This is a genomic window from Burkholderia aenigmatica (assembly GCF_902499175.1).
Classification (GTDB): Bacteria; Pseudomonadota; Gammaproteobacteria; order Burkholderiales; family Burkholderiaceae; genus Burkholderia; species Burkholderia aenigmatica.
The window spans coordinates 172,223-227,784 of sequence record NZ_CABVQC010000003.1; the positions used below are offsets into that span (position 1 = coordinate 172,223).

A 55,562-nucleotide genomic window follows, 5' to 3' on the forward strand; every position below is an offset into this window, starting at 1 on the left:
CGAAAATTGTCGCAATGCACATGAGCTTTAAATATGCCATTGCTTATGGCGCTGAAAGCGCATCGATTGCATATAAGTATTCAACTGGCGTTAATTTGATTCGAATTTTCCCATTCGAGAATACGTCTCTTTTTACGAGAAATCTCCCTGGCAGATCGCCGGGAACGGCGAGCTACGAGCGCGGAAAGCTCAGGATGGTTTATCCCCTGAATGTTCTCAACGGGGAACACATGGAGATCCGTGTCGGTGATCTTTCGTTGAAGGAATGGATCAGATCTGATTCGTCTCGCGGATCATTGGAAAGCATTTCGAACCACATGTGGCTCTGGTCGGTCAAGGAGACGGAGTTGCTCGGAGTCAACGACGCGTGCGGAGAGTCCGGAATATTGCTCGCCTGGCAGAAAGCGCCCGTGAATAAGCCGTTGCGAAAGCTACCTTGAGCCTGTTTCCGAAGCGGCGCGTGTACCGTACGCCGCCGAGGCAATGGCCGGCACGCAACTAGAGCGCTTGGTGATGACGGACTCGCTCAGCGTGTCGACCGGACACTTCGGGTGCGATGTGTTTGTCCGTCGAATTCGCAAGCTAAACAACGGCTGGCGGGAAATCCTGCCGATTTGGGAGGTGTAGATGAAGATTTATCGCTCGGTCCAGGACCTGCTCGACGAGCTGGACAGTCTCGATTGGGATTCGGCTCTTTTTGTTGATCATGGGGCATGGATGGCTGACCCATGGCGCGCGGAAATTCTCCTTCTGGAAGGAGATGACGAGCTCGAAGATGTTGCTCCTGGAACTCATTTGCCAAAAATTGCAAAGAGTAGAAATATGAGGCAGCTGTTCGATATGCAGACGTTTCGAGGCATAGTTGAATTCGAGCGGCGTCGAAATTCGACGGCGTCTTTGGCGGATATTGTCTTTGCGGTCAACTATTACCGGGAAATGGATGATTTCTATGATCCTCAGGACTAAGTGAGCGGCAGGAATGGTTGCTCTTCAGTGGACAAGACTTGCGGGATGAAAATGGCTGCCGTGGCGATGCGCAAGCCGACGCTTGAGATAAAGGGGCGGTGATGGAGCTCACGATACGTCCGATGGAAGTTGATTTTGTCTATGACGAGCTGGATACGAACGCGATCACGTTCAGGCTGGCGGATGGCTATTTCTCCATTCAAACGTGTGTCTATCTTGAAGACGACGAACGGCTGAACGAGCCGATGGTTGAGTTGAGCGATCAGGGCGCGCAAAGTGGCGGGTTGGTGGGGGTTCTTGTTTGTCCGCGCGAGATATCACTGCAGTTTCAGGAAAGCCTTTGCTTTCTCGATGAATGCTCGTCGATATCGATTGTGTTTGATGAACTTGTCGATGTGACGTTGGTGGATTTTTTTGTCAATCATCTGTTCCTTGGGGATATTTTGATCTATGGCGACGATTTCGACGCCTCGAAAAAAGTGATCCAGACCAGGAAGAGGGACTACCTTTGAGGTGCTCGAGGCGCGTCATCTCATGCCATTTCCCAATTGGAGTGTGGATGGCTTGGTGAGGAGTCTGCGCCAGCAGGACTGGGCGAAGCGCGGACGAGAGCCTGCCGCGGTCCAGGCGTCCGACCCAGTCAAAGCGGACGGGAACAGGTAGAGGGGCTTGTACACGCGTGTGGCAGCCCGCGTGGGTGGGGAAATAGGCGTGTCTTGCACTGGATGCAGCCGCTGCAGACCGCCCCAACGCATCACCAGGCGATATTGCAGGACGACCGCGACGTCCCCGCACCGCCAGTGGCCGTGCAACGCGTCCCCGCGCCGTTGTCGTAGAACGTCCGCGACTCCGGCTGCGGCACCGAAGGATCGAACGGATTCGGCGCGCCATGCGGACCACGCGCCGTGTCGTACGGCCGCTGCGGCGCATACGAACCGCCACTGGTAGCCGGCCGCGAGCCGTTCGCGCGCAGATATTCATTCCAGTTCTGCTCACGCTGTTCATGTCCAGGTACGGCGCGACCAAAACTTTCGCTGCCGCCCGCGCCGAGCGCGACGCGGCTCGAGGGCAATGCCCAATCGGGCTCGCGCTCGGACGAAGGCGGCGGTGCCACAAGCGCATCGCCTGACACACGCAACGGCCGCGTATCCGGCGTATCGAACGGCGTGCGTTCCACGGGTGCAGCGTACTGCGCGCGGCGGTGGTTCATGCGCGCCGCATGCTCGTCATCCCGCGCAGCAGCCCACCGCTCCGAGCGAAACACATTGGCACCCGCCGGCCGATCGGCCAGCGAATCGCGTCCCGACGCATCGGCGGTGGAAACAGAAACAGAAAGAGCAAGCGCGCACGCGATCGCGGCGGCGGAAGAAAAGCGAAAGGGGTGATTCATCAGCGTTCCGAAGCAGGTGATATGCGATGAGAAAAAACGGCAGATCACTGGCTGGCGGCTGGGCGACGGACGGGCGTCGAAGCAGCCCTGAAGCGTCCGCGAAACGCGGCGTGCGCGACTCACAGGAAGGCTGGCTGGATTGCAGAAGCGAATTCGTATTATTTCATGAAAATAACAATCAGCTTCCAAATGTTTAGTTTTGTTTGTAAACAGAAAGATTTGCCGCCTCGACCGAGCGCCCCGAATGAGTGCCCGCCCAGGCAATCATCAGTCGATTGATTTTAAACAATCCGACCCTGAGTAGCCCAAAAATGCAACGCTCGGCATCGACATTCGCTGAACCCCAAGCGCAACAAGGCAACCCGCCAAACCGACCCACTTCATAGCAACCGAATTGCACTCCAGGCAAACGTTCTCGTGCTTCGCCAGGTTGCGCCCCAATCGCCACCGCCTATCCCGAAAACCTCCGTGTTTTCCCTCGGTCGACCGGCATTTTTGACAGACGATTTAAAAACGCCCATATAATTTCGACTGCCTTGCCAACGGCTGTCGGACCATCCCTCCGATCAAGCGGTTTGGCAAGCGGGGCAGGCGAAACGCTTGCGCAATGCAAGACGCATCACGATGTCTTTCCGAACCAGACGTCCCCTTTGGGGACTGCAAGAGCCGGGCCCCGCTACGCAACATTCCGCCGGAGTTCCGTCTTCTATGTGTCTCGGGCGTGTCCCATGTCCTCGCCCCGGGTGCTGTTCGATTGCGCAAGTCATGCCGCCTTTGCCCGTATGACTAACAACATCGAGGAGCTCCTGATGACGCTGTCCCGTCTTACGTCCATTTCCGTCGCCACCGTGCTGTTCGCCGCCGGCGCCGCCGCCGCGCAAGCGGAAACCGTGAAGATCGCCATCGCTGGTCCGATGAGCGGTTCGGTCGCCCAATACGGCGACATGGTGAAGGCCGGCGCGCTGACCGCGATCGAGCAGGTCAACGCCGCAGGCGGCGCGGGCGGCAACAAGTTTGAAGTCGTGATGATGGACGACGCATGCGAACCGAAGCAGGCCGTCGCCGTCGCCAACAAGATCGTCAGCCAGAAGATCAAGTTCGTGATCGGCCACGTGTGCTCGGGTTCGACGATCCCCGCGTCCGACATCTACGAGAACGAAGGCATCGTGATGGTCACGCCGTCGGCCACCGCGCCGCAGCTGACGGAAGGCAAGAAGCGCCACTTCATCTTCCGCACGATCGGTCGTGACGACCAGCAAGGCCCGGCCGCCGCGCACTTCATCATCAACAACGTGAAGCCGAAGAAGGTCGCGGTGCTGCACGACAAGCAGTCGTACGGCCAGGGCATCGCATCGTCGGTGAAGAAGGACCTCGAAGCCGCGAAGATCCCGGTCGTGCTGTTCGAAGGCATCAACGCCGGCGATTCGGACTACTCGGCGATCATCACGAAGCTGAAGTCGCAAGGCGTCGATTTCGTCTACTTCGGCGGCTACCACCCGGAAATGGGCCTGCTGATGCGCCAGGCGCGCGAGCAGGGCGTGAAGGCCACGTTCATGGGGCCTGAAGGCGTAGGCAACAAGGACGTGACGGCGATCGCCGGCCCGGCCTCGGAAGGCATGCTCGTCACGCTGCCGGCCGACTTCTCGGCCGATCCGGCCAACGCGGGCCTCGTGAAGGCATTCGCGGACAAGAAGCGCGATCCGAACGGCCCGTTCCAGATGCCTGCGTACGCAGCGGTGAAGATCATCGCCGACTCGATCGCAGGAGCGAAGTCGACCGATCCGACCAAGGTCGCCGCGTACATGCACAAGACGACGTTCGACACGCCGATCGGCAAGGTCGCGTATGACGCCCAGGGCGACCTGAAGGCGTTCAAGTTCGTCGTGTACACGTGGCACAAGGACGCGACGAAGACCGCCGCCAAGTAAGACGGAGTACCCGCCCGCGCATTCCGCCCTGTCCGCGACCCGGACGGGGCGGGTGCGTATTGTCCGCGCATCTGCCCATTGCGCGGCCACGGGGCGGCCCGAGACGACACCGTGCGTTGCGCGCGGCCGCGCCGTGATCCGGCGACGGCAGGCGACATGGCGCCAACGGGAGCTTCCCGCACATGACTGACTTCTTTCCGCAATTCGCCCAGCAACTGGTCAACGGCCTGACGCTGGGTGCGATCTATGCGTTGATCGCCATCGGCTATTCGATGGTCTACGGCATCATCGGCATGATCAACTTCGCCCACGGCGAGATCTACATGATCGGCGCGTACGTGGGCCTCGTCACACTCACTGCAATCGGCATCTCCGCCGGCTATCCGCTGCCGCTCGTGCTCGGCGCCGCACTGATCGTGTCGGTGATCGTCACCGGGCTGTACGGCTTCGCGGTCGAGCGCGTCGCGTATCGGCCGCTGCGCGGCGGCCCGCGTCTCGTGCCGCTGATCTCCGCGATCGGCATGTCGATCTTCCTGCAGAACTACGTGCAGATCGGCCAGGGCGCGCGCGACGTGTCCGTGCCGGTGCTGATCTCCGGCGCGTTCGACATCCATCTCGGCGGCGACTTCGACGTGACCATTCCGTATGCGCGCCTCTTGATCGTCTGCGTGACGATCGTGCTGATGATCGCGCTCACGCTGTTCATCTCGCATTCGCGGATGGGTCGTGCGTGCCGCGCGTGCGCCGAGGACATGAAGATGGCGAACCTGCTCGGCATCGACACGAACCGCGTGATCTCGTTCACGTTCGTGCTCGGCGCGATGCTGGCCGCCGTCGGCGGCGTGCTGATTGGGCTGACGATCGGCAAGCTGAATCCGTATATCGGCTTCGTCGCGGGCATCAAGGCGTTTACCGCCGCGGTGCTCGGCGGGATCGGCAGCATTCCGGGTGCGATGCTCGGTGGCGTGCTGCTGGGCCTCGCGGAAACCTTCGCAGCGGGCTACATGCCGGCCGAGTACAAGGACGTCGTCGCGTTCGGCCTGCTCGTGCTGATCCTGCTCTTCCGCCCGACCGGCCTGCTCGGCAAGTCGGACATCGAAAAGGTTTGAGGGAGACGCAGATGAGTCAAGTCATTTCCGTTCGCCGCCCGGCCGCCGATGCTTCGATCGGCCAGACGCTGAAAAATGCCGTGGCCGCCGCGTTCCTGACGGCGATCCTCACGATTCCGGTGCTCGGGCTGCAGCTGAAGCTCGACGGCTATCAGGTGGTGCTCACGCCGCATTGGCGGCCGGTGTGGATCGCGGTCGCGGCCGTGTTCCTGTTCCAGTTGTTCAAGCCGTGGCTCGTGCGCGCGAAATCGGCGGTGAAGCTGCCGGCGATGCCCGCGATGGGCGCGCAGCAGCAGCGCGTGATCGTATGGGTGCTGCTCGCGGTCGGGCTCGTGTGGCCGTTCTTCGGCTCGCGCGGCGCGGTGGACGTCGCGACGCTCGCGCTGATCTACGTGATCCTCGGCCTCGGGCTGAACATCGTGGTCGGTTTCGCGGGGCTGCTGGATCTCGGCTACGTCGGGTTCTACGCGGTGGGCGGCTACACGTACGCGATGCTGAACCAGTATTTCGGGCTCACGTTCTGGGAGTGCCTGCCGCTCGCCGCGATCGCGGCCGCGACGTTCGGCTTCCTGCTCGGCTTCCCGGTGCTGCGGCTGCGCGGCGACTATCTCGCGATCGTCACGCTCGGCTTCGGCGAAATCATCCGCCTGATGGCGAACAACCTGACGAGCCTCACGGGCGGCCCGGACGGCATCTCGGGCATTCCGAAGCCGACCGTGTTCGGCTACGAGATGGCGCGCAGCGCGAGCGTCGAAGGCGCGAAGACGTTCCATGAGCTGATCGGGCTGGAATACAGCGGCGACCACGTCGTCATCTTCCTGTACCTGATCGCGCTCGTGCTCGTCGGCTTCACGCTGTTCGTCACGAGCCGCCTGATCCGCATGCCGATGGGCCGCGCATGGGAAGCGCTGCGCGACGACGAAATCGCATGCCGTTCGCTGGGTCTCAACCCGACGCGCATCAAGCTGTCGGCGTTCACGCTCGGCGCCGCGTTCGCGGGCATCGGCGGCGCGTTCTTCGCGGCGCGTCAGGGTCTCGTGAATCCTGAATCGTTCACCTTCATCGAATCGGCGCTGATCCTCGCGATCGTCGTGCTCGGCGGGATGGGCTCGCAGCTCGGCGTGATTCTCGCGGCGATCCTGCTGACCGTGCTGCCGGAAGTCGCGCGCGGCTTCGCCGAGTACCGGATGCTGATCTTCGGTCTCGTGATGGTGTTGATGATGATGTGGCGTCCGCAGGGCCTGCTGCCCGCGAGCCGTCCCCACGTGGAGCTGCCGCAATGAGCGCGAATGCAGAACTGTTGAAGGTCGCCGGGCTGCAGATGCGCTTCGGCGGGTTGCTCGCGGTGGACGGCATCGATTTCGACGTGCGTCGCGACGAGGTGTTCGCGATCATCGGGCCGAACGGCGCGGGCAAGACCACGGTGTTCAACTGCGTCGGCGGCTTCTACAAGCCGACCGGCGGCGACGTCGTGCTCGACGGCCACGCGATCGGCGGGCTGCCGAGCCACAAGATCGCGTTGAAGGGCCTGGTGCGGACGTTCCAGAACATCCGCCTGTTCAAGTCGCTGACCGTCGTCGAGAACCTGCTCGTCGCGCAGCATCGCAAGGTGAAGGCGGGGCTGCTGCACGGCCTGTTCGCGACGCCGGCCTATCGTCATGCCGAGAAGGAAGCGCTCGAACGCGCGGCGGTGTGGCTCGACCGGATGGGGCTGACGTCGGTGGCCAACCGGCCGGCCGGCACGCTGTCGTACGGGCACCAGCGGCGTCTGGAGATCGCGCGCTGCATGATCACCGAGCCGCGCCTGCTGATGCTCGACGAGCCGGCGGCCGGTCTCAACCCGCAGGAGAAGATCGAGCTGCAGCACCTGATCGACAAGCTGCGCCGCGAGTTCGGCGTATCGGTGCTGCTGATCGAACACGACATGAGCCTCGTGATGGGCGTATCGGACCGCATCCTCGTGATGGAGCACGGCCGGCCGATCGTGATCGGCACGCCGGAAGCGGTCCGCAACGACCCGCGCGTGATCAAGGCGTATCTGGGGGAAGAGTGATGCTGAAGCTGGAACAGGTCCATACGCACTACGGCGCGGTCGAAGCGCTCTCGGGCGTGTCGATCGAGGTGAACAAGGGCGAGATCGTCACGCTGATCGGCAGCAACGGCGCCGGCAAGACGACGCTGATGATGACCGTGTGCGGCACGCCGCGCGCATCGTCGGGCCGTGTGCTGTTCGAGGGCAAGGACATCACCGGGATGTCGACGCACCAGATCATGCGGCAGGGGATGGCGATCTCGCCGGAAGGGCGGCGCGTGTTCCCGAGCCTGACGGTGCTCGAAAACCTGAAGATGGGCGGCTTCTTCGCGAGCCGTCACGAGATCGACGACGGCATCGAGCACGTGTTCAAGCTGTTTCCGCGCCTGAAGGAGCGCGCGACGCAGCGGGCCGGGACGATGTCGGGCGGCGAGCAGCAGATGCTGGCGATCGGCCGCGCGCTGATGAGCAAGCCGCGCCTGCTGCTGCTCGATGAGCCGACGCTCGGCCTCGCGCCGCTCGTGATCGCGCAGATCTTCGACATCATCCGCATGATTCGCGACGAAGGCGTCACGGTGTTCCTCGTCGAGCAGAACGCGAACAAGGCGCTCGGCGTGGCCGATCGCGGCTACGTGCTCGAAACGGGGCGCGTGGTGCTCGCGGATACGGGCGCGAACCTGCTCGCGAACGACCGGATCAAGCAGGCTTACCTCGGCGGGTGACGCCGGATGCCGCCGGCCTGCAACGGGCCGGCGGTGCTTCTTCTTTCGCTTTCTCATGCAAGGCCGGTTCCCGGCCTTGTCTTCACAGTCCGATCCTGAACGTGCTTTTCAATATGTCGCGCAGATGCAGCGCGGCACGATTGCTGTCGTCCGTCAGGATGGTGATCAGGTGCGGCGGGAGATCGGGCAGCACGATCCCGGCGACGTGGCTCGTCAGGTTGCCGGACACGCGATCGTGTTCGATGAGGCCGACCGCGAGGCCGTTGGCGATACACGCCTCGACTGCCGGCGAACTGGCGCTCTCGAGCAGCATCCGGTGCGCGATCTTCGCTTTCTTCAGCGCGTTCAGCGCGGTCTCGCGGTACGGGCAGCCCTGCAGTTGCACGGCGATCGGCAGCGGCGCGTCGGGATTGAACTTGAAGGTTCGCGCGGCTACCCACACCGGATGCGTCTTGCTGAGCAACTCGCCGTGCGGCGGCACTTTCGGCACCACGGCGATCGTGATGTCCAGCTGCCCGCGGGCGAACAGCGACTGCAGCTCCTCGCTGGCGCGCGCTTCGACGGTCAGTTCGAGCAGCGGCCGGTCGGCGGCGAAGCGCGGCAGGAATTCCGCCATGAAGTGCGCGGCGTACGAATCGGGGATGCCGAGGCGCAACTTGCCGGTCAGCATCTGCGGCGACAGCGATTCGACGAGCCGGTCGTGGCTCAGCAGAAACTCGGTGGTGTCGCTCAGCAGCTTGTGGCCGAACTGGGTGAGTTCGACGGCCTGGTTGTTTCGCGTAAACAAGCGCTGCGCAACCATTTCCTCGAGCTTCTGAATCTGCGCGGTGACCGACGACGGGCTGCGATTCACATGAACGGCCGCATCCTTGAAGCGGCCGAGTTTCGCGACGGCGTGGAAGGTGCGCAGCAGGTCGACGTCCAGGGTACGCGGCATGATTTGGTTTTTCCGAATCAGTGATTCAGGTAATGTCGATTGACGGAATTATTGGGCATCCCATATTCTCGGGTCAACAGGCAGGCGACGGCAGGGAACAGCTGGGCATGCGGCACACCGACGGCCCCCGCGTCGTGCTGAACATCGTGCCGTCGGATCGATCCGGCCACGACGGCGGAAACCTTCTGTTCTACGAATCGACCGCGGAGACGTTCGACCGCCACGATCGCGAACGCCGGCATTCCGCACACTATCGTCAACTGGCTGGCGCTGCAGCTTGCCCTCAGGGACGCCGCCGAATGGCAGTGCCGGCGCCTCGGGCTCGAACCGATTCGCCCGGAGGATCCGGAAGACCCGCGCCTGTCCCCGCTAACCTTCTGAGAACCGTCGCCCCATGCAGCTATTCCTGCTCCAGCTCGTTTTCGTGTTGTCGTGGAGTTCCGGCTTCATCGGCGCCAAGCTCGGCGCGGAGACGGCCGGCGCGTTCAACCTGCTGTTCTGGCGGTTCCTGCTCGTCACGCTCTGTCTGGCGATCGTCCTCAACCGGCAGCTCGGGCGCCTGACGTGGGAGAAGTTCCGCTATCACGCGGTGATCGGCTTCCTGTCGCAGTTTCTCTATCTGGCCTGTGTGTACGTGGCGATTCAGCATGGCCTGCCGCCCGGCATCGCCGCGATCGTCGCCGCGTTGCAGCCGCTCATCACGGCCGCGATGACGGCGTTGGAAGGCAGCGAGCGCAGCGGGGCGCGCCAGTGGGCCGGGCTCGTCGTCGGGTTCGTCGGCGTGGGGATCGTGATCGGCGGGCAATATGCGCTGCCGGCCGGGTCGGTCGGGCTCGTCATGTACCTGCTGCCGCTGGTGTCCGCGCTGGGGCTGTCGATCGCGACGATCTATCAGCGCCGCCGTGCGTTGACGGCCGCGCGCAGCAACGAGGACGGGCTGTTCCTGCCGCTGTTCGTGCAGGGCTGCGTGAGCCTCGTGCTGTTCGCGGCGTGCGGGATCGTCACGGGCGACCTGCATGTGCCGACCCAGCCGAACGTGTGGGTCTCCGTCGTGTGGCTGACGGTGTTCTCGACCTTCATCGCGTACCTGTCGTTGTGGGCGCTGCTCAAGCGCATGCCCGCGACGCGCGTGGCAACCCTCGTCTATCTCGAGCCGCCGGTGACGCTGACCTGGGCCGCGTGGATGTTCGGCGACCGGATCGAGGTGTCGACCTATCTCGGCATCGTCGTCGTCGCGATCGGCGTGTGGCTGGCCGGCAAGCAGGGCGAGCGGCCGGCGCGGGCGCGGCGGGCGGACATGGAGGCGGCCGGCCGCTGACGCCCCTGGTTGCGCGCGCGGTTCCGGTGTAGCGTCGCGGTACTGTCACGCCCCGTGAAGGAACCCGATGAAAGTCAAACGGATCGTCGCCAACATCGACACGCGATCGGTCGACGACGCAAAGCGCTTCTACCAGCGGATCTTCGGCCTTGACCTGCTGATGGACCACGGCTGGATCGCGACCTACGGCAACGACGAGCAGATGGACGTGCAGATCAGCTTCGCATCGCAGGGCGGGGCGGGTACGCCGACGCCCGATCTGTCGATCGAGGTCGACGACGTCGATGAAGCGCTCGCGCGCGTGCAGGCGGCCGGGATTCCGGTGGAATACGGCCCGGCCGACGAGCCGTGGGGCGTGCGGCGGTTCTACGTGCGCGATCCGTTCGGCAAGCTCGTCAACGTGCTCGCGCATCGCTGATCCGCCACGCGAAGGCGGCTGCGGCGTTCACGCATGCAACGCCAGCCCCTTCACCGCTTTTTCCACCGCCTTCTTCGGCCCGCGCAGCGCCAGCCCGACGAGGTCGAGATGCTCGGCATCCCCCGCACGAAACACCTCGCGGTTGGCCGCGTCGTGTCCGGTCGAAAACATCGCGTGCACGTAGGGCACGATCGTGAGTTCGCGCGACAGCGCCTGCCGATGCGCGGCCTGCAGCCCGTTCAGATCGGCCGCGAACACCAGCATCGGCTGGCCCAGCATGCGGCCGTAGCGGCGGCCCGCCGCGTCCTCGTATGGCTCGCCGAGCGCTTCAGGCGCTTCGGCCGCGACCCCCGTCGCGAGAAATGCGACGACGTTGAGTTTCTGCCACGCCGCGAGATCGTCGCGCACGATCAGCGCCACCTTCGTATCGAACATGATTGCTCCTCATAGAGACGCTCATGATCGGATGCGGTGCGCGATCAGTCTGGAACGTTTGTGCAGAGTTGCCGGTACGCGGCCGGCGTGATCCGGTAGGCGCGGCGGAACCACCGGCCCAGGTGGCTCTGGTCGGCGAAGCCGACGTCCGCGGCCGCCTGCGCGGGCGTGCGGCCGGCGGCCAGCAGCCGGCGCGCGGCGCGCAGCCGCAAGCGCACCAGGTACGCGTGCGGCGACGTGCCGAACGCACGCTGGAACAGCCGCGTCAGCCGGAACCGGTCGATTCCGGCGACGCTGGCCAGCTCGTCGAGACCGACGTTGCCGTCCATGCGTTCATGCAGCAGATCGCGCACGCGCGCGATCGCGGGGGGCACGATGCCGATTTCCAGCGAGAGCGGGGTGCGCAGTTCGCCACCGAGCCGCATCAGCAGGCGGTCGAGCGTCTGGTCGCGCGCGAGCTTGCCTTCGTTGTAGTGGATCGCGAGAAACGCGTGCCGGATCGCGTCGACGAGGCCGCGATCGTCGACGAGCGTATGGCCGAACGACGCCTCGACACCGCAGAGCCCCGGCAGGTCGAGCCGGCGCGCGGCACGCTCGACCCATGCTTGCGGCAGGTACAGCATCCCGTAGGTGAAGCCGCCGGATTCGGGCGCATGGCCGTCGTGCAGCGCGCCCGGCTCGATCAGGATCGCGCGGCCCGGCACGCTCGTGTGTACCGACCGATGGCACTGGAATTGCTGCACGCCTTGTTCGGTGAAGCCGACCAGCATGTCGTCGTGATCGTGCGCGTCGTACGCATGGCCGGTGAAATGCGCGTGCAGGCTCTCGATGCCGGTTTCCATATCGCGCCGCGCGACGAGCCAGTGGCCGGGCTCGCCGGCAGGTTGCGCCGCTATCGTCATCGCTTGCCTCGCGGGTTGTCGTTGCCTGCCCGTCAGTGTACGCAGGTCGCGGGCGCCGGGCGGGCCGGCCACGCGGTTGCTTGCATCCTTCCGATCCTTCGTCTCGCCCCATGATAAGATCGCGCGCTTTCCGCGCCGGCACCGTCTGCCCGACGGCCGCGGGCCGCTAACGAACCCGCGAGGATTGCATGTCACAGATCATCGTCGAAGGCCTGGCGAAGACCTACCGCATCGCGGAGCGGCAGCCCGGCATGCTTGGGCTGCTGCGCCGCCGCTGGCGTGAAGTCGAAGCGCTCAAGGACGTCAGCTTCAGCCTGCGGCGCGGCGAGCTGCTCGGTTTCATCGGGCCCAACGGGGCCGGCAAGTCGACCACCATCAAGATCCTGTCCGGCATCCTGCGGCCGACTTCCGGCAAGGTGGTCATCGACGGCCGCGTGCCGTTCGACGACCGCATCGCGCACGTCGCGCGCATCGGCGCGGTGTTCGGGCAGCGCAGCCAGTTGTGGTGGGACCTGCCCGTCATCGACGGCTTCGACCTGCTGCGCGACATCTATCGCGTCGATCCCGGCGCCTACCGCCGCACGCGCGACGCGCTCGTCGCGATGCTGCGCCTCGACAGCCTGCTCGACCAGCCGGTACGCCAGTTGTCGCTCGGGCAACGGATGCGCGCCGAAATTGCCGCGGCGCTGCTGCATGAGCCGCCGATCCTGTTTCTCGACGAGCCGACCATCGGCCTCGATGCGCCGTCGAAGCTCGCGGTGCGCGAATTCGTCAAGATGCTGAACCGCGAGCGCGGCGTGACCGTGTTGCTGACGACGCATGACATGCACGACATCGAGGCGCTCGCGGAGCGCGTGATCGTCATCGGGCATGGCCGCGTGCTGGCCGACCAGCCGTTCGACGCGCTGCGCGCCGGCGTGCTGTCCGACCGCCGCATCCTGGTCGACTTCGCGGACGAAGCACCGGCGCTCGACATTGCCGGTACGCAGTTGCTGCGACGCGAGGGGCGCACGGCCGAGCTCGCGTTCGATCCGGGCGTCATCGGTGCGCCCGCGCTCGTCGCGCGCATCGCGGCCGAGCATGCGGTCGAGGACATCCGTGTCGAGCAGCCGGCGATCGAGGAGGTCATCGCGCGCTTCTACCGCCTGCATGGCGCGACGGAAGCCTGAGCCGATGGACGTCCTGCGCCCGTACGCCGCGGCCTTCTCGGCACGCTTCAAGACCCTGCTCCAGTATCGCGCGGCCGCCCTCGCGGGCTTCACGACGCAATGCTGGTGGGGCGCGCTCAAGGTGATGATCTATGCGGCGTTCTATCGTCACGCGACGCACGCGCATGCATCGATGACGCTCGAGCAGGTGACGACCTACACGTGGATCGCGCAGGCGCTGTTCGCGCTGCTGCCGTGGGCCGGCGACCCCGATGTCGCGGCCGCGGTGCGGACCGGCGCGGTCAGCTATGACCGGCTGCGCCCGGTCGATACGTACACGTGGTGGTACGTGCGGGCGATGGCGTGGATGAGCGCGCGGGCGCTGCCGCGGGTCCTGCTGATGTTCGTCGCGGCGGCGATCGTGCTGCCGCTCGCCGGGTTCGGCGAATGGGCCTGGCAGCCGCCGGCGGACGCCGCGCGGGCCGCGCTGTTCGTCGTGTCCGTGATGCTGATGATCGGGCTCGCCGCCGCGTTCGTGATGCTGCTCAACCTGTGTATCGCCGCGACGCTGACCGATCGCGGGATCAATACGCTCGCGCCCGCGTTCGTGATCCTGTTCTCGGGCAACCTGATTCCGCTCGGCCTGTTTCCGGACTGGCTGCAGCCGCTGCTGATCGCCCAGCCGTTCGCCGGGATGCTCGACATCCCGTCGCGGATCTACATCGGCACGCTGAGCGGGGGCGCGGCCTGGGCCGGGCTCGCGCTGCAGGCGTTCTGGATCGTCGCCTTCGTCGCGCTGGGGCGCACGGCGATGCACCGCGTGATGGCGCGGCTTCACCTGCAGGGAGGCTGAACCGATGAATACCGCCCGCCTGCTGTCCCGCTACTTCGCCACCTCGATCCGCGCCCAGCTCCAGTATCCGGCTTCGAGCCTGATGCTCGGCGCGGGCACGTTCCTGACGACCCTGATCGAACTGGTCGGCATCTGGGCACTGTTCGACCGCTTCGGCGACGTGCAGGGCTGGCGCTTCGGCGACATCTGCATGTTCTTCGGGATGGTCAGCGTCAGCTTTGCGATCGCCGATTTCATCAGCCGCGGGTTCGACGTGTTCGGCAGCGACTTCATCCGCACGGGCGATTTCGACCGCCTGCTGCTGCGCCCACGCACGGCCACGTTGCAACTGATCGGCCATGACTTTCGGTTGCGCGTGATCGGGCGGCTGCTGCAGGGCATCGTCGTGCTGGTCGTCGCGACGCGCGCGCTCGATTTCGACTGGAACGCCACGGCGATCGCGCTGGCCCTGTGGACGATCGCCGGCGGCGTCGCGCTGTTCTTCGGGCTGATGGTGCTGCAGGCCACGCTCGCGTTCTGGACCGTCGAGAGCCTGGAAGTCGTCAATGTCGTCACGTACGGCGGCGTTCAGGCCGCGCAGTTCCCGATCAGTCTTTATGCGGGCTGGCTCCGTCATTTCCTGACGTTCGTCGTGCCGATCGCGTGCATCGCGTACTTCCCGGTGCTGGCGATCCTCGGCAAGCCCGATCCGCTCGGCGCGCCGGGCTGGTTCTTGCCGCTCGCGCCGGCGGTTGCGTTCGTGTTCCTCGGCGCGTGCTTCGTCGCGTGGCGGTTCGGGGTGCGCAAATATACGTCGACGGGTACCTGAGCGGCGCGCGAGCGCCCGTGATGCGCGACGCGCCACTGCCGGCGCGTCACGCGCGACTTGCGTCGACACCGAAGCGCGTCGATCGATCGGGAATCCGGATCTCGTTTCCGTCGCGCCAGGCCGTCGAACCGGCGCGACGGAACGTGCCGCAGCGGAACGTGCCGCAGCGGGGCAGGGCGTTGCCGCACGCCGCTACAGCGCACGTGCGATCGCCTGCTCCAGCAGCGACAGGCCGAGGTCGATCTCTTCCTCGCTGACCGTCAGCGGCGGCGCGATCCGGAACACGCCGCCCATGCCGGGCAACTGCACGATGTTCATGCTGAGCCCGAGATTCATGCATTCGCGCGTGATCTTCGCGCCGAGCCCGTCCGCCGGTTCCTTCGTGCGGCGATCCTTGACGATCTCGACGCCGAGCAGCAGCCCGCGTCCGCGCACGTCGCCGATGCAGTCGAAGCGTTCCATCAGGTCGAGCAGGCCGCGCCGGAGCCGGTCGCCCATCAGGTTCGCCCGTGCGACGAGTCCGTCGCGCTGCACCACGTCCAGCACGCGCAGGCCGACGGCCGCCGGCAGCGGATCCGACACGTGCGTCGTGTAGAACAGGTAGCCGAGTTCATGCGCGCGTTCCTCGATCTGCGCGGACGTGACGATCGCCGCGAGCGGCAGCCCGGCGCCGAGCGTCTTCGATAGCGTCAGGATGTCGGGCGTCACGCCGTCGCGCTGGCACGCGAACATCGTGCCGGTGCGCCCGACGCCGGTCTGTGCCTCGTCGAGGATCAGCAGCATCCCGCGTTCCTCGCACTTGCGCTTGAGCGCTGCCATATAACCTTCCGGCAATTCGATGATCCCGCCCGAACTGAGGATCGGCTCCGCAATGAAGGCCGCGAGGTTGCCGCTCGACTGGCGATCGATCAGGTCGAACGCGTAGTCGAGTTCGGCGAGGAAGTCGGTGGTGCCGTTGCGCTCGAAGCGCGGCCGGTACGCGAACGGCGCCGGAATCGCGAACGAACCGACGGCGGCCGGGCCGACACCCTTGCGGCCGGCGCTGTACGTGGCCGACGCGGCCGCGCCCGTCATCCCGTGCCACGACTGCGCGAAGCCGACGATCTCGTACTTGCCGGTGACGAGCTTCGCCATCCGGATCGCCGCTTCGTTCGATTCCGCGCCGGTGCTGAGCAAGAGCGCGCGATCGAGCCCGGCGGGCGTGATGTCGGCGAGGCGCGTCGCGAGGTCGACGACCGGCCGCGACAGCATTCCGCTGAACAGGTGGTCGAGCTTGCCCGCGTATTCGCCGATCACGGACACGATCTCCGGATGGCTGTGGCCGAGTACCGCGCTCATCTGGCCCGACGTGAAATCGAGGATCGCGCGGCCGTCCGCGTCGTACACGAAGCTGCCTTTCGCGCGCTCGATGATCAGCGGCTCGAACGTGCCGCCGTAGCGGACCAGGTGCTGCCTGGCGTTGCGCCAGAAGGTCGGGTCGTCGTTCAGGGACATCGGGCGTCTCCAGACAAGGGGCAGGGAACAGGGGGCGCTTGCAGTCTAGGCGCGCGTCTGATTTGATGGAAACGAATAGTTCTTATGCAAGGTAGAAAAGGAGCTAATACCTTGGCACTTTCGCTCGAAATCGACCTGCTGCGCTCGTTCGTTGTGATCGCCGAGGTGCGCGCGCTCAGCCGCGCGGCTGCGCGGGTCGGCCGGACCCAATCCGCGCTCAGCCAGCAGATGAAGCGGCTCGAGGAGGTCGTCGATCAGCCGCTGTTCCAGCGCACCGGGCGCGGCGTGGTGCTGACCCATCCGGGCGAGCGGCTGCTTGTGCATGCGCAGCGCATCCTGCGGCTGCACGACGAGGCGATGGCCGACCTGTGCGGCACGGGGTTGTCGGGGACGATCCGCTTCGGGTGCCCGGACGATTACGCGGAGGTCTGGCTGCCTTCGCTGCTGCGGCAGTTTTCGAGCCAGCATCCGCAGGCGATCGTCGAAGTCGTATGCGGGCCGACGCCGCGGCTCGTCGAACAGCTGGAGAAACGCGCGGTCGACCTGGCGATGATTTCATTGCCGGACGATGGCGAGCACGACGACATCATTCGCCGCGAGCAACTGGTCTGGATCGGCTATCCGGGGCTCGAACCCGCGCATTTCGATCCGTTGCCGCTGGCGCTGTCCGATCGCGACACGCTCGATCACGTCGCGGCCTGCGATGCGCTCGATCGTGCCGGCCGCGATTACCGCGTCGCGTATGCGAGCAGCAGTCTCGCGGGGCTGATCGCGCTGGTGCGTTCGGGGCAGGCGTTCGCGGTGATGACGCAGACGGCGGTGCCGGCCGACCTGGCGATCGTCACCGGCGATCCGCGCTTGCCGCCGTTGCCGGCCGTGGGCATTGCGCTGAGGTTCGACCGCAAGCGGCCGTCGCATCTGACGGCGGCGTTCGCCGAGCATATCCGGCTCACCCTGCCGCTGTTGTGAGCCACGCGGCCGCCGCGATGACGGATCACTCGACCGTCGACGAGGCCGATATCTTTGCCGAGTCGCGAGCATCGGCCACCGCCGCTACATCGCGCACGTGGATCGCGCTGCCTGCCCGACAACCTGACCGGGACGGCCGGCGCCACGGAGGACCGGAGGATTGCACGCACCGACCCGGGGTCCCGGCAAGTTGTCAGAAAATGTAAATGAGAGGTATTATCATTTGCGCCAAGTGCCGCGACCGCGTCGTTTCTTTCGATGTCGCGGCCATTTCATTCGATCGGGCGCCTGTCGTGCGGCCCCGGCCCGGCCGGACCATCGGCCGGTTGCCGCCGGCGCGCGCCGGGCTGCGCGTGCCGCCTAACCAACGGACCTCCGATGAACTCGACCTCCTTCGCTTCGTCACGACGTCATCCGCCGGTGCTCGTCCCCGGTAATCATCCGGGCGTGATGCACATCGATGCGGGCATGAAACTCGTGAGCGGCACGCTGTGTTCGGACAGCCGCGATTGGTACGAGGAGCCGCTCGAAAAAGGGCTGAAGCTCGTCCTCGTGCAGAGCGGGCAGTTGCGCTGCCGCGTGCCGGGCCAGCCCGAGCAATGCATCAAGGGGCCGGGCCTGTGCGTGATCGCCAACGACGGCGAATTCACGACGCACCAGATCTACGATCGCGACATGCCGTTGCGTTACACGATCGTGCAGCTCGGTGTCGATGCGCTCGACCGCGACCTGAGCCTGCTGCCGGAGACGATGCTCGCGCCGACGGGCAGCGATCCGCGCATCGTCAGTTGCCCGGCGTCGAAGGCGCTGCAGGCGCTTGCGGTGCAGATTGCAACGTGTCAGTTCGAGGGCGCGGTGCGCGAGTACTACCTGAAGGCCAAGGCCTTCGAGCTGACCGCGCTGAGCGCGCAGTTGCTGGCGACGCAGCGGCAGTTCGCGCCGGCCGACGTGCGCGTCACGTCGTCGGACGTGGAGCGCGTGTATGCGGCGAGCGACATCCTGACGCGCGAGTTGCAGCAGCCGCCGACGCTCGACGCGCTCGCGGGCCGCGTCGGGATGAATTCGCGCAAGCTGACCGCCGGTTTCCGCAAGGTGTTCGGCGCGAGCGTGTATGCGTACCTGCAGGAATACCGGTTGCGGACCGCACACGCGATGCTGTGCGCGGAGGACGCGAACGTGTCGACCGTCGCGTACCGTGTCGGCTACAGCCCCGCGCATTTTTCGATTGCGTTCCGCAAGCGCTACGGGATTTCGCCGAGCGATATTCGTGCGTCGTCGAACGCGATTGACGACGTCGAACTGGCGCGCGCGGCAATCTAAAGCAACTGACCGGCAGCCTAAAACAATCGACCGTGCTCATGGGTGTGGGTGAGATAGATTTTCATCCACGGGTGGCCGCCGCCGAGCGGATCCGCCATCGAACGACCCATGCAAGGCGTGCTCATGAGCCAGACCGCTGTCGATGCCGGAATCGATCATTCCGGTCCTTCCTGTTTTTCTCCCATTACCTTTCGCTCGCCGTTCGTCGCGATGATCGCGGCGCTGCCGCTCGCCCGTTCGCGGAAAACGGTCCGCGCACCGCGCTTCAGCCGCGTCGCGCATACACCGGGCATGGCCGAACTCGCGTGCCTGCCGACGCGCAGCCGGCCGCAGGCGGCCGTGCGCGCGGTCGATCGGCTCGTGTCGGGCGAAGGGCTGCAGGCGTGCAACCCGCGCAGCAGCGACGTGACGCGCGTCTGGCGGCACCTGGCCACGCAGCTCGGCTTTCCGGAGCAACTGCCGGGCAACGCGTGCGCGGCCAGGCTCGGCATGCTGCTGGAGCGTGCCGCATGAAGGGGCCGTTGCTTTCGATGTTGCGGCCGTTCGCGGTGCCGCTCGCGGCGGCGGTCGTGCTGCAGGCGCTGGCGGGTGTCGCATCGCTCGTGCCGTGGCTCGCGCTCGGCCGGGTCGCCGACGCGTGGCGCGCGACGGCGCAGCTCGACGCGACGGCACGCGGCTGGCTCATCGCGGCCGTGGTGGCCGGTGCGGGCTGGCTGGGCGGCCAGACGATCGCGCTGCACCTGACGCATCGCGTCGACGCCGATCTCGCCGATCGCTTGCGCAGGCGCCTCGCCGATCATCTGCAGCGCTTGCCGCTCGGCTGGTTTGCGCGCGCGGGCAGCGATCGCGTCGCGCGTCACGTCGACCAGGACGTGCGCGCGCTGCACCAACTCGTCGCGCATGCGCCGGCCGACCTCACGCAACTGATCGTCGTGCCGTGTGCAGCGCTCGCATGCCTGCTTTACCTGAATCCCGTGCTGCTCGCATGGGCGCTCGTGCCGCTCGTCGCGGGGGCCGCGCTGTTCCGCTGGATGCGTTCAGTGCGGTTCGCACCGGCCGTCGCGGCGCGCAACGCGGCGCTCGAACAACTGATGGGCGATTACGCACAGCTCGCGCAGAACCCGGCGCTCGTGCGGCAGTATCCGGGCGCCGGCATCGAGGCGGCCGCGCTGGCGTCGACCGGGCGCTTCGAGCAGGCGTTTTCAGCGTGGGTCGGCCGCGTCGGCGGGCCGGGCGCCTGCACGCAGGTGCTGCTCGGCACGCCATTCCTGCTTGCCTGGGTCGTATTCGGTGCGACGTGGCTGACGGCCGGCCGTCAGCCGGTCGGCGAACTGTGCGTGTTCGCGCTGCTGATCTGGGCAGTCGCCGCGCCGGTGCGTGCGCTCGGCCACGGTGCCGACGCACTGCGCGAAGCGCGCGCGGCCGCCGCACGCCTCGATGCGTTGCTCGCCCAGCCTGGCTTGCCCGAGCCAGTCGATGGCGCTGCACAGGTGCCACGCGACGCGTCGGTCGAACTGAGCGGCGTGAGTATCGACATCGACGGCGCGCCGATCCTGCGCGATATCGACGCGACGATCGCGGACGGCACGACCACCGCGATCGTCGGGCCATCGGGCGCGGGCAAGAGCACGCTGCTGATGCTGCTCGCGCGCTTCATGGATCCGGACCGCGGCACGGTGCGGCTCGGCGGCGCCGATCTGCGGCGGCTCGCGTCGGATACGCGGCGCGAGCAGGTGGCGATGGTGTTCCAGCAGGCCGCCGCACTCGACGCGTCGATTGCGACGAACATCGCGCTTTACCGGCCGGACGCCGATCGCAACGCGATTCGCGCAGCCGCGCGCGCAGCCTGCCTCGACGAACGCATCGACGCGTTGCCGGGCGGCTACGACTGCGTGTGCGGGCGCGACGTGCGGCTGTCCGGCGGCGAACTGCAGCGGCTGGCGATTGCGCGCGCGCTGCTGTCGCGCGCACCGGTGCTGCTGCTCGACGAACCGGCCTCGGCACTCGATCCGCAAACCGGGCGCGCGTTGCGCAATGCGTTGCGCGGCGACGCGCGCACGCGCGTGATCGTCAGCCACGATCTCGACGCGATCCGGCATGCGGACCAGATTCTCGTGATGGATCGCGGCCGCATCGTCGAGCGCGGCAGGCATGCGGCGCTGCTGGCCGCGCGCGGGCTGTATGCGCGGCTATGGAGCGAACGCGGCGCCGCGGGCGGGGAGGCCGCCTGATGATGAAGTCGCTCAAACGTTTGCAGTGCTTGCCATCCGAAACGCGTCGCGCACTGTGGCGCGGCGCCGGCTGGGCGGTGGCGGCCGCGTTGCTCGACGGCGCCTGCGGGTTGCTGCTCGTGCCGTTGATCCGCGCATGGTTCGCCGGCGTGCACGCGGCCGTGCTGCACTGGACGATCGCGCTCGGCGCGCTGACGCTGTGCCACGCACTCGTGCTGTACGTCGCGCAACGCGGCGGCTATCGCGCGGGCGGCGCGCTCGCGGCCGGTCTCGTCGAACGCCTCGTGCGGCACCTGCCGCGCATCGCGTCGTGGCAGGCCGTGCGCGACACGCATCCGGCCGGGCTGTTGCGCGGGCCGGTCATGCAGGCGATGGGGATTCCGGCGCACCTGCTCGGGCCGTTGATCGGCGCGGTCGTGACACCGCTCGCAGTCGTCGCGGGGCTCGCATGGATCGACTGGCGCATCGCGCTGTGCCTTGCGGCGGCGGCCGTGCTGCTGTTCGCGCTGCTCGAACGCGGTGGCACCCGCACGCTCGCGTTCGAGCAATCGCGCGCATCAGGCGATCGCGACATGGCCGTGCAGCTTCAGACCTTCGCCGCGCATCAGGGGCTGTTGCGCTTCGCGGGCCAGGAAGGCGACGCGCGCGCGGCTTTGCAGCACGCGTTCGACGAGCAGCATCGCCGCACGCGTGCGCTGATGCGGCGCTCGCTGCCGATCGAACTCGGCTTCGCGGGCGCGGTGCAGGGCGTGTTCGTCGCGATGCTGGTCGGCGGCACGTGGGCCGTCTCGACCGGCCGGCTCGATGCCGCGACGGCCGTGGCGGTGCTCGTGCTGCTCGTGCGCTTCATCGAGCCGCTCGCGCAGCTCACGCAGCTCGACCAGGCGCTGCGCGGCGGCTGGCGCGCGCTCGACACCGTGCTCGCGGTGCTGCACGCGCCGCGTTTCGACAGCCCCGAGCGCGGCACGCCGGTACACGATGCGAGTGTCGACGCGGTTCGCGTCGGCTACCGGTCGGCCACCGGCGCGACGTTGCTCGACGGCGTCGACCTTCATTGCCCGGCGGGCGGCTTCGTCGCGATCGTCGGCCCTACGGGGGCCGGGAAGAGCACGCTGCTGGGCCTGCTCGCGCGGCTCGACGATCCGGACGCCGGGCGCGTGCTGCTCGGCCGCACCGACGTGCGGCACCTGAGCGAGGCGACGCTCGCCGCGACGCGCAACCTCGTGTTCCAGGATAACGGGCTGTTTCGCGGCAGCCTCGCGTGGAACGTGCGGATGGGCCGGCCGGACGCGTCCAGTGACGAACTGCGCGCCGCGCTGGACGCGGTCGGCCTGCTGCGCGACGCCGAGCGATTGCCGGACGGGCTCGAATCCGACGTGGGGCCGGGCGGCCAGTTGTTGTCGGGCGGGCAGCGTCAGCGTGTGTGCCTGGCGCGCGCGCTGCTGGCGCGTGCGCCGGTGCTGATGTTCGACGAGCCGACCGCGAGCCTCGACGAGCTGAGCGCGCGTCGCGTGCGCGACAGTCTCGTCGCGCTGCGCGGGCAGCGCACGCGCGTCGTCGTCACGCACCAGCCGGCGCTCGCGGCCGCCGCCGACACGATCGTCGTGCTCGACGGGGGCCGGGTGCGGGCGACCGGCACGCATGCGCAGCTGGTCGAGACCGATGCGTGGTACGCGACATTCGCCCGCGCCGGGCGGCCGCCCGACTCGGTCCCGCTCACCGATGCGGATACGGACGCGGATGCCCGGCCGGCCGAATCCGCGCACTGACGTGAACAATGCGATCCGGCGTGCCCGGAATCGATAGGAAAAGCCCCTCGATCGAAAAATCGCCCGCCGGTTCTATTTGATAATGAGAATGATTATCAAATACGGGGGCGTGAATGCGGTACGAGGTGCTGGAACCTGGGAGATCAAAGACGAAGGGCGCGTGCGTCGCCCGCTTCGGGCGAGGGCGCTGGCGTCCGTCGCTGTATCTCGGCTTGCTGATCGCCGCGCATCCGGCGGCGGCGTTCGCCGATACGGTGCCGGCGTCGGCAGCTGGCACGGAAGTCCGGAAGGAAGAGGCGACCGCCGTGAAGCCCGCCGCGGGTGAGCTGAAAGCGATTTCGGTGACCGCGTCGCGCGGCGTGGCCGACGATCCGTCGGTGGCGACGGTCGGCAAGATGCCGCTGGCGTTGCGGGAGATTCCGCAGTCGGTCAGCGTGACGACGCGCGAGCGGATCGACCAGCAGAACCTGTACTCGCTCGACGAGGTGATGCAGCAATCGGCGGGCGTGACGGTGCAGCCCTACGTGCTGCTCACCACCGCGTACTTCGTGCGCGGGTTCAAGGTCGATTCGTTCGAATTCGACGGTGTGCCGATCGTGATCGGCGACATGGCGAGCGCGCCGCAGGACATGTCGGTGTACGAGCGCGTGGAAATCCTGCGCGGCGCGAACGGCCTGCTGCACGGCTCGGGCAACCCGGCCGCGACGGTCAACCTCGTGCGCAAGCGGCCGCAGTACCAGTTCGCCGCGAATGCGAGCGTGAGCGTCGGCAGCTGGGACCGCTATCGCGCGGAAGCCGACATCGGCGGGCCGCTCAATGCGGCGGGCACCGTGCGCAGCCGGCTCGTCGCCGCCTACGAGGATCGTCACTTCTTCTACGATCACGCGAAGCAGGATACGCGGTCGATCTACAGCGTCACGGAAGTCGACGTGACGCGCGACACGCTGCTCACGTTCGGCGCGCAGTACCAGACGACCCGATCGGTGCCCGACATGTCCGGCGTGCCGATGGCGCGTGACGGATCGAGCCTCGGGCTGTCGCGCTCGACGTTCCTCGACACCGCGTGGGGCACCTTCGACTGGGACACGACGCGCGCGTTCGGTTCGGTCGAGCAGAAGCTCGGCGGCGGCTGGAAGGCGAAGGTGAGCGGCGAATACCAGAGCGTGCGCTCCGACCTGAAGTACGCGGGCTCGTTCGGCGCGATCGATCCGGCGACCGGCGCGGGCGGCGCGCTGACGGGCGGCGCGTACCGGTTCAGCACCTACAGCCGCAGCCTCGATGCGAACGTGCAGGGCCCGGTGCATGCGTTCGGGCTCACGCACGACCTGATGTTCGGCGTGACCTACGCGAACAGCAGCAGCGGGCAGATGTCGGCGCAACTGCTCGGCGACGTGTCCGGCACGCCGGTGAACGTGTACCGCTGGAACCCGGACAGCGTGCCCGAGCCGGGCGTCGGCCCGTACCAGCAGTCGCAGCAGAACGACGTTTCGCAGAAGGGCGTGTACGGGCTCGGCCGCATCAAGCTCGCGGAACCCGTCACGCTCGTGCTCGGCGGCCGCATGAGCTGGTGGAACCAGGACAGCCTCGGCGCGCACTACAACACCGGCCACCAGTTCACGCCGTACGGCGGGCTGATCTGGGATTTCGCGCGCGACTGGTCGTGGTACGCGAGCTATGCGGAAGTGTTCCAGCCGCAAACCAAGTCGATGTGGGGCGGCGGCATCCTGACGCCGGTGAAGGGGCGCACTTACGAGACCGGCGTGAAGGGCGAGCTGGCGGGCGGCAAGCTGAACGTGTCGCTCGCGGCGTTCCGCATCGATCTCGACAACAACCCGCAGGTCGATCTCGCGCATCCGTGCGCGGGGCCGAACTGCTACTACGTTAACGGCGGCAGCGTGCGCAGCCAGGGCTTCGAGTTCGAGGCGAACGGCCGCATCACGCCGTGGTGGAGCGTGTGGGCGAGCTACACGTACGACACGATGAGCTATGCCGACAACCTCGCGAACGCGGGCTCGTTCGCGCCGCTGCTGAACCCGCGCCACCTGTTCCGGCTGTGGACCAACTACGACCTGCCGTGGCAGGAGCGGCGCTGGAGCGTCGGCGGCGGCGTGCAGGTGCAGAGCAACTACTCGGCGCAGGCGAACGGCGTCACGCTGAGCCAGGGCGGCTACGCGCTCGCGAGCGTGCGGCTCGGCTACCGCTACGACAAGCACTGGAGCGCGGCGCTCAACGTCAACAACCTGTTCGACCGCAAGTACTACCTGAGCCTGAGCCAGCCCGGCTGGAACAACCGTTACGGAGAACCGCGCAACGTGATGCTGACCGTGCGCGGGCAGTTCTGATGGCGGGCGGCTGGGGGACGCGGGCGGCGCTCGCGATCGGCGGCGTGCTGCCGGGCGCGGTCGCGCTCGCGGTCACGCTGGCCCGTCATTACCCGGCCGACGGCCTGAACCGGCTCTATGCGGCCGTGTTGCTGTCGCTTGCCGCGAGCGTCGCCGCGCTGCTGTGGGTGCTCGTCGCACCCGGGCGGCGCCAGGCCGTGTGGCGCGCGGGGGCCTGGCTCGCGGTGCTCGTGCCGTGCGCGATGTTCTGGGGAGGGCGCTGACATGGACGCTTCATTGCGTTCGCGCTGGCGTGCGCTGCATCGCGGTGCCGGTGCGCTGTTCGGTGTGGTGCTGTTCGTCGTGCTGTTCAGCGGCACCTGGAGTCTCGCGACCGATTCGATGCAGGGCTGGTGGCGGCCGCCGCCGGTCGCCGTCGCACGGCCGTCACTGCCGCTCGATGAACTCGTCGCACGCGCGGCGGCGCTCGGCGTGCCGTTGCGCGATGCGCGCATCGTGCTGCCGCAACCGGACGATCCGGCAATCCGTTTCTGCGACGCGCGCCAGGCGTGCACGCTGGCGCTCGACCCGGCGACGGGCGAGCGGCTTGCCGACGGCGGGCGCGCGGCGTTGCTCGTCACGCTGCACAAGACGCTGTTCGCCGGCTTTCCCGGGCGGATCTTCGTCAGCCTGTGGGGGATCGTGCTGCTCGTGCTCATTGTCGCGGGGTTGATCGTGCATCACCGGCGCTGGCCCGACGCGGCGCGTATCCGGCGCGGCAAGGGGGTGCGCGCCGCGCTGTTCGACCTGCACGCGTGGATCGGCCTGTGGGGCTCGCCGTGGCTCGTGCTGTTCGCGTTCACCGGCGCGTTGTCGGGGCTCGGCGCGCTCGGCACGGTGTCGCTCGCGGGTGTCGCGTATCCGGGGCAGCCGCAGCGCGCATTTGCCGAACTGCTCGGCGGGCCGCCACCTGCCGCAGCCGGCGGCGCGTGGCAACGCGCGCCCGATCTCGATGCGCTGCTGCGGCGCGATGCGGCACGCATGCCGGATTTCCGGTCCGAAGCGGTCGTGCTGCATGGCTGGGGCGATGCGCACGCGCGCGTCGAGATTGCCGGCACGACGGCCGGCCTGCCGAGTACGGCGGTGTTCGAGCGTCACCTGTATCGCGCGGTGGACGGGCAATGGCTCGCGGATGCCACGTCGCGCGGCCGAGGCTTCTGGCTGCGCACCTTCATCGCGGTGCAGCCGCTGCACTTCGCGCAATACGGCTGGGTGGGTGCGATGGGCGGCGTGCTGCGCGTCGTGCATTTCCTGATGGGACTCGCCGCGTGCGCGCTGTGCGCGACGGGGCTGCATCTGTGGATCGAGCGGCGGCGTGCGCAGCACGATCGCTCCGCGAACGTGCTGGCCGCGGTTGCCGTCGGCACCTGCGGCGGGCTCGTGCTCGCGGGTGGCGTGCTGCTGCTCGCCGGGCGTGCGTTGCCCGATGGCGTGCACGTCGACCATGTGCTCGCAACGTTGTTCTGGGCCGTGTGGGGCGGCGCAGTCGCGCTTGCTGCCTGCGTGGCCGATCGCGCGGCCTGGCTGCGCAGGCTGATGCGTGCGGCCGGCACCGCGTACGGGCTGGCCGGCGCGGTGCATTGCGCGATCGCGCTGCTCGGCGCGGGCGAGCCTGTGTACTGGCCGATCGACGTGGCACTCGTCGCATTCGGCGTATTGCTGCTGCGTGCCGCGCGCCGTCCGCGCCGCGATGCGATGCGGCCGGCGCGTGTGCCGGCCGGTGCCGAACCTTCTTAATTTCATGCAACTGGAGACTTCGATGCGCGATCTGCTCGAACATCGCCGCCTGGTCATCACGATCACGCTGCTTTACCTGTCACAGGGAATCCCGATCGGCATTGCGATGGACGCGATGCCGACCCTGCTGCGCCACGACGGCGCGCCGCTTCACGCACTGGCGTTCCTGCCGCTGGTCGGCTTGCCGTGGGTCGTGAAATTCCTGTGGGCGCCCGTCGTCGACAACCGCTGGTCGCCGCGCATCGGCCGGAGGCGCAGCTGGATGCTGCCGATGCAGATGCTCGTCGTGCTGTGCCTCGGCAGCCTCGCGCAGATCGGCATGACGGTCGCGACGGCCGGGTGGGCGGTCGGCCTGCTGGCCGTCGCGTCGCTCGCGAGCGCGACGCAGGACATCGCGAACGACGGGATGGCCGCCGAGCACTTCAGCGGCGACACGCTGGCGAAGATCAACGCGATCCAGATCGCGGGTGTGATGATCGGCTTCTTCGGCGGCGGCGCCGGCACGTTGATGCTGATCGGCCTGTTCGGCCAGCGCGCCGCGTTTCTCGCGCTGGCCGCCGTGCCGCTCGCGAGCCTCGCGTGCGTGCTGTGGGTGCTGCCGCGCGATGCGGATCGCGCACGCGTGCAGGCCGAACACAACGCGAGCCTCGTGCGCTTCGCAAAGCGGCCGCGTTCGTGGTCGCTGCTGTCGCTCGCGCTGCTGTCGGCGATGACGGCCGTATCGGGCTTCGGCCTGTCGAAGCTGTTTCTCAACGACGCGGGCTGGACACTCGACGCGATCGGGAAACTCGGGATGGCCGGCGGCATCGTGACGGTCGTGCTCGGTTGCGGCGGCGGCGCGTGGCTCGTCAGGCGGCTCGGGTTGTGGCGTGCGTTTACGGCCGGCGTGAGCTGTGCGGGCGCCGCCGCGCTGCTGTGGTTCGCGCAGGCGAGCGGGTGGCTGCCGGTGTCGCCGTCGTGGGCATGGCTGTGCACGGTACTCGGGTCGCTGGCGACCGGGATCACGTCGGTATCGATCATGACGGCCGGCATGCGCTTCGCGGGCGGCAGCGACCAGGCCGGCACCGACGTGACGGCCGTGCAGAGCACGCGCGATCTCGGCGAGCTGATCGCGTCGTCGACGATCCTGTCGCTCACCGCGAAGGCGGGGTACACGGGCGGGTTTCTGGCCGGTGCGGCGCTGGCGGTGTGTGCCGCGTTGATCGCGATGCGGCTGCGGCGGCGGGAAGCGGCGCAGCGCGGGGGGGCCGGCGACGTGCTTGCATAGCGGCGCGTGAGCGCTGAATGGCGGGCCGCGGCGTCGCGCATCGACTCGGCTGGCCGCGTCCGCCGACGGGCCGGCAGCGGCCGGGTGCGGGGGTAAACATGTTCTTTGCGTGGGTTTTCCGGCTTGATATAAGGGAGCGTTGCCGCGATCGTGAGAATCGCGCCCCGCTTCCGGGCCGGATGCGGGCAGCCACCGGAGTCCCGCGCCGATGTTGCAGAACCTCTATTCCCCGTACCTCGATTACGATTCGCTGAGTCGCGATCTGGCCGTGCCGCCCGCGAATCCGTCGGTGCCGGACTTCCCGTCCACGGTGATCCGACAGATCGGCAACGGGCATCACTATCGCGTCGAATATGCGAACGCGTATGCGGACGGCCAGACCGAATTTCACGCGCAATCGCCGGCTTTCTGGATGACCTCCGTCGACGTCAGTTTCGCGGGCGTGGTGCGGCGGCGCACGCGCGGACAGAACACGTTGCGCATCCGCATCGGTCGTAGCGGGGCGGCGTCGTATGCGGTGGGCGGGCGCGAGATCAGCCTCGACGGCCCGTCGATGGTGCTGGTCGCCGAGCCCGATGGCATGCCGGCGGGCGACGTGACCGAGCGCGGACATCATCAGGTGACGAGCATTTGCCTGCACCGCAATGCGCTCAGCGCGCTCTATGCCGGCGCGGAAGAGGCGCTACCGGTGCCGTTGCGACATTTCGTCGAAGGCACGCTGACGGAATCGTTCGTGCATGCAGGGCCGATTTCAGCGGCGCTGTTCGAGTGCATGCGGGACATCGGCGACTGTTCGCTCGACGGCCGCAGCCGGTCGATCTATCTGCACGGGCGCAGCCTCGAGATCGTGGCGCGCGCAATCGATTCGGTATCCGATGCCTCGCGCCACGCCGACGACGAAGCCGGCCACGGCGAAGTGAGCCGCATGACGCGGCGTGCGGTGTCGAAAGCACAGATGGTATTGCAGGAGCATTTTGCGGCACCGCCTTCGCTCGATGTGCTGTCGCGGCAGGTCGGATTGAGCCGCAGCAGCCTGTGCGCGGGATTTCGCACGCTGCTCGGCAAGAGCGTGCACGAATACGCGCACGAGCTGCGCATGCAGCAGGCGCTGCGACTCCTGCGCGAGCCGGGCGTGCCGGTCACCGACGTCGCGTATGCAGTGGGCTACAACCATCCGAGCAGCTTCTCCGTCGCCATCCAGAAACGCTTCGGCATGTCGCCGCGCGAGTTGCGTGCGCGCGGCGGGGCGGTGATGGCCGACCGCGTGTCGACCATCGATTGAGCGGCGGTGCGCGTGCGTCAGGCGACGTACGCGCGCATGCGCAGCATGCGGCCGACCACCTGCACCACGAAGTCCGGCGATTCGTACGGGAAATTGTGCCCGTCGCCCGCCGGCGCGTGGATCAGCTCGCTTCGCGACGACGTCGACACATAGCGGGCGCGCGACGCGGTCATCAGCGCGAGATAGCGCTCGAAGCCGGCTTCGTCCACGCCCATGCGGCGATATAGCTTGTGTTGCTCGGTGGCCTGCTCGGGCCGCATCTCCGACGCGTCGCGCGGGGTGACGACGAATACCGGCAGGTCGCCGAGTTCGCCGTCGTGAACCAGCGTGTCGAAGCCGGCGAGCGGGCTGCGCGCGACACCCAGTTCGGCGAGGCTGGACGCGGCGCTGAAGCCGGCACGCGCATGCATCTCGATGCGCGTGGCGCCCAGCGCCAGCGCCTCGGCGAGCCGGCTCTCGACGAGCTCGAGCAATCGCTTGACGGCGGGCTGACGGCGGCCCAGCACGTCGACGAGATCGATATGGATACCGAACAGATGCAGCAGGCCGCTCAGGTTGCCGGCCACCGTCATGGCGGTGGGGCGCAGGCACGGCGGTGCGTAGTTGAAGAAGTCGGGATGGGTTGCGTCGAGCAGCACGAGGCCGCAGGCGAGATGCGGATGGCGGCGCACGAGGTTGGCGACGAGCAGGCCGCCGAACGAATGCCCGACGAACACGAACGGCCCGCGTTCGCCAGCGCGGTGCAACGCTTCGGCCACTTCCTCCGCTTCGCGCGCGGTCGAGCGCGGATACGGGCCGGCGTCGCTCCAGCCGCTGCCGGGCCGGTCGATCAGGATCGAGCGCGTCGTGTCGCGCAATGCCAGATGCAGGTGATGCAGGACGAGGCCGCCCATGTGCGCGCCCGACATCCAGACGACCGGCGGCAGGTCGTTCGCGCGGCCTTCCGCGAGGACGTGGATGCGATGGCCGCCGACGTCCACGAGCTGGCCCGGCGGCGGGCAGGTCTTGCGCAAGCGGGCCAGGTACGCGAGGTGATGGAGCGCGCCGGCCGCGAGCGCGATGCCGGTGGCGAGCAGGATGCCGCCCGGCACGGGCAGGCCGGTGCAGGCGAGCCCGGCGCCCGCGACGCCGATCGCGAACGCGATGGGCAGGCCCGCCCAGTCGCGGCTCAGGAAGGCCGGAAGCCATTTGAACATTGGAATTCCCCGATTCCGCCAGTACATGAAGAAACGGCGACGCGTCATGGCGAGCCGTCCGATGGACTTCACACCATACCCGACGCATTGGCGGCGCGCTTTCGCCGTCCGCCGGGGAATTGTCGCGTGCCTCCGCGCTTTCGCGCATCTCGGTGCCGCGTGCATGCGACGCGGGCGACCGGTGGTGGCGGCGCGCGTCGGGCACGCGAGCGACAGTCGCACGCAAAAGCATTCCGGCCGCTGGCAAAAGGATGCAGGGTGGAACGCCGTTACATTGGCGACATGCGTGCCGGCCGCGCTTGCTGTCGCGGCGCCCGGCGACGCCCATCCTCTTACCATGGAATCCGGCTATGCAAATCCTGAGGCACCAGCTAGACGACCTGCTTGCGAACGCCGTGGCCGGCCCGGCCACGGCCGGCTATGTCGCCGGCGTCTGGCACCGCGGCGAACAGATCGAACTGGCGCGCGGCATCGCGAACCTGAACACGGGCGCGGAGATGACCGTCGATACGCGCTTGCAGATCGGTTCGGTAACCAAAGTGATGACGGCGCACCTGCTGATGCGTTACGTCGAGGCGGGGCGTATCGGCCTCGACGATCCGGTCGTCGCGCATCTGCCGTCGTTTACGCTGGCCGATCCGGCCCACGCGCAACGCCTGAGCGTGCGCCATTTGCTCAATCACACGAACGGCATCGATGCCGACAGCTTCAGCCCGATGACCGAAGCCGGCACGGGCGCGACCCGCGATTTCGTCGAGCGGCTGGCCGGTTTCGGGACGCTGTTCGAACCGGGTGAGACGATCCACTATTCGAACGCCGGCTTCGTGGTTGCCGCGCGGCTGATCGAAGTGCTGTCCGGCAAGCCGTACAACCAGGTGCTCGAAGAAACGCTGTTTCGTCCGTGCGGAATGATCGAGTCGTGCACGTCGGCCGAGCAGGCGATCCTGCATCGTCATGCGGTGGGCGTGTTCGCGAACGCGGCGAGCGGCGAGCTGCAGGCCACGCGTGCGTATCTGTTGCCGCCGTCGCTGGCGGGCGCCGGGTCGACCCCGATTTCGACGGTGCGCGACATGCTCGCGTACGGGCGCATGCATCTGGCCGGCGGCTCGATCGACGGCGCGCGGATCCTCGCGCCGGAGACGGTCGCGGCCATGCAGGCCGTGACCTTCGATGCGGGGCGCCCGTGCGTGCCGCCGATCTGCGTCGGCTGGTGGAAGGTGCCGGTGAGCGGCGTGACCGTGTACTGGCATGGCGGTACGACGTATGGCACGACGTCGAGCTTCGCGGTCTGCCCCGAACTCGATCTCGTGGTATTTACCGCCGGCACGGGCCCGGGCGCCAACGCGTTGCACGACCAGGTGCTGCTCGCGACGCTCGCGCACCTCGGGCACGAGGCCGTCATGCCGTTCGAGCGCGGGGCGTCGAGCCGGCCGCTGTCCCGTTATGCCGGTGGCTATCGGCACTATCCGATGCGCCTCGCATCGGTGGCGGGCAACGAGCGGCTGTCGGTCGAAGCGTACTGGACCGAGATGGACGCCGATAGCCGGCGGGCCATGTTGTGGCCGAGCGGCGGCGTGGAAACGGGCGACGGCGAAACCCGCTATGCATTCGACGGCGGCTCGACCTACGTCCTCGAACTGGCGCCGCTGGCCGAAGATCTGTTCGCGCCGCCAGGCACCTCCGATGCGCAGCTGTGCGGCATCAATGGGCGGCTGTCGCTCGTGTCCTTCCGCGGCGATGGCGACCGGCCTCACGGCGTGCATACACGCCTGCGCTATCTGCGCCGAGAGGGCTGACGCACCCTCGGGCGGACACCGTTCCACTGCGACGCGTGCACGCCACCTGATCCAGTGAAACGAAATTGTTTCGTCATGCAAATTGTATCGACGGTTAGCCGGCAGGTGCCGGCGCGACCGCGAAATCCGCGTGCCCGTCCGGGCGCGTGTTGTCGACCGATATTTCAAACCCGAGCAGGAGTGACCATGCGTATCTTCGTTGCGGCGCTTGCGCACGAGACCAATAGCTTTTCCCCGATTCCTACCAGCCTGCACTCGTTCGAGGAACGCACGCTGTACCGTCCGGCCGGCGGTGTGCCCGACGGGCAGGCGGACGAACTCGTCGGCTACGGCACGTTCGTGCGCGAGGCGCGCGCACGCGGCCACGAGGTGAGCGCATCGATCTTCGCGTTCGCCGAACCGGGCGCGCCCTGTTCGAAGCAGGACTATGAAACGCTGCGCGACGAGATCCTGGACGGGCTGCGCGCCGCGCAGCCGGTCGACATCGTGCTGTATCTGTTGCACGGCGCGCAGATGGCGCAGGGGTACGACGATTGCGAGGGCGATCTGCTGGCGAAGACGCGCGCGCTCGTCGGCCCCGACGTCGTGATCGGTGTCGAGCTGGACCTGCATGCCAACGTCACGCGTGCGATGCTCGATCATGGCGACATCCTGCTGGCGTGCAAGCACTATCCGCACATCGACTTCGACGAACGGGCGGTCGACCTGATCGATCTTGCCGAACGCACCGCGCGCGGCGAGATCCGGCCGACGATGCACTTCGAACGCGTACCGATGCTCGGCATGTTCTTCACGACCGAACCGCGCATGGCGCAACTCAACCAGGACGCGATGGATCGGGAGGGGCGCGACGGGATCCTGTCGGTGTCGCTGATCCACGGATTCCCGTGGTCCGACTTTCCCGATACCGGCGCCGGGGTGCTGGTGGTGAGCGACGGCAATCCCGGTGCGGCCCGCACGCATGCGCGCGAACTGGCGCGCGGCTTCGTGGCCGTGCGCGACGAGACGCATGCGCTGCGCCTGCCGATCGCACGCATTCTCGACGAGATCGAAGCGACGCCGCCCGACGCGTCGGGCCTACCGTTCGTGATTGCCGACACGGCCGACAACCCGGGCGGCGGCGCCGGCTCCGATTCCACCTTCATCCTTGAGGCGGTCCTCGAGCGCGGGCTGCGCGAGGTGGCGATCGGCATGATGTGGGATCCCGTCGCGGCGGTGTTCGCGCGCGATGCCGGCGTGGGCGCGACGATCGAGCTGCGCCTCGGCGGCAAGAGCGGCCCGCGCGCGGGCCGCCCGCTCGACGTGGTCGCGCGGGTCGTGGCGGTCGAAGAGGGGCTGGCGCAGCACGACGAGACGTTCAAGTTTCCGGGGCCCGGCCTGGGCCTGTCCGCGGTGCTGGACGTCGACGGCGTACTCGTGGTGGTCAACTCCGTCCGGCAGCAGACCTACAGCCCGAGCTGCTTTTTCGATCTCGGCGTCGACCTCCGGCGTTGCCGGGCCGTCGTGGTGAAGTCGACGCAGCATTTCCAGGCGCTGTTCGGCCCGCTGGCGCGCGCCATCTACTACTGCGACACGCCGGGTTCGCTGAGTCTCGATTTCAGGGTCGACGATTACGCACGCCTGACGCGCCCGATGTGGCCGTTCGACGAAATCGCGGTCTGATCCGGCCCGTTCCATCGGGCAGTCGCGCGGACGCCGGCTGAACGATGCCGGCCGTCCGCGAAAGTTTCGCCGCCGTCGAGCGGCTATCGTCTGCAGGCTGGCTTTTGCGGCCGGCCGCCAATGAGCCCGGCGTCGGCCGGGCAGGCAGCATCGTCAGCGCAGGAGGCGCAGCGTGCGTAATGAAATCACCGGAGGATCGCCGTCGTTGTCACGCGCGTGGTTCGCGCTGGCCGTGCTCGCGCTGGCCGCGATACTCGGTATCACCGACCGTCAGATGCTGACGCTCGCCGTCGAGCCGCTCAAGCGTGACCTCCAGCTCAGCGACACCAGCCTGGGCGCGATCGTCGGCTTCGGCCCCATCCTGTTCGGGGCGTTGGCGTCGCCGCTGCTCGGCTGGCTGACGGACCGGGTCGACCGGCGCTGGCTGCTCGTCGCCTGCGTGCTCGTGTGGAGCGCGGGCACGGCGCTCTGCGGCCTCGTCACGCAAGGCTGGATGCTGTTCCTCTGCACGCTGACGCTCGCGGTGGGCGAGGCGGGGCTCGGGCCGGTCGTCTACAGCATGCTGCCGGACCTGTTTCCGCCGGCGCTGCGCACGGCGGCGAACACGATCTTCTTCGCGGTCGCGCTGTTCGGCGCGGGGCTCGGGATCGCGGGCGCCGGCGCGATCTTCAGCGTGGCCGCGCCGTTCGCGCACGCGCTGTCGATCGAACCCTGGCGGCTCGCGTTCCTGCTCGTCGCGATCCCGGGGCCGGTCGTCGCGGGCTTGTTCGCGCTGGTCGGGCATCCGCCGCGCGGCGGCACGGCCGACCTGCACGAACGTGCGCAGGAGACGCTTGCGCATTACTGGCGGCGCTCGGGCGCGATGCTGGCGTGCCTGATCGTCGGCTATGCGATGGCGGCCTTCTACGTGGGGGCAATCCTGGGCTGGGCGCCGGTGTCGCTGATCCGCGACTTTCACGTCGACGTCGCCCGCTCTGGGTTGTACAGCGGCATCGCGGTGGGCGGCGGTTCGGCGCTCGGCTTGCTGGCGAGCGTGGTGGCCGTGCGATGCCTGCGCGCGCGCTGGGGCCGGCTGCTGCCGGTCGCGATCGGCTGCGCGATGGCGCTGCTGGCCGCGTTGCTGCTGCTGATGCTGTCGTTCGCGACGAGCGCGGCGATGCTGCTCGCCTGCATGATCGGCATCATCGCCGCCTATATCGCCGGCGCGGCACTGACGCCAACCTTGTTGCAGGACATCGCGCCGCCGCATTTGCGCGGGCGGGTCGTCGGCACGTCGTCGCTCGTCACCTACGCATTTCAGGCGATGTCCGTGCCTTCCGTCGGCGCGATATCCGATGCCCTCGACGGCACGCCGTACGCGCTGCTCAAGGGGATCGTCTGGCTCGGCGTGCCGGCCGCCGTCTTCAGCGTGATCCTGCTGGGTCTCGTGTTGCGTACCTTCCGCACGCGCTTCGAACCGCACTGCGAAATCGGCGCGCAGGCGCTTTAACGCCGCCGTACGCCTTTCTCCCGCCGCTGCCGCGCCTTCCGTGCGAACTCACGCACGGAAGGCGCGTGTCGTTTTCCTGCTCCCGCATCCCGTTCGATTGCCGCGTGGTCCGGCGGCGCGTCGCCCGCGCCCGCGGCTTCGTTGCGCGTGTTTTTCGGCGCGTCGGCAGCCGAGGACGGTAGCCAATGTTTTTCGGCGTTTCGCAAAAGCAGCGGCCGATTTGGCTGCTTACCTTGGAGTCATTCGGGCGGGCGGTCCGCATGCGGGACCGCATCGGAAGACCGACAGGTCCGCTCACATTCAGACAGACAAGAGGAGTCGCAGATGGCAAGCAAGAAGGGCGGGGTCGCAGCGGAGTCGACGATCTTCAGGCGGACGCTGGTTGCCGTGACCGTGATGCGGATGTTTCTCGCCGCATCGGATGCGTGCGCACAGACCGAGCCCGCACAGCCAGGTGCCGGTACGTTGCCGCCCGCCGCCGCCACCACGGAGCGCGCGGCGCCCGGTACGGATCGCGACGGCAATGCCAGCGCCAAAGGTCGCGCCGGCGGTGCGGCGATCACGCTCAATTCCGTCGAGGTGACGGCCAACCGGCGTCGCGAGCCGGCGCGCGAGGTGCCGATGAAGGTCGACACGCTGTCGAGCGATGCGCTGCAGAAGTCGGGCGCCACGAAGCTGAGCGACTACCTGTCGACGCAGCCGGGCGTCGGTTTCAACAGCGGCGGCGGTCCGGGCCAGGGCACGATCTCGATGCGCGGCGTGACGGCCGGCAAGGACGTCGGGCCGACCGTGGGCGTGTATGTCGACGATACGCCGCTCGGCTCGAACACCGTGTCGGGTGGCGGGGCCGCGCTGGCCCTGGACATGGGCCTGCTCGACCTGAATCACATCGAGATCCTGTTCGGGCCGCAGGGGACGTTGTATGGCGCGGGCGCGATGGGCGGCCTGCTGAAATACGTGACCAACCAGCCGGATACCGAGAGCTTTTTCGGCAGCGTCGGGACGATGTTTTCGTCGACCTGGCACGGCGGCCTCAACAACACGACCAACGTCGTGCTGAACGTGCCGCTGAAATCCGACGTCGCCGCCATGCGCATCGCCGCCTTCAACAACCACGACGGCGGTTACGTCGATGCGACGGGCGCGGCCGCCGGCACGCGCATCAACCGGAGCGACACCACGGGCGTGCGTGCGTCGCTGCTCGTCACGCCGACCCGCAAGCTCACGTTCCGCTTCACGGCCACGCTTCAGAACATCAACAGCAACGGCCAGAACTACGTCGACTACGGGATGAACGGCCGGCCCGCGTATGGCGCGCTGACCAAATTGCAGGATTCGCAGGAACCGTATCACCAGAGCAATCAGTTCTACACAGCGAATGCCGAATACGATTTCGGCTGGGCGCGCCTCAATGCGATTTCCGCGTACCAGTCGCTGCGCACGTCCACGACGCTCGATTTCACGCCGTTCTATGCGCCGATTCTCGCGGCGGGCGGACTCGACGTCAGCACCGTCACGCCCAGTTCCACCGTCGGCACCAACAAGGTGACGCAGGAGCTGCGGCTGACATCGCCCGGCAACCGCACGCTGGAGTGGGTCGCCGGCCTCTACTACGACCACGAGCACAGCAACACGTTGCAGGTGTATCGCGCGACGGCCGGCGGCCGCTCGCTCGGCGACCTGGAGCGGCTCGGCTATTCGGGCAGTTACCAGGAGTTAGCGGCCTACGGCGACGTCACCTACAACCCCACGTCGCGCATCGCGCTGACGGCCGGCATGCGGATCGCGCACAACAGCCAGGACTACCGGCAGGAGACGTCCGGCCTGCTCGTGCCGACGCCGTTGTCCGCGCCGGGCGCGTCGTCGGATACGAGCAAGACGTACATGTTCACGGCCAGCTACAAGCTCACGCCGACCAGCAACGTCTACGCGCGCGTCGCGAGCGGCTATCGCCCGGGCGGCCCCAACAGCATGGCGGTCAGCGCGGTGACGGGGCAACTGATCGCCGGCAATCCCACCTACAAGCCCGACACGCTGTGGAACTACGAGATCGGCTACAAGGCGGATCTGTTCGACAACCGCGTCTCGGTCGCGCTGTCGGCTTACGACATCGAATGGCACGACATCCAGCAATACGGTGCGGTGGACGGCGTCGCGCAGCTCGTCAACGCGGGCAACGCGCGGATCAAGGGCCTCGAGGCATCGGGCGTGGTGCGGCCGACGTCGGCGCTGTCGTTCAATGCGTCGCTCGCCGCGATCGACGCGTACCTGACGGAAGGGGCGCCGAGCGTCGGTGCGCGCACGGGCGACCGGCTGCCGAACACCGCGAAGTTCGCGGCGTCGCTGGGGGCGAGCTGGCGTTTCCCGCTCGGCCCATGGTCGGCCACGGCCAGTGCCGCCGAGCGCTTCGTGGGCGAGCGTCATGCGAGTTTCGCGGGCGCCACGGGCTCGCCCGATTTCATCCTGCCCGCCTATGCCGTGACGGATCTCCAGTTGGGCGTGGACCTGCGGTACGCGAGCCTGTCGTTCTTCGTCAGGAACCTGTTCAACCGCGAAGGGCTGCTGTCTGCCAATACGAGCTATGTGCCGCTGGGCGGCAACGTCTGGGCGTCGGTGATCCAGCCACGCACGATCGGTGTGCAACTGAGCGCGCCGTTCTGACGCGCGGACGATTCGAGGAGCTTCCATGTTTGCCCATTCCGCCCCGGCCCGCAGGCTTGCCGGCCAACCGCGCCCGTTCCGGCAGACCAGCCGCCATCCCGTGCGCCGCTACGGCGGTATCGCGGCCGTCCTGCTGCTGCATGCGGCGCTGATCTACGCGCTGCTGAACGGTCTCGCCAATCGCGTGACGGAGATCGTCCAGCATCCGGTCGACGTGCGAATCATCGAGCCGGTCAAGCCGCCGCCGCCCCCTCCGCCACCGCCGAAGCCGATCGTGAAGGCGTTGCCGTCGAAGGTTGCGCCGCCGGCGCGGATGTTCGTGCCGCCGCCGGAGGTGCCGGTTCAGGGGTCGTCGCAGGCGACGCTCGCGCACACGACTGCACCCGTAGTCTCCGCGCCGGCACCGGCCGCACCCGCGGCACCCGCTGCGCCGAGCCACGAAGTGGGCGTCGTATGCCCGAATTCGGATCAGGTGCGCGCGTCGCTGCGCTATCCGCGTGAAGCGCTGGAAAACAACATCGTCGGCAACGTGCTGGTGGAGTTCATCGTCGATGCCGATGGCCGCGTGTCGGGCGAGCGCGTCGCGCAGTCCGCCGACCCGATCCTCGATCGGGCCGCGCTCGCGGCGGTGAGGCGATTCAGTTGTATTTCGCAGGGGCAGGCGGTGCGCGTGCAGGTGCCGTTCTCGTTCAACCTGAACTGAGCGGTGCGCCGCCAGAAAGCCGGCAGCCAGGATGCCGGATGCCTAATCAGATCGATCAATGGAGCAGACATGACGAAGCAACTTATCGCCGCTTTCGCGGCCAGCATGATGATTGCCGGCGGTACGGCAGGGGTCCTCGTCGCGCCGCAGGACGCGCGAGCCGAGACGAGCACGGTGGCCGCACCGGTCGCGAGCGCAGTCGCCGTCACGCCGGCAGCGCCGGCCGTCGCCGGCCCCGCACCGCAGGCGGCGCCTGCCGCGGCGAACGCCGCCACCAATCCCTACGGACTCGATGCGTTGTGGCGCGGCGGCGACTTCGTCGCGCGTTTCGTGCTGATCCTGCTGGTCGTGATGTCGATGGGGAGCTGGTACATCATGGTGACCAAGTTCTTCGAGCAGTATCGCGCGAACCGACGCGCGAAACGGGCGGACGCGCAGCTCTGGGCCGCACCGTCACTCGCGGAAGGCGTGCAGCAGCTCGACCCGGCGTCGCCGTTCCGCTTCATTGCCGAGACGGCGATCGAGGCCGGCGAGCATCACGACGAGGTGCTGCTCGAAGCCGTCGATCGCAATACGTGGATCGACACGTCGGTCGAGCGAGCGGTGACCAACGTGTCGAACCGCCTGCAGGATGGTCTCGCGTTTCTCGGCACGGTGGGGTCGACCGCGCCGTTCGTGGGCCTGTTCGGCACGGTGTGGGGCATCTACCATGCGCTGACCGCGATCGGCGTCGCAGGCCAGGCGTCGATCGACAAGGTCGCGGGGCCGGTGGGGGAGGCGCTCATCATGACGGCGATCGGCCTGGCGGTGGCCGTACCCGCGGTGCTCGGCTACAACTTCCTGGTGCGTCGTAACAAGGCGGTGATGGAGCGGGTGCGCGCATTCGGCGCGCAGCTTCACGTCGTGGTGCTGGCCAGCGGCAAACGGCCCGAGCGCAACGGCGCGCGCGTGCCGTCGCTGGTCGACTGAGCGGGGGCGGCCATGGGCATCAGTGTCCGTCAGGACGATGACGACGAGGTCATCGCACAGATCAACACGACGCCGCTCGTCGACGTGATGTTGGTATTGCTCATCATTTTTCTGATCACGATTCCGGTGGTGACGCACACGATTCCGGTGGACCTGCCGAAGGAGACCGTACAGCCGTTGCAGAGCAAGCCCGCGAGTATCGAAATCGCGGTCGATCGGCGCGGCGCATTCTTCTGGAATGCGGTGCCGGTCGATGCGCCGACGTTGCTCGCGCGCCTGAAGGGCGTGGCGGGGCAATCGCCGCAGCCGGACGTGCATGTGCGCGGCGACGAAAGCACACGTTATGAATTCGTCGGGCGTGTGATCGTGGCGTGCGAACGGGCGGGCATCGAGAAGGTGTCGTTCATCACGGAGCCGCCTGCGCGCGGCAGCTAGGAGACAGTCATGGGCATGAACGTTTCGTCGGGCACCGAGCCGGACGTGATGGTGGACATCAACACGACGCCGCTGATCGACGTGATGCTGGTCCTGCTGATCATGTTGATCATCACCATTCCGATCCAGATGCATGCGGTCAAGATGAATCTGCCGGTTGGCGACGCGCCGCCGGCCGCGAAGCCGGAGATCGTGCAGATCGATGTGGCCGCCGACGGTGCGGCGTCGTGGAACGGCGTGCGCCTGCCCGATCGCGCGGCGCTCGAAGCGAAGCTCGCGCAGGTCGCGGCCGAACCGGTGCAGGCCGAGATCCGGCTCCGGCCGGACCGGCAGGCGCCGTATCGCGACGTCGCCGCCGTGCTGGCGTCCGCGCAGCGCGTGGGGGCAACGAAGATCGGGCTGATGGGTAACGAGCAATACATGCAGTAGGCGCGACGTGCGATCGAGGCGGCGTGCGCGTGAGGACCGATGCGATCGCTTTGGCGGCGGGAGAGACGTTCGCGAAGGCAGGTGCTCGCGGCGCACGCCTTTCTCGTCCGCCACGCGGTGTTTCGTGCAACCGAGGTGCTCGAGAACGGATACGGCTGGAGGCGAGGTCGCGACTGCGTCTGTTTCGCGCTGGAGCAAGTCCGGCGAAATCGATTGCGAGTCCAGCGAACGGGAGCGTGCAGCAGAACACTGCGGAAGGGATGGCGCGTGGCCGGCCTGTACTTTACGGGCTGGAGCGCATCATTTGGTGCCGACGGCGAGACTCGAACTCGCACAGCTTTCGCCACTACCCCCTCAAGATAGCGTGTCTACCAATTTCACCACGTCGGCACTGCAAGGGGCGCAATTCTAGCGCGACGTTACGCGTTTGTGAAGGGGGTGTGACACGATCGTCGGATGCGCGCAGGCGATCCCGGTAGAATTCGGGCGATCGACCCGACGATCGTCGCAACCGCAACCCGTTTTCTTCGCGTGACAGACACCCTCGAACAACTGCAGGCCGGGCAACTCGCCGGCGCACGGCAACTCAAGCTCGCGTGCGGGTTGACGGAATTCCCGCGCGCGATCTTCGATCTTGCCGATACGCTCGAAGTGCTCGATTTGACCGGCAATGCGCTGTCCGCGCTGCCGGACGACCTGCCGCGGCTGCACCGCCTGCGCATCCTGTTCGCGTCCGGTAACCGCTTCACCGCGTTCCCCGGCGTGCTGGGCGCGTGCGAGCAGCTCGACATGATCGGCTTCAAGGCGAACCGGATTCAAACGGTGCCGCGCGGATCGCTGCCGCGCGCGCTGCGCTGGCTGATCCTCACCGACAACGCGCTCGACGCATTGCCGGCCGACATCGGCGATTGCTCGCGGCTGCAGAAGCTGATGCTCGCGGGCAACCGGTTGCGTGCGCTGCCCTCGGAAATGGCCGCTTGCCGCGCGCTCGAACTGGTGCGGCTGTCGGCGAACCGGCTGGACGAACTGCCCGACTGGCTGCTGCGCCTGCCGCGCCTCGCGTGGCTTGCCACCGCAGGCAACCCGTTCGGCGCCGCACCGGAAGCGGCGGCGTCGGCCGGGCCCGAGGTCGCGGACGTCGACTGGGCGTCGCTGGCGTGCGAGCAGAAGCTGGGCGAGGGCGCGTCGGGCGTCATTTACCGTGCGCAGTGGCGCCCGGATGGGCATCCGCCACGGACGGTCGCGGTCAAGCTGTTCAAGGGTGCGGTAACGAGCGACGGCCTGCCCGATTGCGAAATGGCCGCGTGCCTGCACGCCGGCCGCCACCCGAACATGATCCCGGTGATCGGCAAGGTGAGCGGGCATCCCGACGGCACGCACGGCCTCGTGATGGAGCGGGTCGATCCCGCGCTCACGAACCTCGCCGGGCCGCCGAGCTTCGCGTCCTGCACGCGCGACGTGTATGCGGCCGACGCGAGATTCGAGCCGGCGGCAGCGATGCGGATCGTGCATGGCATCGCGTCGGTGGCGGGCCATCTGCACGCACGCGGCATCATGCATGGCGACCTGTACGCGCACAACATCCTGCACGACGGCGAAGGCGGCGCGCTGCTCGGGGATTTCGGCGCAGCGTCGCTCTACGATGCGAACGATCGCACGCGCGGCGCAGGGTTCGAACGGCTCGAGGTGCGGGCGTTCGGCTATCTGCTCGGCGAGTTGCTCGCGCGATGCGAGCCGCGCACGTGGGCCGGCAGGACGGCGCTCGATGCGCTCGCGGTAGCCTGCCTGGACGAAGACGTCGAGGCGCGGCCGTCGTTCGGCGAGATCGCGGCCGAGCTGGCCGCGCACGCGCGCTGACGGGAGCGCGGCGCCTTACGCCTGCCGCGCAGTCAGCAGCTTGATTCCGAGCCCGACGAACAGCAGCCCGCTGGCACGCTTGAGCGCACGCACCGCGCGGCTCATGCCGAAGCCGCGATGGAACCGGCGCACGCCGGCCGAATAGACGCTGTGAACGACCACGACGGTGCACGCGATCGTCGCGTACATCACGACGAACTGCAGCGCGAGCGGGCGGTCGTGCACGATGAACTGCGGCATGAACGCCGACAGGAAGATCATCGTCTTCGGATTGCTGCCCGAGACGAACAGCGCTTCGCGGAACAGTTTCCTGCGGTCGGGCATGGCGATCTCCGCCGCACCGGTCGAAGCGCCGGCCTTGCGGTCGCCGCGCAGTTGCCGGATCCCCAGGAACATCAGGTACGCGGCGCCGATCACCTTCATCGCGACGAACAGCGACGGCATCGCGGCCAGCATCGCGCCGACGCCGAGCGCGACGAGCAGCACGACCACGCCTTGCGCGACGAGGTTGCCCGCGATCGTCGCGGCCGTGCCGTGCGTGCCGTAGCGCACCGTGTTGCGGATGACGAGCAGCACGTTCGGCCCCGGCGACAGCGTCGTGGCGAGATAGGCTGCGGCGAACAGCATCCAGGTCTGAAGGGACATGCGGCGCTCCGAGAGGCGGTTCCGGCGGTCGGGATGAAACGATGATGCCACGCCAATAATTGACGCAGGCTTCCGCCGGAACCGTGCCGTCGCAGCGTGTCAGCTTGCGTCGCGCATGCAGTACGCAGGGATCGACGGTGGCGTATCGATCGCGGCGGGCCGAGTCATCCACGCGATCCACCCGGCCCACATCCCGCAGACGATCATCACGGCGACGTTCAGCGGCGTCCGGTAGCGGACGATCAGGTCGGCCAGCGGCAGGCGGTGTTTCATGTGCGTCTCCTTCGATCGGGGGCGGGTGGCGTTACTGGCCGGCGTAGGTCGGCGCCTTCGCGTCGCAGGTCACGGACACCGTCGAGCCGTCCGCGAAATGCAGCCGGAACGGCACCTTCGCGCCGGGCGCGACGGCCTGGCGCGGTTGCTCCAGCATCACGTGATAGCTCTTCGGCTTGAAGGACACCGTGCCGTGCGCGGGGACTTCGACGGTGTCGACGTGAACCATCTTTGCGGTGCTGCCGTTCGTCTGCGTCTCATGCAGCATCGCCATCCCGTACGCAGGCGTGTCGAGGCCCGTCAGCGTGACGGGGGCGTCGCCGTCGTTCTTCAGCGTGAAGTAGCCGGACGACGGCACGGTCGCCGGCATCGCGCGGATCCAGCAGTTTTCTGCCTGCACGGCCGGCGCGGCGAACGTGGCGGGGGCTTGCAGTGCCAGCAGTGCGAACAGCAGGGCGGACGGAATCGAGCGTTTCATGGTTGGTTCTCCTTATGGATGGATGCAGCGGATGCAGCGGGTAGGGGCAGCGACGCGACCGGCGCGGCACGCCGATGCGCATCGCGAACCTCATTTCAGCGTGAACGCGTAGTGGCCTTGCGTGCGATGGCCGTCACTGGCTACCGCGATCCATGCGACCGTATACGTGCCGGCCGTCAGGCTGGTCAGCGCGACCTGCATGCGCTTCCGGTTGCCGGCATCGACGGACGATTTGCCGTCGACGACCGACTGCCCGTGGCTGTCGGTGACGGCGATCGAGCTGAAAGCGGGCTCGAGCGCTTCGCTGAACCCGATCGTGACCGCGTGCGGCGCGGTCGACAGCGTGGCGTTGGCGGCCGGTTCCTGGGTTTTCGGGAGCGCGTGGGCCTGGGCGGCCTGGATGGCGACGAAGCCGAGTGCGGCGAGTGCGCCGCGAACGAACGTGGTGGTTTTCATGGTCGAGTGTGCGAGTGGCGAATCGGATTGAGCAACACGGATTCGACGGACGGATGCACACGCACCATCTCGGCAGCACCGATGGCGGCCGATGCCGGCGCGAGCATGTACGGCTTGACGTTCGCCCGCGGGCGAATGTCGGCGCGATACGCCGGACCGGAAGCAGCCAGCCGCACGCACGGCACGGCGCCGCGCGCAACACGGTGAGACATGATCGTCCTTCGAAACGTGACACGTCACGCACGCCGGCGGCGTGCGCGAGCCACGTGATGCGCAACGGCATCACGGGCGTTGACGACGAATCAGGACGCGAACGGAGGGGCGCGCGGTTGCGCGGCCGTGAGCGGCAGCGCGCGGCGCAGGCTTTCGAAGCGGGTCGCTTCGCGGTGCTGAATGACGTGCACGTTGGCCGCGAACGTCAGTTCGGGCGCGGGCAGTGCGGGTGTGTGAGCAAGGAGGCTGCAATAGCCGCATGCCTGGAGGTGGGCCTGCAGGCTTTTCGGCGACGCATCGGCGGAGCGGTCGCCGGTGGCCGGCGCGGCCGTGCAGTAGCCGGCCAGCAGCGTCTCGACGCGCTGTTGCGTCGTCAGTGCCTGCGAGATCGTCGGCGCGAGCGCCGTCATCAGGATGGCGAGCATCCCGATCAGACTGCCGATCTTCCGGAGGCGACGACTCAGCATGCGATGCGCGGCGACGTTTGGACGACGATGGAGCGGATTATGCCACGCACGTCGATGCGCATGTCGGCATGGACGTGCGGCGTGGCGGCGCGCTATGCATGCTTCGCCAGGTATTTCGTGATCAACGTCATCTGTGCGGCCCAGCCGTGATCGTTCATCTCGCGCGCCTTCGCGCGGCGCGTTTCGATCAACTGATCGAAGCCCGTTTCGGTGACGGTGAGCAGCGTGCCGCCGCCCTGTGCGGCGAGCGCGAACGTGACGAGCGTCATCGGCTCGGACGTGTAATCAAAATTCGGATCGATCGCGAACGGATGCCAGCGAAACGAGAGCAGTTGCTTCGGCTCGACGCGATCGACGACGATTTCGAACACCGTGCCGGCATAGGGCTCTTGTGCCTTGGCGACATCATCGTCGACGCGTGTCGGCGTGATGCGACCGAACAGCGGCTGGCCGGCCGTGAACGGCCCGTCGAACGTGACGCCGAACCACTGGCCGAATTCGCCGGAATTGCTGACGGCTTCCCACACGCGGTCGGGCGATGCGTTGAGCAGCGCCTGCTTTTCGATGCGATCGGTTTGCTGGGTCATGACGTTCTCCACACAGGATCAACCTTGGCAGGACGGCACGCGCGAGCGCGCGCCGCGTCTAGTCGAGCATGACCGCGTCGGGCACGTCGAGCACGAGGTCCGACGTCGCGACGGCCACGCACGGCAGCGTATAGCCGTCGGCTTTTTCCTCGCGGCTCAGCCCCGGCCATTCGATCGTGTAGCGTACGCTGCCGCTGACGATCCGGCAAAGGCAGCTTCGGCACGTGCCGTTGCGGCACGAACGCGGCAGCGACACGCGCGCGAACGCGGCGGCTTCGAGCAGCGTCAGCGAATCGGGCGCATCGAAGGTCGCGCCGAGCGGCTCGATGCGCACGAGGGGAGGGTGTTCCGGATCGGTCATGGCGGAGGCAGAGGCGGGCGGCGGTTCGGCGGCAACGCGCCAAGCATACCCGAACGGGCTCGCGGCCGGCGCCGGCCGGCCGCTGGCGTCAATGGCGGCGCAGGTGCCGGTACACGGTATTGCGGGCGAGACCGAGCTCGCGCGCGGCCGCCGACACGTTGCCGCCATGCCGCGCAAGCGCGGCATCGATCACCGCGGCCTGATGGCTTTGCAGCGTCGCTCCTTCGCGCGCGCGGGCCGATGCGGGCGGCGTTGCGGTGGCAGGTGCGGCCGGTGCCGCCGGTGCGTCCTCGCAGTCGAGCCAGAAATCGTCGGGCAAATGGGCGAGCGTGATTTCGGCTTCGTCTTCGGCCAGCATGCCGGCCGTGCGCAGCACGTTGGTCATCTGGCGCAGGTTGCCGGGCCAGCGGTGGCGCGTGAACGCGTCGAGCACGTCGGCCGCAATGCGGCGCGGCATCGGTTCGCTGCGCGCGAGCCGCGCGAGAATCCGCTCGATGAGCGCGGGCAGGTCGGTGCGGGCGGCAAGCGCCGGCAGCGTGACCGCGAGCCCGTTGATCCGGTAGAACAGGTCTTCGCGGAACGTGCCTTCCGCGATCATCGCGCGCAGGTCGCGATGGGTCGCGCAGACCACGCGCACGTCGACCGGCACGGCACGCGCGCCGCCGAGCGGCATCACCGCGCGTTCCTGCAGTACGCGCATCAGCCTGACCTGCTGTGCGAGCGGCATGTCGCCGATTTCGTCGAGAAACAGCGTGCCGCCGTCGGCCTGCACGATCTTGCCGGGGCTGCCGCGCTTGCGCGCGCCCGTGAACGCGCCGTCCTCGTAGCCGAACAGCTCGGCCTCGATCAGCGAATCCGGCAGCGCCGCGCAGTTGACCGCGACGAACGGGCCGTCCGCGCGCGGCGATGCCTGGTGCAGTGCACGGGCGAGCCATTCCTTGCCGGTGCCGGTCTGGCCGAGGATCAGCAGTGGCAGGTCGCGCCCGCGGATCTTCGCGACGCGTTCGAGCACGGCGGCCATGCGTGCGTCGCCGGTGTCGAGCGTCGCGAACGTGATCGCGTCGGGATCCGGCGTGCGCACGCGTGCGGCCGGTGCGGGCGGCGTGACGGCGACGGTGGTCTTGTGCGCGTCCGCGAATTCGCAGCGCGCCAGCACGCGTACGCCGGTCGACAGCGTGAGGCGGAACAGCGCGCCGGGGGCGCGTGCCGCCTGCTGCGCGAGCTGGCCGAAGCGCATGCCGAACAGTGCGTCGCTGGCCTGATGCTGCAGTGCGTCGAACGACGCGCCGAGCTGGAATTGCGCGCTGCGGTTCGCGGCGAGCAGCCCGCCGTCGGGCCCGAATGCGACGAGCCCGGCGAACAGCGAATCGACACATTCCTCGTGCGCGTGAAAGCGCAGCCGCAAGGCTTCCGCGCACTGGTTCGCGAACAGGTGGTTCTCGATCAGTTGCGCGGACATCCGCACGAGCGCGAGCGTATGCGGGCTCGAGCCGCGCGGATCGCCGCTGACGTCGAGCGTGCCGAGCGTGCGGCCGAACGGATCGAAGATCGGCGCGCACGAGCAGGTGAGGATATGGTTGGCGTGCAGGAAGTGTTCGTCGCCGTGCACGGCGACGGCCTGGCCCGATGCGAGCGCGGTGCCGATCGCGTTGGTGCCGCGCGCGCCTTCCGCCCACGAGACGCCCGTACACAGCGCGACGCGGTTGGCTTTCTCGATGAAGTCCGCGTCGCCGATGCTGTGCAGGATCACGCCGTCGGCGTCGGTCAGCAGCACGAGGCTTTGCGTGTCGGCGATTTGCGCGTGGAGGTTTTCCATCACCGGTCGCGCATGCGAGAACAGCGCGTGATTCGTGTCGAGCAGTTCGCGCAGCGCGATGCGCGACAGCGGCGAGAAATCGGGGCGTTCGTGCGCGCGCAGGCCGACCGCGGTCGAACGCGCATGCGCCTGCGCGAGCAGGTCGGTGCGACCCGCGGTGGCGGGCAGCACGAAGGGTTGCGGCATGACTTGTCTCCTGTCGGTCCCAGTTAGCGCTTTAGCGCTTACTGGGACCCCATGCTTCGCGGTCGGTCCCGGTTAGCGCTTTAGCGCTTACTCAGGTCCCATGCTTCGCGGTCGGCCCCGGTTAGCGCTTTCGCACTTACTCGAGCCCCATGCTTCGCGGTCGACCCCAGTTGGCACTTCAACGCTCACCCAGGCCTCATGCTCTTCGAAATTGGCCGATTCGGCACACGCACCCTCACCGAAATCCTCCACAGATTCCCGCCTCCGCGTGCGGCGCACCATCGGTGTGCGAACGGCAACCATCCGGGTACGCATCATCATACAAGCGCCGCGTACGATGTGCGACCGCGAACAAAATCCCCTTGCTTTTAAACGGCCGCCTGCAATGATGGAAAGGGAGCACGCACGCGCCGTGTTCCGCATTGCAACATGCATGCGACGCGACATGCATCCGTTCGGGAGAGGCATCATGGTTCGGACGGAACTGAGAGTCGTGCTGGCGGCCATCGCCACCTTCATCATGCTGGGCGGCATCGCCGTGGCGATCCACGGGCTGCTGTTCGATCTGACCGATGCGGTGCGATACGGGGCGGCTGCGATTGCGCTGGGCGCCACGACCGCTGCCATTGCGCTCAACGTCTGGCCGACCGATCCTCACTGACGCCGGTTTCCGAAACGGTGCCGGATGCCGCGCTGATCTGAGGAAATGCGCGTCGGAACGACGCATGCCGGAAAATTTGTCTCCTGCGCGAAACCGTCTAAAGTGGAAATCAACCGGCATGCATTGTCCGCGCCTATCCCCGCGGGCCGTGCCTCCGTCGGCGAGCCCGCGTACAATTCGTCCGGCCGGTAGCGGACGACGGACGCGGTCATTCGTTTTCTACCGGTCGAGGCGGCTCCCATGCAGATCCATTTCACGAACGAGAAGCCCGAGTATTCGGGGCGCGACCTGATGCTTGCGTTCACGGCGTTGGTCAATGGCGAGCGCGTCCAATGTCAGATCACCGCCGAGGCGCTGGAAGATCACTTCGGCGCGGCGTCGCCGCGTTTCGAGGACATGGTCGGTGCATTCGACCAGCACCGCGACCGTATCGAGGCGGCTGCACGACGCCTGCTGTCGGAGACGCGCGCGCAATGCGTGACGCTGCGCAGCGGCTACGTACGCTTCTACGAGGCCAACTGGCGCGGATGACACGACGCTCGTCTTGCGGCGCGCGTCGCTAAACGCGGCGCACACGAAGACGTTGCCTTTCACGCAATGCCGTTCGGCGGGGCCGGGCGGCATTTTCGTATGCGGGCCGCACCGGATTGCTGCTGCACCGGGGCGGCTGCTAGTGTGCCGACACGAACCGGCATCTCGATTCGTCAGGATCGCAGAGAAAATCATTCGAATACCAACACAATAAAAAGAGGGCACCGCACGTGGATACTCGTTCGGGATGGGGGAAGGCGCGCCACCTGCTGGCAGGCGCATGGTTGCTCGCAGTCGGCATGTCGATGGCCGACGGGGCGGTTCGATCGGATGACGACGCGATCGGTCAGCTCGCGCCAGGTGAGGTCAACGTCGTCGCGGGCGACATCACGACGGGCGGCATCGTCGTGGCGCCGGGCCGCGTTGCGACGCCGTGTCATCGGCTCGCAGGCCGGCCGGCATTCGACATCGCATCGGCCGATGGCCGCCGTCATCCCGCGCGTCTCGTCGCGGGCAACCAGGATCGGGACATCTGCATCGTCGAAGCGACGGATCTCGACGTCGCCGCCGTGCCGTTGACGGCGCGAAGTCCGGAATCGGCCACGACCGCCTATCTGGCGGGCGCGCGATTCGGCCGTCGCGATCCCGTTGCGCTGCGCGCGTGCTGCCATGCATGGGCGGCGGACGACGGCATACATTCCGGTGTGCTCGCGTCGCCGAATCCGGCGGCGCCGCACCTGCCCGAACCAGGGGCCGGCGTCTACGACGAGCAGGGCAATCTGATCGGCATGGTGGGCACCCGCGCGGACAATGCCGCGTCGCTCTATATGGTGCTGCCGGTCGAGTGGATTGCGACCGTGGCGGCGCGGATGCCGGCCGTCGACCTGCCGCTCGAAGCGACCGCATGGATGAGCCAGGCGCGCGCGTACGCGGTCGCGAACGACGTCGACGGGTTGATTCGCCATGACCTTGCGTGGACGGTCGCGCGTCCGCGCAGCGCCTGGGCATGGAACAACCTCGGCAATGCCTATCGCACGAGCCGGCTGCCCGATCGCGGCGCGCTCAGCCTGGCCGCCTATCGCCGTTCGGTCGAAAACGATCCGTCATACGCATTCGGCTGGGCCTCGCTCGGTAACACGTATGCCGAGCTGGGGCAGATGGATCGCGCGCTCGACGCGTTCAATGCCGGCATGCGTGCCGATCCGTCGGACGCGATGCTGCCGATGAATCTCGGCATCGCGTATTTGCGGCGTGGCGACAAGGCCGATGCGCGACCGTTGTTCGAACGGGGCGTACATGCGCTGTCCGGTTCGCGCCAGGCCGATGCGTGGACGCTGCTGGCCTCGACGCAGCCGGACGCCCAGGCCACCATCGGCGTGCTGAACGACGGGTTGAAGGCGTTTCCCGACGATGCGCGGCTTTGGTACGCGCTCGGCCGCGCGCAATACGATCTCGGCCACCTCGCGGACGCGATCGCCAGTTACCAGCACGCGCTGAAGGTGCAGAAGGCGGGCGATCCCGCCGCGACCGCGCTCATTCAGGGCGCGCTCACCCAGGCGTATGCGCTGCAAGGCCAGTCCGGCAACGCGTCCAGTGCGATGCACAGTGCGGTTGAAGCGGCGCCGGACAATGCCGAATACTGGTTGCGGCTCGGTGCGCTGTACATGACACAGTCGAACTATGTCGATGCGTTGAGCGCGCTCGACCGCGCCATCAAGCTGAACGACGGCGACGTGAGGGCATGGCGGATGCACGGCGTGACGCTGGCGCAACTGGGCCAGCATGCGCAGGCCGTTGCATCGTTCCGGCGCGCGGTTGCGCTGGACGATTCGCTGGCGGCAGGGTGGGTGGTGCTCGCGGGCGAACTGAACGTGATCGGCCAGCCCGACGAAGCGTCGGCCGCGGCTGCGCGTGCATTGAAGATCGATCCGTCGAACCGGTTGGCGCGGGAGGCGATGGGCATCGCGGCGATTCGCGGCCAGCGCTCCGATGCGGCAGTCGGGATCTTCGAGGAAATGAACCGCGCGTATCCCGATGACGCGCAAGTCATGGCGAACCTGGCGGTCGCTTATCGCCGCACCGGGCGGGTCGATGACGCGGTGCAGTTGTATCGCCGCGTCAAGATGGTCGATCCGACGCTGGCGCAGCGGCTGTACGACGACGAACTCAAGGGCGTCGCGACACCGTAATCCGCGCGGACAAGGCGGTACGGCAGTCATGGCAAGCACAACGAAAAACGCCACCCGAAGGTGGCGTTTTTTCGTCGTGCATCCTGCATCGCGCCGAGGCGCCGCCGTCACTCGCTGCCGAGATAGAAGAAGCGGAACAGGAACACGGCGGCGATGACCCACACGATCGGCTTGACCGTGCGGGCCTGGCCCGTCAGCAGCTTGAGGCCACCGTACGCGATGAAGCCGAACGCAACACCGTTTGCGATCGAGTACGTGAACGGCATCAGCAGCGCGGTCAGCGCGGCCGGCACGGCTTCCGTTGCGTCGTCCCACGGTACGTCGACCATCTCGCGCAGCATCAGGCACGACACGTACAGCAGTGCCGGTGCCGTGGCGTACGCCGGCACGACGCCGGCGAGCGGCGCGATGAACAGGCAGGCGAGGAACAGCACCGCGACGGTGATCGCCGTCACGCCCGTGCGGCCGCCGGCCTGCACGCCCGATGCGCTTTCGATATACGCGGTGGTCGACGACGTGCCGAGCACCGAGCCCGCGACGATCGCCGTGCTGTCGGCGAGCAGCGCCTTGTTCAGGCGGTTCATCTTGCCTTCGACGAGCAGGCCCGCACGGTTCGCGACGCCCATCAGCGTGCCGGTCGCGTCGAACAGCTCGACGAGGAAGAACACGAGGATCACGTTGATGATGCCGGTCGACAGTGCGGCGCGGATGTCGAGCTTGAACAGCGTTGCGTCGATCGACGGCGGCGCGGAGAACACGCCGTGGAACTGGTTGTCGCCAAAGAAGAACGACAGGATCGTGACGCCGATGATGCCGATCAGGATCGCGCCACGCACGCGCAGGTGGTCGAGCGTGACGATCGTGAAGAAGCCGATGATCGCGAGGATCGTGTCGTGCTTGTGCAGGTCGCCCAGCGTGACGAGCGTGGCCGGGTTGCCGACGATCACGCCCGACGTCTTCAGCGAGATGATGCCGAGGAACAGGCCGATACCCGCGGTGATCGAGATCCGCAGCGATTTCGGAATGCCGTTGACGATCGCCTCGCGCACGCGGAACAGCGTGACGAGCAGGAACAGGCAGCCGGAGATGAACACCGCGCCGAGCGCGGCCTGCCACGTGAAGCCCATCCCCTTGACGACCGTATACGCGAAATACGCGTTCAGGCCCATGCCGGGCGCGCACGCGATCGGGTAGTTCGCGTACAGCCCCATGATGATCGACGCCAGCGCCGCGACGAGGCAGGTCGCGACGAACACGGATTCCTTCGGCATGCCGGCGTCGCCGAGGATCGCGGGGTTGACGAAGATGATGTAGGCCATCGTCAGGAATGTGGTGACGCCCGCGAGTATTTCGGTGCGGAAGTCGGTGCCGGCTTCAGCGAAGCCGAAATACCGCTTGATGGATTCCATGAAGGCGTTTCTCCGGTCGGGTTGTCGTGTTGCTTGTTGTGCCGAATTGTTGTAAAGGCAGCGCGCGGCCGGCTTACTGTACCCAGCCACTATTGCCCGGCTATCGGCGGATTGTAATAGCGCGGATAGCTCGGACGATATAGTTGGAGGGCACGATCGCACGATCGCTTGGCTGCCTGCGCGCGAACGGTCTGGCAGCCCGGCCGCGCGGCGAAGGCGCGCATTTTACCGGTTCGGGCGGAACGAACCGGAAGAAATGGCGGAAACGGGAGCGGGACATGCGAACGAGGCCGGCCGATGCGTGCGCAACGGCATGCAACACGGCACGCACGGCGGATCGCGCGCGGCGGTTGCGAGATGACATCCGACTGAAACGGAGCGCCCGCATGCTGCACGAATGCGTGACGGGCGGCGCGTGCGCGCAAACGCACGTGCGCGGCCGGTGCGGATGCCCGGTAGCGGCGTGCAGCGGCCATTCGTCAGTCCAGGCGGTGGCAGATATCGGGCTATCGTGCGCCGAAGCCGTCCCGCCCGCAACTGTCATTTCGCGAAGCGGGGGCGACTGTGGTTTCTGTGTAAAAGATTGCAAGACCCCATCGCGTAAACCGGCAAGTCTTTCTAGGATAGATACACCGCGCATGCACACGCCGGCCGGTAATTGCCGACGCGGGGGAGTCGCAGTCCGTGCAGGCCGGGCGGTGAAGTGCGGTCAAGGCCGTTGCGCGTTCGGGCAGGCACGGCCGATTGCGATTGCCCGATGCGGGTTCGTCCGTAAATCACGGAGGTCAGCATGTTGAACTGGATCAGCCGTTGGGCGATGCGACACGCCCCCACGCCGGAAAAAACCGCTGCGTCGATGCTCGTGACGGCGCGCATGGAACTGTTCGCTGCCGAACAGCGCGTCATCGACGCGAAATTACAAGCGGATTACTGGCGCGCACGTGTGTCATTCCTCGAGGAGGTGCAGAAGCAGGGCATCGATCCGTGGGTGACCTCGCAGGCAGCGCAACGCCCCGACCTTGATTCCACTCCCCGAAGCACGGGCCCGCGTCTCGCCGCCAGCACCTGATGCACCTGTTGCATCCCGTCGCTGCGCACGGCGCGCGATCGCGCGCGGCACGCACCGGCGTGCCGCGTCATTCGATGCGCACCTGCGGCGCGTTACGCCGCAGGTGCGTCCGTTTCCGGTCGCGGCCGTTCCGCGACTCGTGCGCCTGACGGCGCGTCGCTCATCCGCTCCTTCTCCCTGCCCCAAAGAGCAAACGTTGCACCAGCGCGAGCGTGCGCCTGAAGCGCTCACCGCGCTGCACGAACGCGGTCGTGATCGTCGCTTCCGCCGACCGGTCGGCATCGGTGCCGAGCCAGATGCGCTCGCCGCGTGCGATGCGCAGCACGTCGCCGGGCTGTACCCAGCAATCGTCGACGTTCGGCGGGCGCGTGACCCACAGCGCCGCGCCATACACGCGGAGCTCCGCGTCCTGCGGCGCGCGCCACGTCAGCGTCGCGCGCGGCGCGATCGCGAAACGGATCACGACAGTCGGTAACGCGATCGTGCCGGCGCGGCGCCGATCGGGACGGTCAAACAGCGGGCTTGCCTGGTCCATCGTCTTCTCCATTCAGTGAGCCGGACGGATGACGCGCACCAGAACAAAAAGGCCTCATCCGTTTCCGGTGAGGCCTTGTGTGACATGCGGTACTGCTCGATTGCTAACGCACACGCGCCTCCCGTGAACCATTCTTTCGAATGTTCATCGATCGATGAATCACGGCGGCGATGGGCGTGTACGTAGGCATGCGAACGAGTTTGTCTGCGTGGAACAGCGTTGTCAACGACAATTTTCGGGATAGGCGAGTGCGATGCATCGACGTGCGCGCCTGGCATTGCGTGACGCTGCTGCATCCCCGTAGCGAGTGCGCAGCAGCGCTTTCGTCATGTACGACTTCGGCTTCGACTTCGACATCGCTCGCGCAGCAAGCTGCGCATTCGCGCGAGCGCATGCGCCAGCCATGCGCCGCGTGTCATCGCGTATGCGGTCGTGATCGATGCTTCGGCCGGACGGTCGTCGTCGGTGCTCATCCAGATACGATCACCGCGCTGCACGCGCAGCACGTCGCCGGTGCGTATCCAGTAATCGTCGACGCTGCCCAGCCGCGTGACCCACAGCGTCGCGTCGTGCACGCGGATCTCGGCGTCGTGTTGCGCGCGCCACGTCAGCGTCTTGCGCGGCGCGACCGTGAATTGCATCACGACCCGCGGCAATGCGATCGCATCGGTGCGGCACCGATCGGGGCAGACAACCAGCCGGCTTGCTTGGTCCATCGTCATCTCCATCCGTTGAGCCGGGCGGGATGACGCGCACCAAAACAAAAAGGCCTCATCCGTTTCCGGCGAGGCCTTGTGACATGCAGTGCTGAATCTCGATGCTAACGCACAAGCGCCCCCGGTGATCGCCCCGTATGGGCGTTCACTCGGTTTTTATGCGCGATGGCGGCGGGCTTGAGCGTAGGCATGCGAACGAGTGTGTCGCGCCGGCGCAGCAATGTCAACGGAATTTTCGAGATACTTGGCGGTCACGCGTCGCGTTGCGCGAGCCCGTTCACGAGCAGCTCGGACAGCAGGCCCGTCATCCCTTCCGGGTGCGTGGCTGCACGTGCCTTCAGCTGTTCGACGAGTTCG

54 protein-coding genes, 1 tRNA gene and 2 pseudogenes (2 of these 57 running past the window's edge) are annotated in these 55,562 nt (G+C 67.4%); 37 read left to right on the forward strand and 20 right to left on the reverse strand.

Going from position 1 to position 55,562, the window contains the following annotated elements:
• From BDO18943_RS03715 to BDO18943_RS03725, 3 genes are all read left to right on the forward strand, one after another.
• A protein-coding gene (locus BDO18943_RS03715; RefSeq protein ID WP_175021274.1) for a hypothetical protein crosses the window boundary here: on the forward strand, positions 1–440 show its 3' portion. 358 nt of this gene lie to the left of the window's left edge; 440 of the gene's 798 nt are visible here — the last part of the coding sequence; its start codon lies beyond the left edge, outside the window; it ends in the stop codon at positions 438–440.
• A gap of 187 nt (positions 441–627) precedes the next feature.
• Complete coding sequence (locus BDO18943_RS03720; RefSeq protein WP_175021275.1) at positions 628–966, forward strand: DUF7716 domain-containing protein; 339 nt, start codon at positions 628–630, stop codon at positions 964–966.
• A 122-nt stretch (positions 967–1,088) separates the two neighbouring features.
• On the forward strand, positions 1,089–1,478 hold the full coding sequence (locus BDO18943_RS03725) for a hypothetical protein (RefSeq protein WP_089452084.1): 390 nt from the start codon (positions 1,089–1,091) through the stop codon (positions 1,476–1,478).
• A gap of 242 nt (positions 1,479–1,720) precedes the next feature.
• Here BDO18943_RS03725 and BDO18943_RS03730 read toward each other — a convergent pair whose 3' ends face one another.
• Positions 1,721–2,356: a hypothetical protein gene (locus tag BDO18943_RS03730; RefSeq protein WP_175021323.1), complete on the reverse strand. Its 636-nt coding sequence runs from the start codon at positions 2,354–2,356 to the stop codon at positions 1,721–1,723.
• Positions 2,357–3,165: 809 nt separating this feature from the next.
• Here BDO18943_RS03730 and BDO18943_RS03735 point away from each other — a divergent pair.
• From BDO18943_RS03735 to BDO18943_RS03755, 5 genes are all read left to right on the forward strand, one after another.
• Positions 3,166–4,284: a branched-chain amino acid ABC transporter substrate-binding protein gene (locus BDO18943_RS03735; RefSeq protein ID WP_175021276.1), complete on the forward strand. Its 1,119-nt coding sequence runs from the start codon at positions 3,166–3,168 to the stop codon at positions 4,282–4,284.
• A 182-nt stretch (positions 4,285–4,466) separates the two neighbouring features.
• Positions 4,467–5,393 carry a high-affinity branched-chain amino acid ABC transporter permease LivH gene (gene livH / locus BDO18943_RS03740; RefSeq protein WP_043180281.1) on the forward strand — a complete coding sequence of 309 codons (927 nt, stop codon included), beginning with the start codon at positions 4,467–4,469 and terminating at the stop codon, positions 5,391–5,393.
• Between the two features lie 11 nt (positions 5,394–5,404).
• On the forward strand, positions 5,405–6,676 hold the full coding sequence (locus BDO18943_RS03745) for a high-affinity branched-chain amino acid ABC transporter permease LivM (protein ID WP_043180279.1): 1,272 nt from the start codon (positions 5,405–5,407) through the stop codon (positions 6,674–6,676).
• On the forward strand, positions 6,673–7,446 hold the full coding sequence (livG, locus tag BDO18943_RS03750; protein WP_043180278.1) for a high-affinity branched-chain amino acid ABC transporter ATP-binding protein LivG: 774 nt from the start codon (positions 6,673–6,675) through the stop codon (positions 7,444–7,446). Before BDO18943_RS03745 ends, livG begins: the two co-directional genes overlap by 4 nt.
• On the forward strand, positions 7,446–8,147 hold the full coding sequence (locus BDO18943_RS03755) for an ABC transporter ATP-binding protein (protein ID WP_175021277.1): 702 nt from the start codon (positions 7,446–7,448) through the stop codon (positions 8,145–8,147). Before livG ends, BDO18943_RS03755 begins: the two co-directional genes overlap by 1 nt.
• 82 nt (positions 8,148–8,229) lie before the next feature.
• On the opposite strand, the gene BDO18943_RS03760 is transcribed toward BDO18943_RS03755, so the two are convergent.
• Positions 8,230–9,084, reverse strand: a complete 855-nt coding sequence (locus tag BDO18943_RS03760; RefSeq protein ID WP_175021278.1) for a LysR substrate-binding domain-containing protein — start codon at positions 9,082–9,084, stop codon at positions 8,230–8,232.
• Between the two features lie 86 nt (positions 9,085–9,170).
• On the opposite strand from BDO18943_RS03760, the pseudogene BDO18943_RS42520 reads away from it, so the two are divergent.
• The 3 genes and pseudogenes from BDO18943_RS42520 to BDO18943_RS03770 form a co-directional block, all read left to right on the forward strand.
• Positions 9,171–9,465, forward strand: a pseudogene (locus tag BDO18943_RS42520) (2OG-Fe(II) oxygenase); the annotation flags it as partial.
• 13 nt (positions 9,466–9,478) lie between these two features.
• Positions 9,479–10,402, forward strand: coding sequence for a DMT family transporter (locus tag BDO18943_RS03765; protein ID WP_175021279.1), 924 nt, complete (start codon positions 9,479–9,481; stop codon positions 10,400–10,402).
• Between the two features lie 67 nt (positions 10,403–10,469).
• On the forward strand, positions 10,470–10,820 hold the full coding sequence (locus BDO18943_RS03770; protein WP_175021280.1) for a VOC family protein: 351 nt from the start codon (positions 10,470–10,472) through the stop codon (positions 10,818–10,820).
• Positions 10,821–10,847: 27 nt separating this feature from the next.
• On the opposite strand, the gene BDO18943_RS03775 is transcribed toward BDO18943_RS03770, so the two are convergent.
• Both BDO18943_RS03775 and BDO18943_RS03780 read right to left on the reverse strand, forming a co-directional pair.
• Positions 10,848–11,255, reverse strand: coding sequence for a DUF2000 domain-containing protein (locus BDO18943_RS03775; RefSeq protein WP_175021281.1), 408 nt, complete (start codon positions 11,253–11,255; stop codon positions 10,848–10,850).
• A gap of 44 nt (positions 11,256–11,299) precedes the next feature.
• The gene (locus tag BDO18943_RS03780) at positions 11,300–12,157 is read right to left on the reverse strand and encodes an AraC family transcriptional regulator (protein ID WP_175021282.1); all 858 of its coding nucleotides are present in this window, start codon (positions 12,155–12,157) and stop codon (positions 11,300–11,302) included.
• Between the two features lie 188 nt (positions 12,158–12,345).
• Between BDO18943_RS03780 and BDO18943_RS03785 the strand changes: the two genes are divergently transcribed.
• The 3 genes from BDO18943_RS03785 to BDO18943_RS03795 are packed head-to-tail and all read left to right on the forward strand — an operon-like array spanning position 12,346 to position 14,966.
• Positions 12,346–13,326 carry an ABC transporter ATP-binding protein gene (locus tag BDO18943_RS03785; RefSeq protein ID WP_175021283.1) on the forward strand — a complete coding sequence of 327 codons (981 nt, stop codon included), beginning with the start codon at positions 12,346–12,348 and terminating at the stop codon, positions 13,324–13,326.
• Between the two features lie 4 nt (positions 13,327–13,330).
• On the forward strand, positions 13,331–14,158 hold the full coding sequence (locus BDO18943_RS03790) for an ABC transporter permease (protein WP_175021284.1): 828 nt from the start codon (positions 13,331–13,333) through the stop codon (positions 14,156–14,158).
• Between the two features lie 4 nt (positions 14,159–14,162).
• Positions 14,163–14,966: an ABC transporter permease gene (locus tag BDO18943_RS03795; protein ID WP_175021285.1), complete on the forward strand. Its 804-nt coding sequence runs from the start codon at positions 14,163–14,165 to the stop codon at positions 14,964–14,966.
• Positions 14,967–15,158: 192 nt separating this feature from the next.
• On the opposite strand, the gene BDO18943_RS03800 is transcribed toward BDO18943_RS03795, so the two are convergent.
• Positions 15,159–16,460, reverse strand: coding sequence for an aspartate aminotransferase family protein (locus tag BDO18943_RS03800; protein ID WP_175021286.1), 1,302 nt, complete (start codon positions 16,458–16,460; stop codon positions 15,159–15,161).
• 84 nt (positions 16,461–16,544) lie between these two features.
• Here BDO18943_RS03800 and BDO18943_RS03805 point away from each other — a divergent pair, with 84 nt between their 5' ends.
• From BDO18943_RS03805 to BDO18943_RS03850, 10 genes and pseudogenes are all read left to right on the forward strand, one after another.
• Positions 16,545–17,429 (forward strand): LysR family transcriptional regulator, encoded by an 885-nt coding sequence (locus BDO18943_RS03805; RefSeq protein ID WP_175021287.1) that lies wholly within the window; start codon positions 16,545–16,547, stop codon positions 17,427–17,429.
• Between the two features lie 378 nt (positions 17,430–17,807).
• Entirely contained in the window at positions 17,808–18,749 is a 942-nt protein-coding gene (locus BDO18943_RS03810; protein WP_175021288.1) for a helix-turn-helix transcriptional regulator, read from the forward strand.
• Between the two features lie 318 nt (positions 18,750–19,067).
• A pseudogene (locus BDO18943_RS43040) lies at positions 19,068–19,262 on the forward strand (oxidoreductase); the annotation flags it as partial.
• Positions 19,259–20,980 (forward strand): ABC transporter ATP-binding protein, encoded by a 1,722-nt coding sequence (locus BDO18943_RS03820; protein WP_175021289.1) that lies wholly within the window; start codon positions 19,259–19,261, stop codon positions 20,978–20,980. The pseudogene BDO18943_RS43040 and the gene BDO18943_RS03820, both read left to right, overlap by 4 nt.
• Positions 20,980–22,749: an ABC transporter ATP-binding protein gene (locus BDO18943_RS03825; RefSeq protein WP_175021290.1), complete on the forward strand. Its 1,770-nt coding sequence runs from the start codon at positions 20,980–20,982 to the stop codon at positions 22,747–22,749. The genes BDO18943_RS03820 and BDO18943_RS03825 overlap by 1 nt, the downstream gene beginning before the upstream one ends.
• Positions 22,750–22,862: 113 nt before the next feature.
• Positions 22,863–25,091: a TonB-dependent siderophore receptor gene (locus BDO18943_RS03830; protein ID WP_235995794.1), complete on the forward strand. Its 2,229-nt coding sequence runs from the start codon at positions 22,863–22,865 to the stop codon at positions 25,089–25,091.
• The gene (locus tag BDO18943_RS03835; RefSeq protein ID WP_175021291.1) at positions 25,091–25,354 is read left to right on the forward strand and encodes a hypothetical protein; all 264 of its coding nucleotides are present in this window, start codon (positions 25,091–25,093) and stop codon (positions 25,352–25,354) included. Before BDO18943_RS03830 ends, BDO18943_RS03835 begins: the two co-directional genes overlap by 1 nt.
• Before the next feature lies 1 nt (position 25,355).
• Entirely contained in the window at positions 25,356–26,867 is a 1,512-nt protein-coding gene (locus BDO18943_RS03840) for a PepSY-associated TM helix domain-containing protein (RefSeq protein WP_175021292.1), read from the forward strand.
• Positions 26,868–26,889: 22 nt separating this feature from the next.
• A complete protein-coding gene (locus BDO18943_RS03845) occupies positions 26,890–28,134 on the forward strand; it encodes a RhtX/FptX family siderophore transporter (protein WP_175021293.1) in 1,245 nt (414 codons plus the stop codon).
• Between the two features lie 208 nt (positions 28,135–28,342).
• On the forward strand, positions 28,343–29,416 hold the full coding sequence (locus tag BDO18943_RS03850) for a helix-turn-helix transcriptional regulator (protein ID WP_175021294.1): 1,074 nt from the start codon (positions 28,343–28,345) through the stop codon (positions 29,414–29,416).
• 17 nt (positions 29,417–29,433) lie between these two features.
• On the opposite strand, the gene BDO18943_RS03855 is transcribed toward BDO18943_RS03850, so the two are convergent.
• On the reverse strand, positions 29,434–30,612 hold the full coding sequence (locus tag BDO18943_RS03855) for an alpha/beta fold hydrolase (protein ID WP_175021295.1): 1,179 nt from the start codon (positions 30,610–30,612) through the stop codon (positions 29,434–29,436).
• 350 nt (positions 30,613–30,962) lie between these two features.
• Here BDO18943_RS03855 and BDO18943_RS03860 point away from each other — a divergent pair, with 350 nt between their 5' ends.
• From BDO18943_RS03860 to BDO18943_RS03895, 8 genes are all read left to right on the forward strand, one after another.
• Positions 30,963–32,408, forward strand: a complete 1,446-nt coding sequence (locus BDO18943_RS03860) for a serine hydrolase domain-containing protein (RefSeq protein WP_175021296.1) — start codon at positions 30,963–30,965, stop codon at positions 32,406–32,408.
• 186 nt (positions 32,409–32,594) lie between these two features.
• The gene (locus tag BDO18943_RS03865; RefSeq protein WP_175021297.1) at positions 32,595–34,070 is read left to right on the forward strand and encodes a M81 family metallopeptidase; all 1,476 of its coding nucleotides are present in this window, start codon (positions 32,595–32,597) and stop codon (positions 34,068–34,070) included.
• Between the two features lie 172 nt (positions 34,071–34,242).
• Positions 34,243–35,559: an MFS transporter gene (locus tag BDO18943_RS03870; protein ID WP_175021298.1), complete on the forward strand. Its 1,317-nt coding sequence runs from the start codon at positions 34,243–34,245 to the stop codon at positions 35,557–35,559.
• A 324-nt stretch (positions 35,560–35,883) separates the two neighbouring features.
• The gene (locus tag BDO18943_RS03875) at positions 35,884–38,220 is read left to right on the forward strand and encodes a TonB-dependent receptor (protein ID WP_175021299.1); all 2,337 of its coding nucleotides are present in this window, start codon (positions 35,884–35,886) and stop codon (positions 38,218–38,220) included.
• A 25-nt stretch (positions 38,221–38,245) separates the two neighbouring features.
• Entirely contained in the window at positions 38,246–38,923 is a 678-nt protein-coding gene (locus tag BDO18943_RS03880; protein ID WP_175021300.1) for an energy transducer TonB, read from the forward strand.
• A 69-nt stretch (positions 38,924–38,992) separates the two neighbouring features.
• The gene (locus BDO18943_RS03885; protein WP_175021301.1) at positions 38,993–39,892 is read left to right on the forward strand and encodes a MotA/TolQ/ExbB proton channel family protein; all 900 of its coding nucleotides are present in this window, start codon (positions 38,993–38,995) and stop codon (positions 39,890–39,892) included.
• 12 nt (positions 39,893–39,904) lie between these two features.
• Positions 39,905–40,327, forward strand: coding sequence for an ExbD/TolR family protein (locus tag BDO18943_RS03890; protein ID WP_122947760.1), 423 nt, complete (start codon positions 39,905–39,907; stop codon positions 40,325–40,327).
• Positions 40,328–40,336: 9 nt separating this feature from the next.
• Positions 40,337–40,756, forward strand: coding sequence for an ExbD/TolR family protein (locus tag BDO18943_RS03895; RefSeq protein WP_175021302.1), 420 nt, complete (start codon positions 40,337–40,339; stop codon positions 40,754–40,756).
• A 305-nt stretch (positions 40,757–41,061) separates the two neighbouring features.
• On the opposite strand, the gene BDO18943_RS03900 is transcribed toward BDO18943_RS03895, so the two are convergent.
• Positions 41,062–41,146 (reverse strand) — tRNA-Leu (locus tag BDO18943_RS03900).
• A 141-nt stretch (positions 41,147–41,287) separates the two neighbouring features.
• On the opposite strand from BDO18943_RS03900, the gene BDO18943_RS03905 reads away from it, so the two are divergent.
• A complete protein-coding gene (locus tag BDO18943_RS03905) occupies positions 41,288–42,613 on the forward strand; it encodes a leucine-rich repeat-containing protein kinase family protein (protein ID WP_175021303.1) in 1,326 nt (441 codons plus the stop codon).
• Positions 42,614–42,628: 15 nt separating this feature from the next.
• On the opposite strand, the gene BDO18943_RS03910 is transcribed toward BDO18943_RS03905, so the two are convergent.
• The 9 genes from BDO18943_RS03910 to BDO18943_RS03950 form a co-directional block, all read right to left on the reverse strand.
• The gene (locus BDO18943_RS03910; protein WP_175021304.1) at positions 42,629–43,258 is read right to left on the reverse strand and encodes a LysE family translocator; all 630 of its coding nucleotides are present in this window, start codon (positions 43,256–43,258) and stop codon (positions 42,629–42,631) included.
• Positions 43,259–43,357: 99 nt separating this feature from the next.
• The gene (locus tag BDO18943_RS03915) at positions 43,358–43,531 is read right to left on the reverse strand and encodes a hypothetical protein (RefSeq protein ID WP_175021305.1); all 174 of its coding nucleotides are present in this window, start codon (positions 43,529–43,531) and stop codon (positions 43,358–43,360) included.
• Between the two features lie 31 nt (positions 43,532–43,562).
• Entirely contained in the window at positions 43,563–44,009 is a 447-nt protein-coding gene (locus BDO18943_RS03920; protein WP_175021306.1) for a copper chaperone PCu(A)C, read from the reverse strand.
• 90 nt (positions 44,010–44,099) lie between these two features.
• Positions 44,100–44,465, reverse strand: coding sequence for a copper homeostasis periplasmic binding protein CopC (gene copC, locus BDO18943_RS03925; protein ID WP_175021307.1), 366 nt, complete (start codon positions 44,463–44,465; stop codon positions 44,100–44,102).
• Positions 44,462–44,677 (reverse strand): hypothetical protein, encoded by a 216-nt coding sequence (locus BDO18943_RS03930; protein ID WP_175021308.1) that lies wholly within the window; start codon positions 44,675–44,677, stop codon positions 44,462–44,464. Before BDO18943_RS03930 ends, copC begins: the two co-directional genes overlap by 4 nt.
• 90 nt (positions 44,678–44,767) lie before the next feature.
• A complete protein-coding gene (locus BDO18943_RS03935; RefSeq protein WP_175021309.1) occupies positions 44,768–45,145 on the reverse strand; it encodes a DUF2946 domain-containing protein in 378 nt (125 codons plus the stop codon).
• A 92-nt stretch (positions 45,146–45,237) separates the two neighbouring features.
• The gene (locus BDO18943_RS03940) at positions 45,238–45,732 is read right to left on the reverse strand and encodes an SRPBCC family protein (protein WP_175021310.1); all 495 of its coding nucleotides are present in this window, start codon (positions 45,730–45,732) and stop codon (positions 45,238–45,240) included.
• Positions 45,733–45,790: 58 nt separating this feature from the next.
• Complete coding sequence (locus BDO18943_RS03945; protein ID WP_031398745.1) at positions 45,791–46,093, reverse strand: 2Fe-2S iron-sulfur cluster-binding protein; 303 nt, start codon at positions 46,091–46,093, stop codon at positions 45,791–45,793.
• Positions 46,094–46,181: 88 nt separating this feature from the next.
• Complete coding sequence (locus tag BDO18943_RS03950; RefSeq protein WP_175021311.1) at positions 46,182–48,095, reverse strand: sigma-54-dependent Fis family transcriptional regulator; 1,914 nt, start codon at positions 48,093–48,095, stop codon at positions 46,182–46,184.
• Between the two features lie 469 nt (positions 48,096–48,564).
• On the opposite strand from BDO18943_RS03950, the gene BDO18943_RS03955 reads away from it, so the two are divergent.
• From BDO18943_RS03955 to BDO18943_RS03965, 3 genes are all read left to right on the forward strand, one after another.
• Positions 48,565–48,756: a DUF2964 family protein gene (locus tag BDO18943_RS03955; RefSeq protein ID WP_043181379.1), complete on the forward strand. Its 192-nt coding sequence runs from the start codon at positions 48,565–48,567 to the stop codon at positions 48,754–48,756.
• A 240-nt stretch (positions 48,757–48,996) separates the two neighbouring features.
• Positions 48,997–49,287: a DUF1488 family protein gene (locus BDO18943_RS03960; RefSeq protein WP_039366385.1), complete on the forward strand. Its 291-nt coding sequence runs from the start codon at positions 48,997–48,999 to the stop codon at positions 49,285–49,287.
• Positions 49,288–49,517: 230 nt separating this feature from the next.
• Entirely contained in the window at positions 49,518–51,476 is a 1,959-nt protein-coding gene (locus BDO18943_RS03965) for a serine protease (protein WP_175021312.1), read from the forward strand.
• 107 nt (positions 51,477–51,583) lie between these two features.
• Here BDO18943_RS03965 and BDO18943_RS03970 read toward each other — a convergent pair whose 3' ends face one another.
• Positions 51,584–52,885, reverse strand: coding sequence for an NCS2 family permease (locus BDO18943_RS03970; protein WP_175021313.1), 1,302 nt, complete (start codon positions 52,883–52,885; stop codon positions 51,584–51,586).
• Positions 52,886–53,675: 790 nt separating this feature from the next.
• On the opposite strand from BDO18943_RS03970, the gene BDO18943_RS03975 reads away from it, so the two are divergent.
• Complete coding sequence (locus BDO18943_RS03975) at positions 53,676–53,954, forward strand: hypothetical protein (RefSeq protein ID WP_096501652.1); 279 nt, start codon at positions 53,676–53,678, stop codon at positions 53,952–53,954.
• 160 nt (positions 53,955–54,114) lie between these two features.
• Here BDO18943_RS03975 and BDO18943_RS03980 read toward each other — a convergent pair whose 3' ends face one another.
• From BDO18943_RS03980 to BDO18943_RS03990, 3 genes are all read right to left on the reverse strand, one after another.
• Positions 54,115–54,489 carry a DUF2917 domain-containing protein gene (locus BDO18943_RS03980; RefSeq protein ID WP_175021314.1) on the reverse strand — a complete coding sequence of 125 codons (375 nt, stop codon included), beginning with the start codon at positions 54,487–54,489 and terminating at the stop codon, positions 54,115–54,117.
• A gap of 326 nt (positions 54,490–54,815) precedes the next feature.
• Complete coding sequence (locus BDO18943_RS03985) at positions 54,816–55,205, reverse strand: DUF2917 domain-containing protein (RefSeq protein ID WP_175021315.1); 390 nt, start codon at positions 55,203–55,205, stop codon at positions 54,816–54,818.
• A gap of 251 nt (positions 55,206–55,456) precedes the next feature.
• Positions 55,457–55,562 carry the final stretch of a hypothetical protein gene (locus BDO18943_RS03990; protein ID WP_043180204.1) on the reverse strand. The gene runs 182 nt beyond the window's last position, so only the last 106 of its 288 coding nucleotides appear in the window; the start codon falls outside the window, past its right edge; it ends in the stop codon at positions 55,457–55,459.

Excerpts from the sequence above, each read along its gene's own strand:
- BDO18943_RS03720 (WP_175021275.1), top strand. The coding sequence starts at position 628 with ATGAAGATTTATCGCTCGGTCCAGGACCTGCTCGACGAGCTGGACAGT.
- BDO18943_RS03725 (WP_089452084.1), top strand. The coding sequence starts at position 1,089 with ATGGAAGTTGATTTTGTCTATGACGAGCTGGATACGAACGCGATCACG.
- BDO18943_RS03730 (WP_175021323.1), bottom strand. The coding sequence starts at position 2,356 with ATGAATCACCCCTTTCGCTTTTCTTCCGCCGCCGCGATCGCGTGCGCG.
- BDO18943_RS03735 (WP_175021276.1), top strand. The coding sequence starts at position 3,166 with ATGACGCTGTCCCGTCTTACGTCCATTTCCGTCGCCACCGTGCTGTTC.
- livH (WP_043180281.1), top strand. The coding sequence starts at position 4,467 with ATGACTGACTTCTTTCCGCAATTCGCCCAGCAACTGGTCAACGGCCTG.
- BDO18943_RS03745 (WP_043180279.1), top strand. The coding sequence starts at position 5,405 with ATGAGTCAAGTCATTTCCGTTCGCCGCCCGGCCGCCGATGCTTCGATC.
- livG (WP_043180278.1), top strand. The coding sequence starts at position 6,673 with ATGAGCGCGAATGCAGAACTGTTGAAGGTCGCCGGGCTGCAGATGCGC.
- BDO18943_RS03755 (WP_175021277.1), top strand. The coding sequence starts at position 7,446 with ATGCTGAAGCTGGAACAGGTCCATACGCACTACGGCGCGGTCGAAGCG.
- BDO18943_RS03760 (WP_175021278.1), bottom strand. The coding sequence starts at position 9,084 with ATGCCGCGTACCCTGGACGTCGACCTGCTGCGCACCTTCCACGCCGTC.
- BDO18943_RS03765 (WP_175021279.1), top strand. The coding sequence starts at position 9,479 with ATGCAGCTATTCCTGCTCCAGCTCGTTTTCGTGTTGTCGTGGAGTTCC.
- BDO18943_RS03770 (WP_175021280.1), top strand. The coding sequence starts at position 10,470 with ATGAAAGTCAAACGGATCGTCGCCAACATCGACACGCGATCGGTCGAC.
- BDO18943_RS03775 (WP_175021281.1), bottom strand. The coding sequence starts at position 11,255 with ATGTTCGATACGAAGGTGGCGCTGATCGTGCGCGACGATCTCGCGGCG.
- BDO18943_RS03780 (WP_175021282.1), bottom strand. The coding sequence starts at position 12,157 with ATGACGATAGCGGCGCAACCTGCCGGCGAGCCCGGCCACTGGCTCGTC.
- BDO18943_RS03785 (WP_175021283.1), top strand. The coding sequence starts at position 12,346 with ATGTCACAGATCATCGTCGAAGGCCTGGCGAAGACCTACCGCATCGCG.
- BDO18943_RS03790 (WP_175021284.1), top strand. The coding sequence starts at position 13,331 with ATGGACGTCCTGCGCCCGTACGCCGCGGCCTTCTCGGCACGCTTCAAG.
- BDO18943_RS03795 (WP_175021285.1), top strand. The coding sequence starts at position 14,163 with ATGAATACCGCCCGCCTGCTGTCCCGCTACTTCGCCACCTCGATCCGC.
- BDO18943_RS03800 (WP_175021286.1), bottom strand. The coding sequence starts at position 16,460 with ATGTCCCTGAACGACGACCCGACCTTCTGGCGCAACGCCAGGCAGCAC.
- BDO18943_RS03805 (WP_175021287.1), top strand. The coding sequence starts at position 16,545 with ATGCAAGGTAGAAAAGGAGCTAATACCTTGGCACTTTCGCTCGAAATC.
- BDO18943_RS03810 (WP_175021288.1), top strand. The coding sequence starts at position 17,808 with ATGAACTCGACCTCCTTCGCTTCGTCACGACGTCATCCGCCGGTGCTC.
- BDO18943_RS03820 (WP_175021289.1), top strand. The coding sequence starts at position 19,259 with ATGAAGGGGCCGTTGCTTTCGATGTTGCGGCCGTTCGCGGTGCCGCTC.
- BDO18943_RS03825 (WP_175021290.1), top strand. The coding sequence starts at position 20,980 with ATGATGAAGTCGCTCAAACGTTTGCAGTGCTTGCCATCCGAAACGCGT.
- BDO18943_RS03830 (WP_235995794.1), top strand. The coding sequence starts at position 22,863 with ATGCGGTACGAGGTGCTGGAACCTGGGAGATCAAAGACGAAGGGCGCG.
- BDO18943_RS03835 (WP_175021291.1), top strand. The coding sequence starts at position 25,091 with ATGGCGGGCGGCTGGGGGACGCGGGCGGCGCTCGCGATCGGCGGCGTG.
- BDO18943_RS03840 (WP_175021292.1), top strand. The coding sequence starts at position 25,356 with ATGGACGCTTCATTGCGTTCGCGCTGGCGTGCGCTGCATCGCGGTGCC.
- BDO18943_RS03845 (WP_175021293.1), top strand. The coding sequence starts at position 26,890 with ATGCGCGATCTGCTCGAACATCGCCGCCTGGTCATCACGATCACGCTG.
- BDO18943_RS03850 (WP_175021294.1), top strand. The coding sequence starts at position 28,343 with ATGTTGCAGAACCTCTATTCCCCGTACCTCGATTACGATTCGCTGAGT.
- BDO18943_RS03855 (WP_175021295.1), bottom strand. The coding sequence starts at position 30,612 with ATGTTCAAATGGCTTCCGGCCTTCCTGAGCCGCGACTGGGCGGGCCTG.
- BDO18943_RS03860 (WP_175021296.1), top strand. The coding sequence starts at position 30,963 with ATGCAAATCCTGAGGCACCAGCTAGACGACCTGCTTGCGAACGCCGTG.
- BDO18943_RS03865 (WP_175021297.1), top strand. The coding sequence starts at position 32,595 with ATGCGTATCTTCGTTGCGGCGCTTGCGCACGAGACCAATAGCTTTTCC.
- BDO18943_RS03875 (WP_175021299.1), top strand. The coding sequence starts at position 35,884 with ATGGCAAGCAAGAAGGGCGGGGTCGCAGCGGAGTCGACGATCTTCAGG.
- BDO18943_RS03880 (WP_175021300.1), top strand. The coding sequence starts at position 38,246 with ATGTTTGCCCATTCCGCCCCGGCCCGCAGGCTTGCCGGCCAACCGCGC.
- BDO18943_RS03885 (WP_175021301.1), top strand. The coding sequence starts at position 38,993 with ATGACGAAGCAACTTATCGCCGCTTTCGCGGCCAGCATGATGATTGCC.
- BDO18943_RS03890 (WP_122947760.1), top strand. The coding sequence starts at position 39,905 with ATGGGCATCAGTGTCCGTCAGGACGATGACGACGAGGTCATCGCACAG.
- BDO18943_RS03895 (WP_175021302.1), top strand. The coding sequence starts at position 40,337 with ATGGGCATGAACGTTTCGTCGGGCACCGAGCCGGACGTGATGGTGGAC.
- BDO18943_RS03910 (WP_175021304.1), bottom strand. The coding sequence starts at position 43,258 with ATGTCCCTTCAGACCTGGATGCTGTTCGCCGCAGCCTATCTCGCCACG.
- BDO18943_RS03915 (WP_175021305.1), bottom strand. The coding sequence starts at position 43,531 with ATGAAACACCGCCTGCCGCTGGCCGACCTGATCGTCCGCTACCGGACG.
- BDO18943_RS03920 (WP_175021306.1), bottom strand. The coding sequence starts at position 44,009 with ATGAAACGCTCGATTCCGTCCGCCCTGCTGTTCGCACTGCTGGCACTG.
- copC (WP_175021307.1), bottom strand. The coding sequence starts at position 44,465 with ATGAAAACCACCACGTTCGTTCGCGGCGCACTCGCCGCACTCGGCTTC.
- BDO18943_RS03930 (WP_175021308.1), bottom strand. The coding sequence starts at position 44,677 with ATGTCTCACCGTGTTGCGCGCGGCGCCGTGCCGTGCGTGCGGCTGGCT.
- BDO18943_RS03935 (WP_175021309.1), bottom strand. The coding sequence starts at position 45,145 with ATGCTGAGTCGTCGCCTCCGGAAGATCGGCAGTCTGATCGGGATGCTC.
- BDO18943_RS03940 (WP_175021310.1), bottom strand. The coding sequence starts at position 45,732 with ATGACCCAGCAAACCGATCGCATCGAAAAGCAGGCGCTGCTCAACGCA.
- BDO18943_RS03945 (WP_031398745.1), bottom strand. The coding sequence starts at position 46,093 with ATGACCGATCCGGAACACCCTCCCCTCGTGCGCATCGAGCCGCTCGGC.
- BDO18943_RS03950 (WP_175021311.1), bottom strand. The coding sequence starts at position 48,095 with ATGCCGCAACCCTTCGTGCTGCCCGCCACCGCGGGTCGCACCGACCTG.
- BDO18943_RS03955 (WP_043181379.1), top strand. The coding sequence starts at position 48,565 with ATGGTTCGGACGGAACTGAGAGTCGTGCTGGCGGCCATCGCCACCTTC.
- BDO18943_RS03960 (WP_039366385.1), top strand. The coding sequence starts at position 48,997 with ATGCAGATCCATTTCACGAACGAGAAGCCCGAGTATTCGGGGCGCGAC.
- BDO18943_RS03970 (WP_175021313.1), bottom strand. The coding sequence starts at position 52,885 with ATGGAATCCATCAAGCGGTATTTCGGCTTCGCTGAAGCCGGCACCGAC.
- BDO18943_RS03975 (WP_096501652.1), top strand. The coding sequence starts at position 53,676 with ATGTTGAACTGGATCAGCCGTTGGGCGATGCGACACGCCCCCACGCCG.
- BDO18943_RS03980 (WP_175021314.1), bottom strand. The coding sequence starts at position 54,489 with ATGGACCAGGCAAGCCCGCTGTTTGACCGTCCCGATCGGCGCCGCGCC.
- BDO18943_RS03985 (WP_175021315.1), bottom strand. The coding sequence starts at position 55,205 with ATGGACCAAGCAAGCCGGCTGGTTGTCTGCCCCGATCGGTGCCGCACC.